Source organism: Marinobacter sp. (genome assembly GCF_033722735.1).
Lineage (GTDB): Bacteria > Pseudomonadota > Gammaproteobacteria > Pseudomonadales > Oleiphilaceae > Marinobacter.
The window spans coordinates 57,313-99,765 of sequence record NZ_JAWVYN010000015.1 but is presented as its reverse complement, the minus strand read 5'-3'; the positions used below and the strand labels follow the sequence as shown (position 1 = coordinate 99,765).

Annotated in this window: 54 protein-coding genes, 1 other RNA gene and 1 pseudogene (1 of these 56 only partly in view); 32 read left to right on the top strand and 24 right to left on the bottom strand. The window is 62.8% G+C overall.

The features are described 5' to 3' along the window. The 16 genes and pseudogenes from rplX to rplQ form a co-directional block, all read left to right on the top strand. A pseudogene (gene rplX, locus R3175_RS12495) lies at positions 1-73 on the top strand (50S ribosomal protein L24); the annotation flags it as partial. Positions 74-88: 15 nt separating this feature from the next. Next, positions 89-628, top strand: coding sequence for a 50S ribosomal protein L5 (rplE, locus tag R3175_RS12490; protein ID WP_318944612.1), 540 nt, complete (start codon positions 89-91; stop codon positions 626-628). A 12-nt stretch (positions 629-640) separates the two neighbouring features. Further along, on the top strand, positions 641-946 hold the full coding sequence (gene rpsN, locus R3175_RS12485; protein ID WP_318944611.1) for a 30S ribosomal protein S14: 306 nt from the start codon (positions 641-643) through the stop codon (positions 944-946). A 90-nt stretch (positions 947-1,036) separates the two neighbouring features. Further along, complete coding sequence (gene rpsH / locus R3175_RS12480) at positions 1,037-1,429, top strand: 30S ribosomal protein S8 (protein WP_318944610.1); 393 nt, start codon at positions 1,037-1,039, stop codon at positions 1,427-1,429. A gap of 12 nt (positions 1,430-1,441) precedes the next feature. Further along, positions 1,442-1,975, top strand: coding sequence for a 50S ribosomal protein L6 (gene rplF / locus R3175_RS12475; RefSeq protein ID WP_318944609.1), 534 nt, complete (start codon positions 1,442-1,444; stop codon positions 1,973-1,975). A gap of 9 nt (positions 1,976-1,984) precedes the next feature. Beyond that, complete coding sequence (rplR, locus tag R3175_RS12470) at positions 1,985-2,332, top strand: 50S ribosomal protein L18 (protein WP_318944608.1); 348 nt, start codon at positions 1,985-1,987, stop codon at positions 2,330-2,332. A gap of 12 nt (positions 2,333-2,344) precedes the next feature. Continuing rightward, positions 2,345-2,845: a 30S ribosomal protein S5 gene (gene rpsE / locus R3175_RS12465; protein WP_271980411.1), complete on the top strand. Its 501-nt coding sequence runs from the start codon at positions 2,345-2,347 to the stop codon at positions 2,843-2,845. A 4-nt stretch (positions 2,846-2,849) separates the two neighbouring features. Further along, positions 2,850-3,038, top strand: coding sequence for a 50S ribosomal protein L30 (rpmD, locus tag R3175_RS12460; protein ID WP_318944607.1), 189 nt, complete (start codon positions 2,850-2,852; stop codon positions 3,036-3,038). A 1-nt stretch (position 3,039) separates the two neighbouring features. Then, on the top strand, positions 3,040-3,474 hold the full coding sequence (rplO, locus tag R3175_RS12455; RefSeq protein ID WP_318944606.1) for a 50S ribosomal protein L15: 435 nt from the start codon (positions 3,040-3,042) through the stop codon (positions 3,472-3,474). Between the two features lie 17 nt (positions 3,475-3,491). Next, positions 3,492-4,814: a preprotein translocase subunit SecY gene (gene secY, locus R3175_RS12450; protein ID WP_318944605.1), complete on the top strand. Its 1,323-nt coding sequence runs from the start codon at positions 3,492-3,494 to the stop codon at positions 4,812-4,814. 30 nt (positions 4,815-4,844) lie between these two features. Beyond that, the gene (gene rpmJ, locus R3175_RS12445; protein ID WP_008174902.1) at positions 4,845-4,958 is read left to right on the top strand and encodes a 50S ribosomal protein L36; all 114 of its coding nucleotides are present in this window, start codon (positions 4,845-4,847) and stop codon (positions 4,956-4,958) included. Between the two features lie 141 nt (positions 4,959-5,099). Then, entirely contained in the window at positions 5,100-5,456 is a 357-nt protein-coding gene (gene rpsM / locus R3175_RS12440; protein WP_271980390.1) for a 30S ribosomal protein S13, read from the top strand. 13 nt (positions 5,457-5,469) lie between these two features. Then, positions 5,470-5,859, top strand: coding sequence for a 30S ribosomal protein S11 (rpsK, locus tag R3175_RS12435; protein ID WP_271980388.1), 390 nt, complete (start codon positions 5,470-5,472; stop codon positions 5,857-5,859). An 18-nt stretch (positions 5,860-5,877) separates the two neighbouring features. Further along, complete coding sequence (gene rpsD, locus R3175_RS12430; RefSeq protein WP_318944604.1) at positions 5,878-6,498, top strand: 30S ribosomal protein S4; 621 nt, start codon at positions 5,878-5,880, stop codon at positions 6,496-6,498. A gap of 35 nt (positions 6,499-6,533) precedes the next feature. Continuing rightward, the gene (locus tag R3175_RS12425) at positions 6,534-7,538 is read left to right on the top strand and encodes a DNA-directed RNA polymerase subunit alpha (RefSeq protein ID WP_318944603.1); all 1,005 of its coding nucleotides are present in this window, start codon (positions 6,534-6,536) and stop codon (positions 7,536-7,538) included. Positions 7,539-7,575: 37 nt separating this feature from the next. Further along, positions 7,576-7,974 (top strand): 50S ribosomal protein L17, encoded by a 399-nt coding sequence (rplQ, locus tag R3175_RS12420; RefSeq protein ID WP_318944602.1) that lies wholly within the window; start codon positions 7,576-7,578, stop codon positions 7,972-7,974. A gap of 110 nt (positions 7,975-8,084) precedes the next feature. Here rplQ and ppa read toward each other — a convergent pair whose 3' ends face one another. From ppa to rpiA, 3 genes are all read right to left on the bottom strand, one after another. Continuing rightward, the gene (ppa, locus tag R3175_RS12415; RefSeq protein WP_318944601.1) at positions 8,085-8,612 is read right to left on the bottom strand and encodes an inorganic diphosphatase; all 528 of its coding nucleotides are present in this window, start codon (positions 8,610-8,612) and stop codon (positions 8,085-8,087) included. A 138-nt stretch (positions 8,613-8,750) separates the two neighbouring features. Continuing rightward, positions 8,751-9,908, bottom strand: a complete 1,158-nt coding sequence (locus R3175_RS12410) for an acyl-CoA dehydrogenase family protein (protein ID WP_318944600.1) — start codon at positions 9,906-9,908, stop codon at positions 8,751-8,753. Positions 9,909-9,974: 66 nt separating this feature from the next. Beyond that, a complete protein-coding gene (gene rpiA / locus R3175_RS12405) occupies positions 9,975-10,655 on the bottom strand; it encodes a ribose-5-phosphate isomerase RpiA (RefSeq protein WP_318944599.1) in 681 nt (226 codons plus the stop codon). A 173-nt stretch (positions 10,656-10,828) separates the two neighbouring features. Here rpiA and ilvA point away from each other — a divergent pair, with 173 nt between their 5' ends. Together ilvA and R3175_RS12395 are read left to right on the top strand one after the other, a co-directional pair. After that, positions 10,829-12,361, top strand: coding sequence for a threonine ammonia-lyase, biosynthetic (gene ilvA, locus R3175_RS12400; RefSeq protein ID WP_318944598.1), 1,533 nt, complete (start codon positions 10,829-10,831; stop codon positions 12,359-12,361). 143 nt (positions 12,362-12,504) lie between these two features. Further along, positions 12,505-12,654, top strand: coding sequence for a hypothetical protein (locus R3175_RS12395; protein ID WP_318944597.1), 150 nt, complete (start codon positions 12,505-12,507; stop codon positions 12,652-12,654). Here R3175_RS12395 and R3175_RS12390 read toward each other — a convergent pair. The 6 genes from R3175_RS12390 to R3175_RS12365 form a co-directional block, all read right to left on the bottom strand. After that, positions 12,642-13,268 (bottom strand): 5-formyltetrahydrofolate cyclo-ligase, encoded by a 627-nt coding sequence (locus tag R3175_RS12390; RefSeq protein ID WP_318944596.1) that lies wholly within the window; start codon positions 13,266-13,268, stop codon positions 12,642-12,644. The two genes, R3175_RS12395 and R3175_RS12390, sit on opposite strands and share 13 nt — an antisense overlap. 9 nt (positions 13,269-13,277) lie before the next feature. Beyond that, a non-coding RNA gene (ssrS, locus tag R3175_RS12385) (6S RNA) lies at positions 13,278-13,457 on the bottom strand. A gap of 53 nt (positions 13,458-13,510) precedes the next feature. Then, positions 13,511-13,807 (bottom strand): cell division protein ZapA, encoded by a 297-nt coding sequence (locus R3175_RS12380; protein ID WP_318944595.1) that lies wholly within the window; start codon positions 13,805-13,807, stop codon positions 13,511-13,513. Continuing rightward, positions 13,807-14,013 carry a TIGR02449 family protein gene (locus R3175_RS12375; RefSeq protein WP_318944594.1) on the bottom strand — a complete coding sequence of 69 codons (207 nt, stop codon included), beginning with the start codon at positions 14,011-14,013 and terminating at the stop codon, positions 13,807-13,809. Before R3175_RS12375 ends, R3175_RS12380 begins: the two co-directional genes overlap by 1 nt. Before the next feature lie 71 nt (positions 14,014-14,084). Continuing rightward, a complete protein-coding gene (locus tag R3175_RS12370) occupies positions 14,085-15,359 on the bottom strand; it encodes an ABC transporter permease (protein ID WP_318944593.1) in 1,275 nt (424 codons plus the stop codon). After that, positions 15,356-16,057 carry an ATP-binding cassette domain-containing protein gene (locus tag R3175_RS12365; protein WP_318944592.1) on the bottom strand — a complete coding sequence of 234 codons (702 nt, stop codon included), beginning with the start codon at positions 16,055-16,057 and terminating at the stop codon, positions 15,356-15,358. The genes R3175_RS12370 and R3175_RS12365 overlap by 4 nt, the downstream gene beginning before the upstream one ends. A gap of 62 nt (positions 16,058-16,119) precedes the next feature. On the opposite strand from R3175_RS12365, the gene R3175_RS12360 reads away from it, so the two are divergent. Beyond that, the gene (locus R3175_RS12360; RefSeq protein WP_318944591.1) at positions 16,120-16,632 is read left to right on the top strand and encodes a DUF3299 domain-containing protein; all 513 of its coding nucleotides are present in this window, start codon (positions 16,120-16,122) and stop codon (positions 16,630-16,632) included. Here the strand turns inward: R3175_RS12360 and R3175_RS12355 are convergent. Then, positions 16,629-17,240 (bottom strand): ZrgA family zinc uptake protein, encoded by a 612-nt coding sequence (locus R3175_RS12355; protein ID WP_318944590.1) that lies wholly within the window; start codon positions 17,238-17,240, stop codon positions 16,629-16,631. The genes R3175_RS12360 and R3175_RS12355 overlap by 4 nt on opposite strands. Before the next feature lie 166 nt (positions 17,241-17,406). Between R3175_RS12355 and R3175_RS12350 the strand changes: the two genes are divergently transcribed. The 5 genes from R3175_RS12350 to R3175_RS12330 are packed head-to-tail and all read left to right on the top strand — an operon-like array spanning position 17,407 to position 22,820. Then, positions 17,407-17,991 carry a UPF0149 family protein gene (locus tag R3175_RS12350; protein ID WP_318944589.1) on the top strand — a complete coding sequence of 195 codons (585 nt, stop codon included), beginning with the start codon at positions 17,407-17,409 and terminating at the stop codon, positions 17,989-17,991. A 23-nt stretch (positions 17,992-18,014) separates the two neighbouring features. After that, positions 18,015-19,334, top strand: a complete 1,320-nt coding sequence (gene pepP, locus R3175_RS12345) for a Xaa-Pro aminopeptidase (RefSeq protein ID WP_318944588.1) — start codon at positions 18,015-18,017, stop codon at positions 19,332-19,334. A gap of 2 nt (positions 19,335-19,336) precedes the next feature. Beyond that, positions 19,337-20,626 (top strand): 2-octaprenyl-6-methoxyphenyl hydroxylase, encoded by a 1,290-nt coding sequence (gene ubiH, locus R3175_RS12340; protein WP_318944587.1) that lies wholly within the window; start codon positions 19,337-19,339, stop codon positions 20,624-20,626. Then, positions 20,619-21,845: a UbiH/UbiF/VisC/COQ6 family ubiquinone biosynthesis hydroxylase gene (locus R3175_RS12335; protein WP_318944586.1), complete on the top strand. Its 1,227-nt coding sequence runs from the start codon at positions 20,619-20,621 to the stop codon at positions 21,843-21,845. Before ubiH ends, R3175_RS12335 begins: the two co-directional genes overlap by 8 nt. Before the next feature lie 36 nt (positions 21,846-21,881). Further along, positions 21,882-22,820: a DUF808 domain-containing protein gene (locus R3175_RS12330; RefSeq protein WP_318944585.1), complete on the top strand. Its 939-nt coding sequence runs from the start codon at positions 21,882-21,884 to the stop codon at positions 22,818-22,820. Between the two features lie 36 nt (positions 22,821-22,856). Here the strand turns inward: R3175_RS12330 and R3175_RS12325 are convergent, their stop codons facing one another. The 9 genes from R3175_RS12325 to ubiE all read right to left on the bottom strand — a co-directional run bounded on the left by R3175_RS12325 (position 22,857) and on the right by ubiE (position 29,029). Beyond that, complete coding sequence (locus R3175_RS12325) at positions 22,857-23,579, bottom strand: 16S rRNA (uracil(1498)-N(3))-methyltransferase (RefSeq protein WP_318944584.1); 723 nt, start codon at positions 23,577-23,579, stop codon at positions 22,857-22,859. Further along, entirely contained in the window at positions 23,576-24,370 is a 795-nt protein-coding gene (gene tatC / locus R3175_RS12320) for a twin-arginine translocase subunit TatC (protein ID WP_318944583.1), read from the bottom strand. The genes R3175_RS12325 and tatC overlap by 4 nt, the downstream gene beginning before the upstream one ends. Continuing rightward, the gene (gene tatB / locus R3175_RS12315) at positions 24,367-24,813 is read right to left on the bottom strand and encodes a Sec-independent protein translocase protein TatB (protein ID WP_318944582.1); all 447 of its coding nucleotides are present in this window, start codon (positions 24,811-24,813) and stop codon (positions 24,367-24,369) included. Before tatB ends, tatC begins: the two co-directional genes overlap by 4 nt. Positions 24,814-24,824: 11 nt before the next feature. Continuing rightward, entirely contained in the window at positions 24,825-25,064 is a 240-nt protein-coding gene (gene tatA / locus R3175_RS12310; RefSeq protein WP_318944581.1) for a Sec-independent protein translocase subunit TatA, read from the bottom strand. Between the two features lie 92 nt (positions 25,065-25,156). Beyond that, positions 25,157-25,486, bottom strand: coding sequence for a phosphoribosyl-ATP diphosphatase (locus R3175_RS12305; protein WP_318944580.1), 330 nt, complete (start codon positions 25,484-25,486; stop codon positions 25,157-25,159). A 3-nt stretch (positions 25,487-25,489) separates the two neighbouring features. Further along, positions 25,490-25,915 (bottom strand): phosphoribosyl-AMP cyclohydrolase, encoded by a 426-nt coding sequence (gene hisI, locus R3175_RS12300; protein ID WP_318944579.1) that lies wholly within the window; start codon positions 25,913-25,915, stop codon positions 25,490-25,492. A gap of 32 nt (positions 25,916-25,947) precedes the next feature. Further along, positions 25,948-27,591 carry a ubiquinone biosynthesis regulatory protein kinase UbiB gene (gene ubiB, locus R3175_RS12295; RefSeq protein WP_318944578.1) on the bottom strand — a complete coding sequence of 548 codons (1,644 nt, stop codon included), beginning with the start codon at positions 27,589-27,591 and terminating at the stop codon, positions 25,948-25,950. A gap of 2 nt (positions 27,592-27,593) precedes the next feature. Next, positions 27,594-28,238 (bottom strand): SCP2 domain-containing protein, encoded by a 645-nt coding sequence (locus R3175_RS12290; protein WP_318944577.1) that lies wholly within the window; start codon positions 28,236-28,238, stop codon positions 27,594-27,596. Then, entirely contained in the window at positions 28,238-29,029 is a 792-nt protein-coding gene (ubiE, locus tag R3175_RS12285) for a bifunctional demethylmenaquinone methyltransferase/2-methoxy-6-polyprenyl-1,4-benzoquinol methylase UbiE (RefSeq protein ID WP_318944576.1), read from the bottom strand. Before ubiE ends, R3175_RS12290 begins: the two co-directional genes overlap by 1 nt. Before the next feature lie 113 nt (positions 29,030-29,142). On the opposite strand from ubiE, the gene R3175_RS12280 reads away from it, so the two are divergent. Further along, positions 29,143-29,421, top strand: a complete 279-nt coding sequence (locus tag R3175_RS12280; protein ID WP_318944575.1) for a polyhydroxyalkanoic acid system family protein — start codon at positions 29,143-29,145, stop codon at positions 29,419-29,421. Here the strand turns inward: R3175_RS12280 and R3175_RS12275 are convergent. Both R3175_RS12275 and R3175_RS12270 read right to left on the bottom strand, forming a co-directional pair. Further along, the gene (locus tag R3175_RS12275; protein ID WP_318944574.1) at positions 29,403-30,173 is read right to left on the bottom strand and encodes an FFLEELY motif protein; all 771 of its coding nucleotides are present in this window, start codon (positions 30,171-30,173) and stop codon (positions 29,403-29,405) included. The two genes, R3175_RS12280 and R3175_RS12275, sit on opposite strands and share 19 nt — an antisense overlap. 70 nt (positions 30,174-30,243) lie before the next feature. Further along, positions 30,244-31,167, bottom strand: a complete 924-nt coding sequence (locus R3175_RS12270; protein ID WP_318944573.1) for an alpha/beta hydrolase — start codon at positions 31,165-31,167, stop codon at positions 30,244-30,246. A gap of 300 nt (positions 31,168-31,467) precedes the next feature. Here R3175_RS12270 and R3175_RS12265 point away from each other — a divergent pair, with 300 nt between their 5' ends. From R3175_RS12265 to R3175_RS12250, 4 genes are all read left to right on the top strand, one after another. Then, positions 31,468-32,841, top strand: coding sequence for a WS/DGAT domain-containing protein (locus R3175_RS12265; RefSeq protein ID WP_318944572.1), 1,374 nt, complete (start codon positions 31,468-31,470; stop codon positions 32,839-32,841). Positions 32,842-33,170: 329 nt separating this feature from the next. After that, positions 33,171-34,277: a porin gene (locus tag R3175_RS12260; protein WP_318944571.1), complete on the top strand. Its 1,107-nt coding sequence runs from the start codon at positions 33,171-33,173 to the stop codon at positions 34,275-34,277. A 263-nt stretch (positions 34,278-34,540) separates the two neighbouring features. Beyond that, positions 34,541-35,707, top strand: coding sequence for a nitric oxide-sensing protein NosP (gene nosP / locus R3175_RS12255; RefSeq protein WP_413231771.1), 1,167 nt, complete (start codon positions 34,541-34,543; stop codon positions 35,705-35,707). Between the two features lie 7 nt (positions 35,708-35,714). Next, positions 35,715-38,291: a NahK/ErcS family hybrid sensor histidine kinase/response regulator gene (locus R3175_RS12250; RefSeq protein WP_318944569.1), complete on the top strand. Its 2,577-nt coding sequence runs from the start codon at positions 35,715-35,717 to the stop codon at positions 38,289-38,291. 102 nt (positions 38,292-38,393) lie between these two features. Here the strand turns inward: R3175_RS12250 and R3175_RS12245 are convergent, their stop codons facing one another. Together R3175_RS12245 and R3175_RS12240 are read right to left on the bottom strand one after the other, a co-directional pair. Then, the gene (locus R3175_RS12245) at positions 38,394-39,068 is read right to left on the bottom strand and encodes a response regulator transcription factor (RefSeq protein WP_318944621.1); all 675 of its coding nucleotides are present in this window, start codon (positions 39,066-39,068) and stop codon (positions 38,394-38,396) included. A gap of 105 nt (positions 39,069-39,173) precedes the next feature. Further along, on the bottom strand, positions 39,174-39,764 hold the full coding sequence (locus R3175_RS12240; RefSeq protein ID WP_318944568.1) for a rhodanese-like domain-containing protein: 591 nt from the start codon (positions 39,762-39,764) through the stop codon (positions 39,174-39,176). Positions 39,765-39,902: 138 nt separating this feature from the next. Between R3175_RS12240 and R3175_RS12235 the strand changes: the two genes are divergently transcribed. The 3 genes from R3175_RS12235 to R3175_RS12225 are packed head-to-tail and all read left to right on the top strand — an operon-like array spanning position 39,903 to position 42,305. Beyond that, entirely contained in the window at positions 39,903-40,901 is a 999-nt protein-coding gene (locus tag R3175_RS12235; protein WP_318944567.1) for an ABC transporter substrate-binding protein, read from the top strand. Then, positions 40,898-41,668 carry an ABC transporter permease gene (locus R3175_RS12230; RefSeq protein WP_318944566.1) on the top strand — a complete coding sequence of 257 codons (771 nt, stop codon included), beginning with the start codon at positions 40,898-40,900 and terminating at the stop codon, positions 41,666-41,668. The genes R3175_RS12235 and R3175_RS12230 overlap by 4 nt, the downstream gene beginning before the upstream one ends. Continuing rightward, positions 41,661-42,305: an ABC transporter ATP-binding protein gene (locus R3175_RS12225; protein ID WP_318944565.1), complete on the top strand. Its 645-nt coding sequence runs from the start codon at positions 41,661-41,663 to the stop codon at positions 42,303-42,305. Before R3175_RS12230 ends, R3175_RS12225 begins: the two co-directional genes overlap by 8 nt. 12 nt (positions 42,306-42,317) lie before the next feature. Here the strand turns inward: R3175_RS12225 and R3175_RS12220 are convergent, their stop codons facing one another. Beyond that, on the bottom strand, positions 42,318-42,453 hold the 3' portion of the coding sequence (locus R3175_RS12220) for an ABC transporter permease (RefSeq protein ID WP_318944564.1). Its footprint extends 671 nt past the window's final position; 136 of the gene's 807 nt are visible here — the last part of the coding sequence; the start codon falls outside the window, past its right edge — the gene reads right to left on this strand; it ends in the stop codon at positions 42,318-42,320.

Below are 42,453 nucleotides of genomic sequence, written 5' to 3'. Positions count from 1 at the left end.
CTTCCAGATCAAGGAAGACGGCGCCAAAGTGCGGATCTTCAAGTCCACGAACGAAGCTGTCGATAACCAGTAAGCGGTGGTGGTTACGATGCTTAACATGAAAGAGCAGTACAGTAAGGAAGTGGTACCCGCCCTGCAGAAGGAGTTCGGTTACAAGAACGTGATGCAGGTGCCGCGTATCGAAAAGATCACCCTGAACATGGGTGTTGGCGAAGCGGTAGGTGACAAGAAGCTGATTGAGAACGCGGTGGCGGATCTCGAAGCGCTGGCCGGTCAAAAGGCGGTTGTCACCAAGGCTCGCAAATCCGTTGCGGGCTTCAAAATCCGTGAAGGTTGGCCGATTGGCTGTAAGGTGACGCTGCGCGGCGAGCGCATGTGGGACTTCTTTGACCGTCTGGTTCACATCGCGATTCCACGCGTACGTGACTTCCGGGGTCTGAATCCCAAGTCATTCGACGGTCGCGGTAACTACAGCATGGGTGTGCGTGAGCAGATCATCTTCCCTGAGATCGAGTACGACAAGGTCGACAAGATCCGTGGTCTGGACATCACCATCACCACGACTGCGGGTACCGATGATGAAGGTCGCGAACTGCTGAAGGCCTTTGGCTTTCCGTTCAAGAAATAAGGAATCCGTGTAATGGCTAAGGTTTCCATGAAAAACCGCGAGCTCAAGCGCGAAAAGACCGTTGCAAAATACGCAGCGAAACGCGCCGAACTCAAGGCAATTATCAAGAACCCGAATACCAGCGATGACGACCGTTGGGACGCTCAGATGAAGCTGCAAAAGCTTCCTCGTAATGCGAGCCCGGCGCGTCTGCGTAACCGTTGCCAGGTTACTGGTCGTCCCCATGGCGTTCTGCGCAAATTCCAGTTGTCACGCATCAAGCTGCGTGAGTCTGGCATGCGTGGCGACGTCCCGGGTCTGACCAAGTCCAGCTGGTAAGGAAGGCGCCTTCCCGCAAGGTGAAGGTGCCCGTTGGTAAGCGGTGCGGCAAGCCGCTGCACAACTAAAAAGATCAGGAGCCTCATACCGATGAGTATGCAAGACACGCTTGCGGATATGATTACTCGTATTCGTAATGCACAGATGGCACAGAAGGCCGACGTGGCCATGCCGTCTTCCAAGTTCAAGGTCTCCGTAGCCCAGGTCCTCAAGGACGAAGGTTACGTCGAAGACTTCTCTGTTTCAGCTGACGCCAAGCCCGAGCTGACCATTACCCTGAAGTACTTTGGTGGCAAACCGGTCATCGAAGACATTCAGCGGGTCAGTCGTCCGAGTCTGCGCCAGTACAAGGGCGCTGGGGAACTGCCGAAGGTAGCCGGCGGTTTGGGTGTTGCCATCGTGTCGACGTCCAAGGGCGTTATGACCGACCGCGCCGCACGTGCTGCAGGCGTGGGTGGCGAAGTCATCTGCACCGTATTCTAAAGGGAGAGATACATGTCCAGGGTTGCCAATAATCCTGTCGTGCTGCCTTCCGGTGTTGAGGTTAAGCTGAACGGACAGGAAATCAATGTGAAGGGCTCCAAGGGAGCGCTTCAGTTCACCGTACATCAGGCTGTCGAAGTGACTCAGGAAGAAAACGTCCTGCGCTTTGCGGCCCGTGATGGCGCCAAGCAGTCCCGCGCTCTTGCAGGAACCACCCGTGCCCTGATCAACAACATGGTCACCGGGGTCTCCGCAGGCTTCGAGCGTAAACTCCAGCTTGTGGGCGTTGGTTATCGCGCCCAGGCGCAGGGTAAAAAGCTCAACCTGACACTGGGTTTCTCTCACCCGGTCGAGTACGAGCTGCCCGAGGGGATCACCGCAGAGACTCCGTCCCAGACGGAAGTCGTTATCCGTGGGATCGATAAGCAACAGGTTGGCCAGGTCGCCGCGGAAATCCGCGCCTACCGTCCGCCCGAGCCCTATAAGGGTAAGGGTGTGCGTTATGCGGATGAGCATGTACGGCGCAAAGAAGCCAAGAAGAAATAAGGCGGGACTATGAGCGCGAATAACGAAAGACTGCGTCGCGCACGTAAAGTGCGCATGAAGATTCGTGAGCTGGGTACTGACCGTCTGTGCGTACACCGTACACCGCGTCACATGTACGCCCAGGTCACCACTGCAGATGGCAGCAAGGTTCTGGCCTCTGCCTCCACATTGGACAAGGAACTACGCCAGGGCGCGACCGGTAACGTAGACGCCGCCAAGAAGGTCGGTCAGCTGATCGCTGAGCGTGCCAAGGCTGCCGGCGTCGAGAAGGTTGCTTTTGACCGTTCCGGTTACCGTTATCACGGACGGGTTCAGGCTCTCGCCGACGCTGCCCGTGAAGCTGGCTTGAAATTCTAAGAGGTGGAGAAGATGAGCGTTAACGAACAGAAGGCGCCTGAGCTCCAGGAAAAGCTGGTTCAGGTAAACCGCGTTGCCAAGGTAGTAAAAGGTGGTCGCATCTTCGCTTTCACCGCCCTGACTGTGGTGGGTGACGGCAAAGGTCGAGTCGGCTTCGGTCGTGGCAAGGCCCGGGAAGTACCGGTTGCCATCCAGAAGGCCATGGAAGCGGCGCGCAAGAACATGGTGGACGTTGCCTTGGACGGCAACACTCTGCAGTACCCGGTGAAGGCCGTTCACGGTGGCTCCAAGGTGTACATGCAGCCGGCCTCCGAAGGTACCGGTATCATCGCCGGTGGTGCGATGCGTGCGGTACTCGAAGTGGCGGGCGTACAGAACGTACTGTCCAAGTGTTACGGCTCGACCAATCCGGTCAACGTAGTCCGTTCCACTATTAAGGGTCTCCAGGCCATGCAAGCGCCTGAAGATATCGCAGCCAAGCGCGGCAAGACCGTGGAAGATATTCTGGGTTGAAGTCATGGCAGATGCTAAAAAGATCAAGGTTACACTGACCCGCAGCCCGATCAGCTGTCAGCCCAAGCACAAACTGTGTGTGAAAGGCCTGGGTCTTCGCAAAATCGGTCATACCGTGGAAGTGGAGGACACTCCTTCCGTTCGCGGCATGATCAACAAGGTGAACTACCTGGTTCGGGTGGAGGAGAACTAAGATGCGTTTGAACGAGCTTAGCCCAGAACCCGGTTCACGTCCGGACGCCAAGCGCGTCGGTCGCGGTATCGGTAGCGGCCTCGGCAAGACAGGTGGTCGTGGTCACAAGGGTCTGAAATCCCGCTCAGGCGGCAGCGTTGCGCCCGGGTTCGAGGGTGGCCAGCAGCCGCTGGCCCGCCGTCTGCCAAAATTCGGCTTTACTTCCCGTCAGCAGCGTTACGTCGCTGAGATTCGTCTCAACGAACTGGCGAAGGTGGAAGGCGATGTGGCGGACCTGGAAGCGCTGAAAACGGCTGACATCATTCGTGAGGAAATCCGCGAAGCGAAGGTTATCCTGTCCGGCGAACTGAACCGTCCGCTCACCGTCAAGGGTCTGAAGGTGACCAAAGGCGCTCGCGAGGCTATTACAGCTGCGGGCGGTAAAGTCGAGGACTAAGGCGAGTCGAGGACTAAATGGCCAAGACAGCATCATTGCCTGCGGGCGCGGGAAAAGGACTGGCGGAACTGCGTTCGCGGCTCTGGTTCGTGGTCCTGGCACTTCTGGTGTACCGGATCGGTGCCCACATTCCGGTGCCGGGAATCAATCCCGATCGGCTGGCGGCGCTGTTTGATCAGAACCAGGGCACCATTCTGAGTCTGTTCAACATGTTCTCCGGTGGTGCACTTGAGCGAATGAGTATCTTCGCCCTGGGGATCATGCCGTACATCTCGGCCTCCATCATCATGCAGCTCATGACTGCGGTCAGTCCGCAGCTTGAGCAGCTGAAGAAGGAAGGCGAGGCCGGTCGGCGCAAGATCAGCCAATACACCCGCTACGGTACCGTGATCCTGGCGTTGGTTCAGGGCCTCGGCATCTCCGTGGGCCTGGCTTCACAGGGTGTCACCTTCAACGATAGCTTCAGCTTCCACTTCGTGGCCGTGGTCTCCTTCGTGAGTGGCGCGGTGTTCATGATGTGGCTGGGTGAGCAAATCACCGAGCGTGGCGTGGGTAACGGGATCTCGTTGCTGATCTTCGCGGGCATCGTCGCCGGCTTGCCCGGGGCGATCGGGCAGACGCTCGAGCAGGCCCGGAACGGAGAGATGAGCCTGCTGGTGGTACTCGGGATTGCCGTATTGGCGGTCGCGGTGGTTGGCTTTGTGGTGTTCATGGAACGCGGTCAGCGTCGCCTGACCATCAATTACGCCAAGCGGCAGCAGGGGCGCAGGGTGTTTGCGCAGCAGTCCAGTCATCTGCCGCTGAAGGTCAACATGGCCGGGGTGATTCCGCCCATCTTCGCATCGTCCATCCTGCTGTTCCCGGCATCCCTGGGGCAGTGGTTTGGTCAGGGTGAGGGCATGGAGTGGCTGGGGGATATATCTCAGGCCCTGGCGCCGAGTCAGCCGCTGTATATCATCCTGTTCGCCGCCGCGGTTGTGTTTTTCTGTTTCTTCTATACGGCGTTGATGTACAACCCGAAAGAAGTGGCCGACAACCTGAAGCGTTCTGGTGCGTTTATTCCGGGCATTCGTCCGGGGGATCAAACCGCCAAGTATATCGATGGCGTGCTGACCCGCCTGACGCTGTTCGGTGCAATGTATATCGCAGCGGTATCCCTGTTCCCTCAGTTTCTGATGGTGGCCGGGAACGTACCCTTCTATCTGGGCGGTACGTCACTGCTGATCGTAGTAGTCGTGGTGATGGACTTTATGGCGCAGGTGCAGTCGCATCTGATGTCCCATCAGTATGAATCGCTGATGAAGAAGTCCAATCTCAAGGGCTATGGTCGGAACGGCTGACGCCGTTCCCGTTGAAAACTGGAGTCGACAATGAAAGTACGCGCTTCGGTAAAGAAAATTTGCCGTAACTGCAAAGTAATTCGTCGCAATGGCTCAGTTCGAGTCATTTGCTCGGAGCCTCGCCACAAGCAGCGCCAGGGCTGATTCCACCGAATCGGCCACTGACAACGCAAAAGGGGTTCGGAATGATAGCGCTTGATCTTTTTCTGGTCAGGCGCTATTATTTCGCGCCCTTTTTGTGGCGGAAAATTCACACAGCAAAGCTTTGAACGCGGAGTAATTTGGATGGCACGTATAGCCGGTGTCAATATACCCGACAACAAACATGCTGTTATCTCACTGACTTACATCTTTGGAGTCGGTCGGACAGCAGCCCAAAAGCTTTGCGATGCAGCCGGCGTCCAGCCGGACGTCAAGGTCAAGGACCTTAGCGATGATCAGGTTGAAGCACTTCGTACCGAAGTGGGCAAGCTGACTGTCGAAGGCGATCTGCGTCGTGAAGTTCAGATGAACATTAAGCGTTTGAAGGATCTCGGCTGCTTCCGTGGTCTGCGCCACCGTCATGGACTGCCGGTCCGTGGTCAGCGCACGAAGACCAACGCTCGCACCCGTAAAGGTCCTCGCAAACCGATTCGCAAGTAACAGGTAGGCAAACATGGCAAAGCCAGGTACACGTACCCGTAAAAAGGTGAAAAAGACGGTTGTTGATGGCGTCGCGCACATCCACGCGTCCTTCAACAACACCATCGTGACCATTTCTGATCGTCAGGGCAACGTCCTGTCTTGGGCTACCGCAGGTGGTTCCGGTTTCCGTGGGTCGCGTAAGAGTACACCTTTTGCTGCGCAGGTAGCAGCTGAAAGAGCCGGTAACGCGGCTGCTGAATACGGCCTTAAAAACCTGGATGTAGAGGTTAAGGGTCCTGGGCCCGGACGGGAATCTGCGGTTCGCGCGCTGAATGCGTGTGGCTACAAGATCACCAACATCACTGATGTCACGCCGATTCCGCACAACGGCTGTCGTCCGCCCAAGAAGCGCCGCGTGTAAGACAGGAGACAGTGAAATATGGCACGTTACATAGGTCCAAAATGTAAACTGTCTCGTCGAGAAGGGACAGATCTATTTCTGAAGAGCGGTGCTCGCGCGCTGGATTCCAAGTGCAACATCGAAACGCCGCCAGGCATGCATGGCGCCCGTCGTGGCCGTCTGTCTGAGTACGGTGTTCAGCTCCGTGAAAAGCAGAAAGTTCGTCGTATTTACGGCGTTCTCGAAAAGCAATTCCGTAACTATTACTCCGAGGCCGCCCGTCGCAAGGGTGCGACAGGTGAGAACCTGCTGCAGCTGCTGGAAGGCCGTCTGGATAACGTTGTTTACCGTATGGGTTTCGGTTCTACCCGTGCGGAATCCCGTCAGCTCGTCTCTCACAAGGCGATCCTGGTTAACGATAAGCTGGTCAACATTCCGTCTTATCAGGTCAAGCCGGGTGACGTTGTGAGCGTTCGCGAAAAGGCCAAGAATCAGCTGCGTGTCAAAGGCGCACTGGAACTCGCTGCCGGTCGCGCGCCAGTGGGCTGGGTAGAGGTCGACGCCAGCAAGATGTCAGGCGTTTACAAGTCAGTGCCCGAGCGTACTGAACTGCCGGCCGACATCAATGAGAACCTCATCGTCGAGCTTTACTCGAAGTAAAGTCCAGTTAGCAACGAGAGCAGATAGGGGCGTCTATGCAGCGTTCAGTACATGAGTTATTGACACCTCGTACCATTGACGTAAAGGAATCCAGCACCACGCGTGCCAAGGTCACGCTGGAGCCTCTCGAGCGAGGCTTTGGGCACACACTGGGCAGTGCTCTGCGCCGGATCCTGTTGTCCTCAATGCCGGGCTGTGCCATCACGGAGGCGCAGATCGACGGCGTACTCCATGAGTACAGCGCTATCGAGGGTGTTCAGGAAGATGTCATCGAGATTCTGCTGAATCTCAAAGGCGTGGCCGTCAAGATGGAAGATCGGGACGAAGCTGAGTTGACCCTCAGCAAGAAAGGTCCGGGTCCGGTCACCGCCGGCGATATCAAGCTGGATCACAATGTCGAGATCGCGAATCCTGACCATGTGATTTGTCACCTCAGTGACAATGGCGAAGTGAGCATGCGTCTGAAGATTGTTCGCGGCCGCGGTTACGAGGCTGCCGATCAGCGTGGTTTGGACGAAGACGAAACACGCGCGATTGGGCGCCTGCAGCTGGATGCAACTTACAGCCCGGTCCGTCGGGTTGCCTACGCGGTGGAAAGTGCCCGTGTCGAGCAGCGCACGGACCTGGACAAGCTGGTTATTGACCTGGAGACCAACGGCACCATCGACCCGGAGGAAGCGATCCGGCGGGCCGCGACCATTCTCCAGCAGCAACTGGCGGTATTTGTCGATTTCGATCACGAGAAAGAGCCTGAGCGCGTCGAGGAAGAGGAAGAGATTGATCCGATCCTTCTGCGCCCGGTCGACGATCTGGAATTGACTGTGCGTTCAGCTAACTGCTTGAAGGCAGAAAATATTTACTACATCGGCGATCTTATTCAGCGCACCGAAGTTGAGCTGCTGAAGACGCCTAACCTGGGTAAAAAGTCGCTGACCGAGATCAAAGACGTGCTGGCCTCCCGCGGCCTGTCTTTGGGTATGCGTCTTGATAACTGGCCGCCGGCGAGCCTTCGTGGCGACGACCGGGTTCTGGGCGGTTAATCGCCGAATTGGTAGTTTAAGGTAAGGAATCAGAGCAATGCGTCATCGTAAGAGTGGTCGTAAGTTCAACAGGACCAGTGCGCATCGCAAAGCCATGTTCCGTAACATGGCCGCGTCACTGGTTGAACACGAGCTGATCAAAACGACGCTCCCGAAAGCCAAGGAGCTTCGCCGGGTAGCCGAGCCGTTGATCACGCTTTCCAAAAATGATTCGGTAGCCAATCGCCGTCTGGCGTTCTCCCGGTTGCGCAACGATGCGGCGGTAGCCAAGCTCTTCGAAGAGCTGGGTCCCCGTTACGCGGAGCGTCCGGGTGGTTACCTGCGTATCCTCAAGTGCGGCTTCCGTGCCGGCGACAATGCCCCGATGGCGTTCGTCGAGCTGGTTGGCCGTCCGCTGGATATCGAGGCGGAAGAGGTGGACGAAGACGAGGATTAAGTCCTCGGCTTCGGGCCATTAAAAAAGCCGGTGCCCTTCGGGTCACCGGCTTTTTTGTGCGTGACGATTGGCCCGGGCAGGCGTGAAGCCCGGGCCAATTGCACGGTGAATCAGCCTTTGTAGTTGGCCACGGATTCTTCAACCGCCTTGCGTGCTGCGGCGGCGTTATCCCAGCCCTGCACCTTGACCCACTTGCCAGGCTCCAGGGTCTTGTAGTTTTCGAAGAAGTGCTGGATCTGGTCGCGCAGCAGTTGGGGCAGATCGTCGACGTCCTGAACGTCCGTGTAGGACTTGGTCAGTTTGTCGTGGGGAACCGCTACCAGCTTGGCATCACCGCCCGCTTCGTCTTCCATGTTGAGGATGCCCACGGGACGGCAGCGAATGACCGAGCCGGCCTGGACCGGGTAGGGTGTGACCACCAGTACGTCCAGCGGATCGCCATCGTCGGCCAGGGTGTGCGGGATGAAGCCGTAGTTGGCCGGGTAGAACATCGGCGTCGCCATGAAGCGGTCTACCATCAGGGCGCCCATGTCCTTGTCCAGTTCGTATTTGACTGGCTGGCTATTGGCCGGGATCTCGATGGCCACGTAGATGTCTTCAGGCGGATTCTTGCCGGCAGGAATGTGATCGAAGTTCATGATGGATCCTTGTTCCAGGTGATTAAACAGCGCTTGAAAAGTGGCGGCAATTATACGTGTATCCCGGACATATCGGAACACAACCATGGTAGGTTTATGGGCGCTCGGTGACGCGCGCCGGTCCCCCGGTTCGGCTCACTACAGCTTCATCTGTTTGGCGATCAATTCCTTCATGATTTCGTCGGTGCCGCCGCCGATGGACAGAATCTTGGCGTCCCGGTACAGCCGCTCCACCACGGTTTCCCGCATATAGCCCATGCCGCCGTGGAGCTGGACCGCCTCGCGGGTGACCTTTTCGCAGACTTCCACCGCGAAATTCTTGGCCATCGCCACTTCTTTGATCGGGTTCTTGCCCGCCTGCATCAGTGCCGCACAGTGGTAGGCGTATTGCCGGGCGACGTCGACCTGGGTAGCCATGTCCACCAGCTTGTGGCGAGTCACCTGGAAGGCACCGATGGGGCGGCCGAAGGCCTCTCGCTGACGGGTATAGGCGAGTGATTCCTCCAGCGCCATCTGCGCCGTCATGTAGGCCATGATGGTGAGCATCAGGCGCTCCTGGAGGAAGTTGCTCATGATTGCAATGAAGCCGGCGTTCTCGGCGCCAATCAGCCGCCCGGCGGGGACCCGGCAGTCCACGAAGAAGAGCTCCGCGGTATCGCTGGCCCACCAGCCCATCTTGCGCAGCTTGCGGCCGCGGGTGAAGCCCGGTGTGTCCCGGTCGATCAGCAGCAGGCTTATGCCCCCATGACCCATCCCGCCGGTCCGTACGGCAACGGTGTAGTAGTCGGCCCGATGGCCGCTGGTGATGAAGGTCTTGCTGCCGTTGACCACATAGTGATCGCCGTCGCGGACCGCGCGGGTCTTGAGGTTGGCGACATCGGAGCCGCCCCCGGGTTCGGTGATGGCCAGCGCGGCAATCTTGTCGCCGCGGAGGACTTCGGGGACGACCTGTTCTCGTACCGCAGGCTGTGCCCACTTGGCAACGGGGGGGAGGCCGATATCCAGCGAGCCCAGGCTGGCGACCAGGCCACCGGAGGTGGAGCGCATGAGTTCCTCCGACACCACCAGCTTCATCAGGACATCGCCCTCGCAGGATCCGCCCAGGGCCTCCGGGAAACCGATGCCAAGAAAGCCCGCCTCGCCCGCCTTTTGATACAGATCGCGAGGAAACTCGCCCGCCTCCTCCCAATCGTCGATGTGGGGCAGGACATGGGTGGCAATGAATTTGCGCACGGACAGGCGGACCTGCTCGTGGGTTTCATTGAAATAACTGGTCACGACACACTCCCTCTGCATGGTGGTTGCAAGGGCAGTGTGTCGAAAATTCACGCACCAAGCAAGCGCTTGGTATGGCTAATGGGGTCAGAGGCCTTCGCGGGGCGTGCTTTCGACTCCCTGTTGGGTGCCAAGCAGGAGCAGGTCGGCGGGCCGGCGTGCGAACAGGCCGTTGGTCACCACCCCGGCGATCTGGTTGAGGCGTTCTTCCATCTGGATCGGTCGGGACAGGTCCAGGTTGTGGATGTCGATAATGATGTTGCCGTTGTCGGTCTGGACCCCTTCCCGGTAGACCGGGTCGCCGCCCAGTTTGACGATTTCGCGGCCCACGTGGCTGCGGGCCATGGGAATCACTTCCACCGGCAGCGGAAAATTGCCCAGCACGCCCACCTTCTTGCTTTCGTCGGCGATGCAGATGAAGGTCTTGGCCACTGCGGCCACAATCTTCTCCCGCGTCAGGGCGCCACCGCCGCCCTTGATCAGTTCCAGTCGATCGTTGGTCTCATCGGCGCCGTCGACGTAGAACTCCAGGGCGCTCACACTGTTGAGGTCGTAAACGGGGATGCCGTGGGATTTCAGGCGTTCTGCGCTGGCCTCGGAGCTGGCCACGGCGCCATCGAACTCGGTTCGGACGCCGGCCAGCAAGTCGATAAAATAGTTGGCCGTGCTGCCGGTGCCGATGCCGACAATGCTGTCGCTCTCCAGTCGGGGGGCGATATAGTCCAAGGCGGCCTGGGCGACGGCCTGTTTGAGTTGGTCCTGGTCCATGCTGAGCTCCGGTGAAGCGTGGGTGGAAAATTGCGATCATTATAACGATCCACCCGCAGCGGTTATAGACGACACCCCGTCAAACTTTCTACACTGTGCGTTTTGCCTCTCCAGTCGTTGACCCGGACCCGGTTGTCGGGAAGCGACGTTGCCTGACGATGGAACCCAGCACCATGCCGCAACGCTACATCAAAAAAATTCTGGATGCCCGTGTCTACGATGTGGCCAATGAAACGCCACTGACCGAAGCTCGTAACCTGTCCCGTCGCTTCGACAACCAGATCTTCCTGAAGCGCGAGGATCTGCAGCCGGTGTTTTCCTTCAAGATTCGTGGTGCCTACAACCGGATTGCCCAGTTGTCGGATGAGCAGAAGGCCAAGGGGGTCATTTGCGCGTCGGCCGGCAACCATGCCCAGGGCGTGGCCCTGGCCGCCAAGAAGCTGGGCATCAAGGCAATCATCGTCATGCCCCAGACCACGCCGGATATCAAGGTGCGCTCGGTGCGCAGCCATGGCGCCAAGGTGGTGCTCAAGGGGGATGCCTTCGATGAGGCGGCGGCCCATGCGGCGGAGCTGGTGGAGAAACAGGGGCTGACCTACATCCCGCCCTACGATGATCCCGATGTGATTGCCGGCCAGGGCACCGTGGCTATGGAAATGATGTGGCAGTTTACCCATCCGTTGCACGCGGTGTTCGTTCCCGTGGGCGGGGGAGGATTGTTGGCGGGCATGGCGGCCTACATCAAGTACCTGCGCCCCGAGACCAAAGTGATCGGCGTCGAGCCGGAAGACTCCAACTGTCTGCAGGCTGCGTTGGAGGCCGGTGAGCGGGTGGTGCTCGACGAGGTCGGAATCTTTGCCGATGGCGTGGCCGTACGTCAGATCGGCAAGCACACCTGGGAGGTCTGCAAGGACCTGGTGGACGAGGTGGTCACCGTCTCCACGGACGAGATCTGCGCAGCCATCAAGGACATCTTTGATGACACCCGCTCCATCGCCGAGCCGGCGGGTGCCCTGGCAGTGGCGGGGATCAAGAAGTATGTCCAGCGCGAGCAGCTGCAGGGCGAGAACCTGGCTGGCGTGCTCAGCGGTGCCAATATGAATTTCGATCGCCTGCGCTACATCTCCGAGCGGACCGAAATTGGCGAAAAGCGCGAGGCCATCCTGGCGGTCACCATCCCGGAACGACCGGGGGCGTTCAAGACCTTCATCAACGCCCTGCACAAACGCAGTATCACCGAGTTCAACTACCGTTACTCCGATGCGGAGGAGGCCTGCATTTTCGTTGGCATCCAGATCCAGCAGGGTGGCTTGGGGCGTGATGAGTTGGTGCAGGAACTGCGCGAGGCGGGCTACCCGGTGCTGGACCTGACCGACAGTGACCTGGCCAAGCAGCATATCCGCCACATGGTGGGCGGCCACGCCCCCGCGGTTGGCAACGAGAAGGTGTTCCAGTTCGAGTTCCCCGAGCGCCCCGGAGCGCTGATGAAGTTCCTGATGTCCCTGGGCACCCGCTGGAACATCTCCATGTTCCACTACCGCAATCATGGCGCCGCTTACAGCCGGGTGCTGATGGGAGCCCAGGTGGACGACGAGGAGCTCGGTGCCTTCCGCGCGATGCTCGACAAGATCGGCTTCCGTTACAAGGACGTGACCGATAACGAGGCCTACCGGCTGTTCCTTGGATCCGGCAACAGCCAGGGGTAGTCCTGGCTGTTTGCCTGCGAACATTAATAATTGTTAATTCGTTATAAATTGTAAATCGGAAGATGCGTGGTAACCTTCCGGTGGATTCTGCGAAAGTTTAATAGCTTTTTGATTTTCTTGGTTGTGACCGGAGACTAATTACCATGCAAGGCAAGCCTGACACCATTCGGGCCCTCGTCGTCGTTTTTGTCATCGGTCTGGCCGTCACCGGAATCACCTCCCTGCAGGCGTCTGAGAACGATGCCAGCCGCGGCGAGCAGGAGGCTGCGGAAGTGATGGGCTATATCCGGTAACGGCGACGGTCCGTGACAATGCCCTGCAGCGGGATGTCCCACGGTTCGATGGGCAGCCGAACCACCCGCTGAACCTCATGAGCCAGTCCGATCAACTTGGGCGCCAGCCTCGGCGTCCGCCGCACAAACTCAAACGTGCGGTCGTAGAAACCGCCCCCCATACCCAGGCGTCCGCCTTCCAGGTCAAATCCCACCAGCGGAAACAGAACGGCATCCAGTGCCCAGGCCGGGCGAATGTGCTCGCGGGACAGTGACGGTTCCGGAATGCCGAAGCGATTGTCGATCAGCCGGGTATCCGCCGAATAGGAGCCGAATACCATGTGGCCGTCCCGGAAAGGGTGCAGGATCGGCAGATAGAATTGCACCCCGCGTTTGCGGGCGGCCGCAACGAAGGGGCCGGGGTCGATTTCGCCGTCGTTGGGTAGGTAGATGGCAATGTGGCGTGCCCGGTACAGCGCTGGGCTGGCCAGCAACAGGCGAGCCATGCGCTTGGCCGCGGCCTTCTGCTCGGTGGCGGTCAGCGAGCGTCGCAGGTTTCTCAGGGCCTTGCGAATGTGGGCGCGTGAAGATCGCTCCGGATGAGGTTCGAATGGGGCAATGGGGGGGATGTGCATGGGCTGGTAAAGCTTCCCGGGTTGCCGTTATCGGATGTGGCCCTTGAACCCAAAGTTCAAGGTCGGTGGCCGCTGTGACATATTAGGCTTTCCCCCTCGGGGGACGTGCTCACAATGCCCTGAAGTAGCCACCTGGGTAGTGCGCATCGGCTCGAGGACGTATCCGACCAGCGAACAACCCAGGAAGTTGGCCTATTATAGAGCCACCACGGGGGGCGATTGCAAACCCGAAATGGACGCCCTCAACTTTCCTCGGATTCTCCCAGGGCCTGGTCCAGCTTGTGATCCATTGCTTGCAGTAGGCTGGCGGTCGCGCCGGACACGGTGTCCCGTTGCAGCAGGTCGTGGGTGATGTTCAGTGCCGCCATGACGGCGATGCGCTCGGTGCCGAAGACCTTGCCGCTGGTGCGGATTTCCCGCATTTTGTGATCCAGGTGGTTGGCGGCCTGGATCAGTGCCTGCTGCTGATCTTCCGGGCAGGCGACCAGGTAGTCCTTGTCCAGGATCCTGACTTCCACGGTGGTGGGCTGTTCGGACATCAGTGTTGCTCCAGGGCCCTGAGACGGCCGATCATGGCTTCAATCTTGTTCTTGGCAAGGTCGTTCTTCTGAATAAGCTGGGCGCGTTCCCGGTTCCAGTCGTCCTGCAGCTGGCGCAGGGTCGCATTATCCTGCTCAAGCTTTTGGCAGCGCTCAATCAAGCGGTCCAGCTTGTCCGCTAGGGCCTGTAATTCGGACTGATCCATGACGTGTCCAATAAGGTTAGTGTGGAACTAACTATAAGTGTGGACTGTAAGCTGGTCAATTTACAGGGATGTCATTCCGTGGAAGTCGTCCCAAAATGCTGGGTTCGGCTGCGCCACCAGGCCCGGGCTGCGGGAATCAGGCCCACCAGAACCGCGGCCAGGGGAACGCAGGCCAGTATCAGCCATTCGGTGACATCCAGCGGCCGGAGCTGCAGGTGCAGGCCATAGTGGTGCAGCAGCCAGGGCCCGGCAACGGCAATCAGCAGTCCCCCCAGCAGCACCGCCAACAGGCAGGCGAGTATTGCCAGTGCCGCACACTCGAGGATGTACAGCAGTGCGATCAGGGTGGGAGAGGCCCCGGTGGCCCTCAGGATGGCGATTTCCTGCTTGCGGTGTACCTGCAGGGTCAGCAGGACGGCGGCCAGTCCCACCAGGCTGGTGACGACCACGAAGCCGGTAATGCCCAGCAGGGCGGTTTCGAACTGACCCATGATCCGCCACAGCTCACTCAGCGCAACCCCAGGAAGGATGGCGCTGAGCGGTTCGTCGGCGAATTCGTTGAGCCGGCGCTGGAGGCGGAAGGTGAGTACCTTGCGCTCGACCCCCACCAGGGCTGCGGTGATGGCTTGCGGGGTGAGATCCTGTTGCCGTGCCTGGTCGGCGGAGAGGGTGCGTCCCGGTCGGGGCACGCCGGCCTCCCAGCCGGTGTGGATGGCTTCCAGGCCCTGCAGGCTGACATAGACCGCCCGGTCCACCGGGGTGCCAGTGGGCGCGAGGATGCCGCTGACGCGAAAGGGGGTCTGGTCGTGTTTCAGGAAACTGGTGGCGCCACCACCATGAGCCAGGATGACCTGGTCGTCCAGCCGGTGTCGGAGTTCCCGGGCGACGCTGGCCCCCAGGACCACATCGAACACGTCGTCAAACCAGGCACCGGCGGCCAGCTGGAGTGGCCGGTCATTGCCGTAGCGATAGTGCTTCAGGAAGCCCTCGTCGGTCCCCACCACCCGGTAACCCCGGTAGCTATCACCCAGTGACAGGGGCACCGCCCAGTCCACGGTGCCCATGTCACGGAGCGTCTGGTAGCTCGACCAGTGAATGTTGTTGGTGGCATTGCCGAGGTGGAACACCGAGTACAGCAGCAAATTGAGCTGCCCGCTGCGGGCCCCGACGATCAGGTCGGTACCGGAAATGGCGCTGGTGAACGAGTGGCGGACTTCGGAGCGCAGGTATTGCACGCCCAGAAGCAGCGTCACGCTGAGGGTCAGGGTCAGGGTCACCAGTGTCAGGATGCCGCGGCGGTGCCAGAGGCTGGCCAGGGCCAGGGACAGTGGCAGGCGAAGGTTCATGGGCAGTCTCCGAGGGTCAACTGGGTGGCGAAATTCCGGGCCAGCGTGTCGTCATGGCTGACAAGCAGCACCGATGTCTGACGGCTATTGGCCTGCGTCAGCAGCAGCTGGATGAAGCGGTCGCGATTCTCTCTGTCCAGGGCGGAGGTCGGCTCGTCGGCGAGAATTAACGCCGGCGACCCGATCAGCGCCCGGGCGGCGGCGACGCGCTGCTGCTGCCCAACGCTCAGCTCGGTGACGGGGCGGTGCCAATGGCGGGTGGGAATGGCGAGCGCCGCAAGCAGGGCCTCGGCCTCAGCCTGGGCAGAAGGGGCGGTGCGTTGTCGGCGTCGGGCCGAGAGCCGGCACGGCAGCAGCGTATTGGCCAGCGGACTGAGGTAGGGTACCAGGTTGAACTGCTGGAAAATCACCCCGAGTCGATCAGCCCGTAATCGGTCGAAACGGCCACGGGACAGCTGGCGGGCATCCTGGCCCAACAGGGTCAGCTGACCCTGCTGTACCGCCGACAGGCCGCAGATCAGGCTCAGCAGGGTGCTCTTGCCGCTACCACTGGCCCCCCGCAAAAACAGGTGCTCACCCTGGGGCAGCTCGATGTCGGGGTAGCGAATGGCCGGTCCCTGGGCGTCCCAGCGAAACGCCAGGTCTCGGCATTGGAGGGCAGGCGGTGGTTGTTGCGTTAATGGGTCGGTAAGCGTCATGTTGGTCGTTTCGTTGATACGGTATGATGGCTTGTCCACGTTTATAAAGGTCTGGTCGTTACATGGCAAAGCGTATTGGGGTTTTGGCTTGGGTGGTTGTCGGGACAGCACTGGTCGCATCGATGACCGTCCGGGCCGAGAGCGAGGGGCGCGAAATTGACTGGCTGGAGCTGATGCCGGCCACCGATGTCGCGCTGCTGGAGAATCTGCCCGAAGTGGAGCATGCGGGAGATGGTCCGGCCTCCCTGCCGGACGAAATCATGACCGGGCGCACGGTGCCGGAGATGGACGGTGTGGCCGGCAAGATTCCCGGGTTTGTGGTGCCGCTCAAGACCACCGAGGACATGCGCATCCTGGAGTTCTTCCTGGTGCCCTATTACGGGGCCTGCATTCATGTGCCGCCACCGCCTCCCAATCAGATCATTCACGTGACCTACCCCGCCGGTTTCAAGCTGGACGTATTGTACGAACCGGTATGGGTGCAGGGCACGCTGGAAATCGAGCGCACTGAGAACGATGTCGCGTCCGCCTCCTACGCGCTGGAGGCGGAACAGGTGGAACTCTATCAGTATTAGGGCGTCAGCTTCACGGTGGGCTGGTCCTGCGACAGGCTGCCGCTCCCCTGGCCGTGTTCGCTGAGCCATTCCAGCCGCAGTTCTTCCAGGTCGGAAAACCGCTCCGGCATCGGTGAGGTGAGTTCCTGACCGGCGATCGGGCGGTCGCAGTGAATGATCTGGCTTACTTCCACGTCCCGGTGCGTTGGTGCCGCGTCGTGTTCATCACCATGTTCCTCGTGCTCGTGCTCGTGCTCGTGCTCGTGCTCGTGCTCGTGCTCGTGCTCATGCTCCTCGGTTGTGCCGTCGTCGTGTAAATCGACCTGGCCGGCGGCGACCTGGCAGTTACCATCCGTCAGGCTGAGCAGGGGTGTGGACGACAACCAGCTGCGAACCTGGTCCTGCCGGCTGCGCTCTTCCTCCGACCGCGGTGAGTATTCAAACCCCAGGAGGTTGAATGCCGGTGTACGCAGCATGACATCAATGGCCTGCCCCTCCACGGCAGCCTGGAGGACGGCCTGACCGTGTTGGTGGGCGCCCGGGTTATCGCCGGCCAGTGCGGGAGTGGTCGACAATGCCAGGGTGGTGATCAGGTTGGTCGCCAGTCGGGGAAGGATACGGGATGGCATGCTTGGGCTCCGGTTGTGATTGATATGTTATAACATAATTACCCTGTTGGCCGGTGGCCGGTCAAGGGGCACAAGCTCGGTGGGGATTGTGTTTCTGGCGATGTCTTCGGGGTCACTGAGTGCTACGATAGTCAGCCCAAGCTTCACCACAGGAAGACCGCATTAGATGTCTGTTTCCGATACCGACAAGTCCCAGGCCTTCGAACGTTGGGCCAACCTGTTTGCCACCCACAAGGCGTTCAGCCACCCCTCCGAACTGCACGGCGCCCTCTGTGGCCGCCTGGCTGCCGGCGGTCGGCTGGCGGACCGGGACTGGCTGGCGCTGGTCTGCGAGCACATGGGGCTGCCAGAGTCCGCCGGCGCCGCGTCGGAACCACTGGCGGCGTTCATGACCGAGGCGTACGCCACTACCCTGGAGGCGCTCAAGGCCGCCGACATGAGCTTCCAGCCGTTGCTGCCGGACGACGACTATGAGCTGGCGCAACGGTTGCAGGCCCTGTCGGCGTGGATTCGCGGTTTCCTCGAAGGCATGGCGCTGGAGGCCGGTTCCGCCCTGGGCTCGGCGCCGGCAGAAATCCGCGAGCTGATTGAGGATCTGGTGGCCATCAGTCAGGTCTCCGAAGCCGAGGACGATGGCGAGGACAGCGAGCACCAGCTGCTGGAAATCACCGAGTACGTGCGACTGGGCGCGTTGGCGGTGTTCACCGAGTATAATCCGCCAGAGCCGCCGGCGTCTCAGACCGTCCACTGATCAGCGAAATCCGGGAAGTTGTTATGACCGCCTACATCCCCATGAAAGAATTTGCCGAACGCCGTCACAAGCTGATGGAGCGGATGGCGCCGGACAGTATCGCCATTTTACCGGCGGCGCCCGAGCGGGTGCGCAACCGCGATGTGTTGCACCCTTTTCGACAGGACAGCGATTTCCAGTACCTGACCGGGTTCGGCGAGCCCGATGCGGTGCTGGCGCTGATTCCGGGCCGGGAACACGGTGAATCGGTGCTGTTCTGCAAGGAGCGGAATCCGGAGAAAGAGTTGTGGGACGGTTTTCTGGTCGGCCCGGAAGGGGCCATCGAGCGGTTTGGCCTCGACGACGCCTTCCCGATCTCCGACATCGATGACATCCTGCCGGGACTGATCGAGGGCCGCAGCCGGGTGTATTACCCCCTGGGCAAGGACCATAACTTCGACACTCAGGTGATGGACTGGGTCAAGCTGATTCGCAGCAAGGTGCGCACCGGGGCCCAGCCGCCGGGCGAGTTCGTTGCCCTGGAGCATCACCTGCACGATCTGCGCCTGTTCAAGAGCGCCAACGAGATCAGGGCCATGGCCAGGGCCGGCGAAATCAGCGCCGAGGCTCACTGCCGGGCCATGCGGCGGGCCCGGCAGGGCGGCAGCGAGTATCAGTTGGAGGCCGAGCTGATCCACACGTTCATGAATCACGGTGCCCGTTCCACCGCCTATCCATCCATCGTCGGCGCCGGGGCCAATGCCTGTATCCTGCACTACATCGAGAATTCGGCGCCGCTGAAGGACGGCGACCTGGTGCTGATCGACGCCGGCTGCGAGCTGGAGTGCTACGCCTCGGACATCACCCGCACCTTCCCGGTGAACGGGCGGTTCAGCGAGGACCAGAAGGCGGTGTACGAGGTGGTGCTGGCGGCCCAGTACGCGGCCATCGAGGCGGTGCGTCCCGGGAATCACTGGAATCACCCCCACGAGGCGGCCCTCAGGGTACTGTGCCAGGGGTTAATTGACCTGGGGCTGCTGCAGGGAACAGTGGAGCAGGCTCTTGAAGAAGAGGCTTACAAACCCTTCTACATGCACCGGACCGGCCACTGGCTGGGGCTCGACGTCCACGACGTCGGCGATTACAAGGTGGGGGAGGCCTGGCGGGTACTGGAGCCGGGTATGGTGCTGACGGTGGAGCCGGGACTGTACATCGCCCCGGACAACGCCGAGGTCGACCCGCGCTGGCGGGGCATCGGCATTCGCATTGAAGACGACGTGGTGGTCACCCGCGACGGCTGCCGGGTGCTGACCGAGGGCGTCCCCAAGACCGTGGCCGAGATTGAAGCCCTGATGGCGGGATAACCGTGAAGCCGAACGAGCGTAAGCTGGATACCGACATTGTCATTGCCGGCGGCGGCCTGGCCGGGGCCACCCTGGCCCTGGCCCTGGCGCGGGCGGTGCCACAGCTGCGAGTGACCGTGGTGGAAGCCTTCCCGCTGTCGCGGGAGCCCCTGCCGGCGGATTACCAGCCCAGCTATGACGCCCGCTCCACCGCCCTGGCCTGGGGTTCCCGGCTGATCTACGAACAACTGGGCCTGTGGGCCCGGCTGGCGGAGCAGGCCACCCCCATCCGTCACATCCACGTGTCCGACCGGGGCCGTTTTGGCGCTACCCGTCTGGCGGCCGGTGATCACCGCCAGGAGGCGCTGGGCTACGTGGTGGACAACCGCTGGCTGGGGCTGTGCCTGATGGCCGCGCTGAGGGCCTGCCCCCAGGTGAGCTGGCGTGCCCCGGCCCAGGTGAGGGACGTCGGTCGAATCTCCGGTGGGGTGTCGGTCGCGGTGGCCGAGGGGGAGCATCCGCATACGCTCACCGGCCAATGCATCGTGATCGCCGACGGCGGCCGCTCCGGCCTCCGGGAGCGGCTGGGGTTTCAGGTCTCCAGCCGCCGCTACGACCAGCATGCCCTGATTGCCAACGTATCCACCGCCCAAAGCCACAACTTCACCGCCTACGAGCGCTTTACCGGGGCCGGGCCCATGGCGCTGCTGCCCCACGGCGGTGGCCAACGGCCCGGCAACACCAGTGCCCTGGTCTGGACCCTGACCGGGGCCGACCTGGACGAGGTGCTGGGGCTCACGGCCCAGGGCAAGTGCCAGCGCCTGCAACAGCGGTTTGGCTGGCGGTTGGGGCGGTTTGAACAGATCGGCCAGTGCAGTCACTACCCACTGACCCTGTCCACCGTGGATGAGCCGGTGCGCCCGGGCATGGCACTGATCGGCAACGCTGCCCACACCCTGCATCCGGTGGCGGGCCAGGGCTTCAATCTGGCCCTGCGGGGGATCATGGCGCTGGTGGAGCAGTTCCAGTGCGGCGTGGCGCAAGGCATTGCGCTGGGTGACCTGGCCCTGCTAGGCCGCTACCAGGCCGTTCACCGGGAGGACTGGCAACAAACTGTGCGGTTCTCCGATTCCCTGATCCGGATCTTCGGCGACAGCCAGCCGGCCCTGGCCCTGGCCCGGGATGCCGGTCTGGTGGGGCTGGACCTGTTGCCGGGGGCCAAGCGCTGGTTCGCCCGCAGCGCCATGGGCCTGAAAGCCCGGCGCCCGGTCTTTCCGTTCGAACGACAAGCAGCGAGAGGCGGCGATGACTGACTCGGCCCGTTTTGATGTGTTGGTGGTGGGCGGCGGCATGACCGGCAGCGCCCTGGCCCTGGGACTGGCCCGGCAGGGCTGGCAGGTGGGCCTGGTGGAGGCCGGTCAGCTGGCAAAGATCACCGAGACACCCTCGACGGTGACCTCGGTGGATGATTACGAGCCCCGGGTCAGCGCCATCTCTGCCGCCAGCAAGCGGCTGCTGGACAGCCTCGGGGTCTGGCCCCGGCTAGCCCGGGAACGTCACTGCAATTACCGGGGCATGGAGGTGTGGGATGGTGACGGTACCGGCCGTATCCGCTTCGATGCCCACGACCTGCAGGTCCCTGAGCTGGGGAGCATTGTCGAGAACCGTATCCTGGTGCGCGCCCTGTTCCAGGCCCTGGCTGAGAGTCCGGTCACCGTGCTGGACAGCAGTCAGGTGATCGGTATGACCGCGGGCGGCGAGGGGCGGACCCTGACGCTGGCGGACGGGCGCTCGCTCACCGCCTCCCTGGTGGTGGCGGCGGACGGTGGCAACTCCCGGCTGCGCCAGTGGGCCGGCCTGCCGACGCGGGAATGGGATTACGACCAGCAGGCCATCGTCTGCACCGTGCGCACCGCCCGGGGCCATCAGCACACCGCCTGGCAGCGGTTCTCCCCAACCGGGCCCCTGGCTTTCCTGCCGCTGGGCTGTGAGCAGCCCTCGGACGAGCACTACTGTTCCATCGTCTGGTCCCAGGACACCAGCGAAGCACGACGGCTGGCGGCGCTGGACGACGACGCCTTCACCAGCGCCCTGGAGAGCGCCATCGAGGGGCAGCTGGGTGCCATCGAGTCGGTCTCCCGGCGGTTTACCTTTCCGCTGCGCCAGCGTCACGCCAAGGACTACGTCAGCGGCGATGTGGTCCTGGTGGGGGATGCCGCCCACACCATCCACCCGCTGGCAGGACAGGGGGCCAACCTCGGCTACAGCGATGTCCGGGTGTTGCTGGATGAGCTGGCACAGGGCCGGCAGCGCGGCCTGGCACCGAACGATCCCTTGCTGCTGGCCCGCTACCAGCGTCGCCGCAAGGGCGACAATCTCACCATGATGGCGGCGATGGAGGGCTTCAAACAGCTGTTCGCCCGTGATGAGCTGCCGCTGCGCTGGCTGCGCAACACCGGCATGCGCTGGCTTGATCGCGCCGGCCCGCTGAAGCAGCGCCTCGCCGCCGAGGCCATGGGCCTGCACCACTGACTAACCGACTTTCAACGGCAAGACAAGGAACCCCCCATGGCCGCAGCCAGTCTACTCGCCCTGATTGATGACATTGCCACCATCCTCGACGACGTCGCCTCGATGACCAAGGTGGCCACCCAGAAGACCGCCGGGGTACTGGGGGACGATCTGGCCCTCAACGCCCAACAGGTCACGGGCGTTCGCCCGGCCCGGGAAATTCCGGTGGTCTGGGCGGTGGCCAAGGGCTCGTTGCGGAACAAGGTGATCCTGGTGCCCGCCGCCCTGGCCATCAGTTTTTTTGTCCCCTGGCTGGTCACGCCGCTGCTGATGCTGGGCGGGGCCTTCCTGTGTTTCGAAGGCTTCGAGAAGCTGGCCCACAAGTGGCTTCATTCCCGCGCGGAGGATGAGGCCCACCGCCAGGAACTGAAGCAGGCGCTGCAGGACCCGGCGCGGGACATGGTGGCCCTGGAAAAGGACAAGGTGCGTGGGGCGGTGCGGACCGATTTCATCCTGTCCGCGGAGATCATCGCCATCACCCTGGGGACGGTGGCCCATCAGCCGATCGGCATGCAGTTTGCGGTGCTGTCCGTGGTGGCGCTGCTGATCACCATCGGGGTTTACGGGTTGGTGGCCGGTATCGTCAAGCTGGACGACGGCGGGTTGTACCTCAGCCGGCGCCCCGGTGACGGCTGGTGGCCCTCGGTCCAGCAGGCCACCGGGCGCGGTATCCTCTGGCTGGCGCCCCATCTGATGAAGGGGCTGTCGATCCTGGGCACGGCGGCCATGTTTCTGGTCGGCGGTGGCATCATTGCCCACGGCATTCCCCCCCTGTACCAGCTGATACACCAGCTGACCGAGCCGCTGGGGGGCGTGATGGCCGTGCTTGGGTCGGTGCTGGCGGATGGCCTGGTGGGGGTTGTCGCCGGCGCCATTGTGGTGGCGCTGGTGTCCCTGCTGGGGCGTGGCTGGAAGGGGCTCAAGGGCACTTCCTGAGACCTGTCTGTTGCGGGCGGGGATTGGCCGGTGCGGTCAGTTCGCGCAGCTGTCGTAAAGCCGCCCGATCAGTACTGGCACCGCCGTTTCCACCCGCAGGATGCGCGAGCCCAGGTGGACCCCCTGGCAGCCCGCGTCCATCAGCTTGTCCACCTCATAGGGGATGAAGCCGCCTTCCGGGCCGATGCACAGGGTGGCCGGCCGGTTGATGTGGGTGGGGCAGGGGGTGTCGGTACCGGGGTGGGCCACTACGCCGGGGCGTGCCTGCAACAGGCCCGGCAGCTCGTCTTCCACGAAGGGTTTGAAGCGCTTGCGCAGGCGAACATTGGGCATCCGGGTGTCCCGGGCCTGCTCCAGGCCGAGGGTCAGGTTTTCCCTCAGTGCCGCCTCCGCCAGCCAGGGGGTCTGCCAGAAACTCTTCTCCACCTTGTAGGCGTTGATCACCCAGATGTCCTTGACCCCCAGGGCGGCGACGGTCTGGATCACCCGCCGGAACATCTTCGGGCGGGGCATGGCCAGTACCAGGCTGAGGGGCAGAGGCGCCGGGGGTGGGGTATCCAGCACGACCCGAAGCTCCGCCTCCTGTTCGGCCAGCCGTTCCAGGCGACCGGTGCCGATGTTGCCGTTGACCCGGCCCACCGGAATCGAATCGCCCGGTTCCGCCTTGAGGATACCCGCCAGGTGCTCAAACCGCCGGCCGCTCAGGCGTACCCGGTCGGGCGCTATAAAGTCATCGTCGTGCAGCAGGGCCAGGTTCATTCGCCGTCGCGGTCCTCGGCGGTCTGATCGTCCGGGCGGCGCTGGGCCAGCCGGCCGAACAGGATGCCCAGTTCGAACAGCAGCCACATGGGCAGGGCCAGCAGGGTCTGGGAGATCACGTCCGGCGGGGTCAGCATCATGCCAATAATGAAGCAGCCCACCACCACGTAGGGGCGCTTGGCGGCCAGATCCGCCGGGGTGGTGGCGCCGGTCAGGATCAGCAGGATGGTGGCGATGGGAATCTCGAAGGCCACCCCGAAGGCAAAGAACATCTTCAGCACGAAATTCAGGTAGCTGCTGATGTCCGGCAGTTCCACGATGCCTTCCGGGCCAATGGCGGTGAAGAAGCCAAAGACCAGGGGGAAGACCACAAAGTAGGCAAAAGCGGCGCCCAGGTAGAACAGCACCACCGAGGTGGCCAGCAGGGGGAAGGCCAGGCGTTTCTCGTGGGCATACAGCCCCGGCGCGACGAAACTCCAGAGCTGGTAGAGGATGATCGGGATGGCGGCGAACACCGCCAGCACCAGCGCCAGCTTCAGCGGGGCGAAAAACGGTGAGGTGATGTCGGTGGCGATCATGGTCTGGCCCACCGGCAGCAGCTCCCGTAGCGGCTGCGACAGCAGCAGGTAGAGTTCGTTGGCAAAGGGGTAGATGGCCAGGAAGCACACCAGCACCGCCAGCACCATCTTCAGCAAGCGGTTGCGCAGTTCCAGCAGGTGCTCGATCAGGGTCATTTCCTGCTGGCTGTCGGCGGTGTCCGTCGGTGTCTGGCCGGGGTGTGGGGAGCTCATGAACGGTGTTCCGGGGCGCTGTCCTGGGATGAACCCGAGGGCCGTGACTCGGTCTCCGCCGCGTCAGCCGGCGGGTTGGCGTCAGAGGGCTCGGGACTGGTGGATTCCTCCGGCGGCCTGTGTCTGGGGGTGGCCGGTGCCGGGCGTGGCGCGGACGGGTCCTTCACCACCAGGTGTTCGTACTTCTTGGCCTCGTCCAGCGCGTCGCGGACCGTCTTCTCGACGTCATCCAGCCCAACATCGCCGGCCTTTTTCAGTTGCTCGCGCAGTTCCTCGGCCTTGAGCTGCCGGTCCAGTTCGGTGGAGAACTGGCTGGCCAGGCGACGGGCACTGCCGACCCAGCGGCCGGCCGTGCGCGCAGCCGTGGGCAGGCGTTCAGGGCCCAGCACCAGCAGGGCGATGACGCCACAGATCAATAGCTCCAGAAAGCCGATATCAAACATTCAGCCCGGGCTCAGCTGTGGGTTTTTTCGTTGGCCTTGTCGTCGGAACGGGCCTGCTGAGGAGCACTGTCGGATTTGTCATCGACGGGCTTGGGATCGTCCTTCTGCTCGGGCTCGTCGTCGTTCATCGACTTCTTGAAGCCACGGATGGCGCCCCCCAGGTCACTGCCGATGTTGCGCAGCTTCTTGGTTCCGAACAACAGAATGACGATGCCAAGTACGATGAGTAACTGCCAGATACTGATGCCCATAGAGGGATCCTCGTTTTCAATGCTTGATGTGTGCCCATTGTACGCTAATCCGGCAGAGTTCCGGCAATTCCACGAAAGAGTTAGCGTACCCCCTACTTGTTACGGGCGGCTTTCTCGTCCAGCCCGGACAGGTCGAACCGCCGTGCCAGTTCGTTGAGCACGTCCTCGGGGCCGAGGCCGAGTCGTGACAGCATCACCAGGGTATGAAACCACAGATCAGCCGTTTCATACACCAGCTCGCCGGTGTCGCCGGACTGCTCGGCATCCTTGGCGGCCAGCAGGGTCTCGGTACACTCCTCGCCCACCTTCTCCAGGATCTTGTTCAGCCCCTTGGCGTGGAGGCTGGCCACGTAAGAGCTGTCCGGGTCCGCCTGCTTGCGGGCTTCCAGCACCTGTGCCAGCTGTGCCAATACATCGCTCATGCCTCAATCTCCCTGTTTGGATCCGTAAATGCTCTCCGGATCCCGCAACACCGGGTCGACGGTGACCCACCGGCCATGCTCCAGCTTCCGGTAAAAACAGCTGCGACGGCCGGTGTGGCAGGCAATGCCGCCGCGTTGTTCCACCTTCAGCAGAATCACGTCGGCGTCACAGTCAAAGCGGATCTCGGACACCCGCTGTTCATGGCCGGAGGACTCGCCCTTGCGCCACAGCTTGCCGCGGGAGCGGGACCAGTAGACCGCCTTGCCTTCGCTGGCGGTCAGGGCCAGGGATTCCCGGTTCATCCAGGCCATCATCAGGATGTCGCCGGTGGCAGCGTCCTGGGCGATGGCCGGGATCAGGCCGTCGGCGTCGAAGGTGACTTCGTCCAGCCACTCAGGGTTGTCGAGATTAGGTGAAGAATCTTGCATTTCTGTGACTCTCGTTTGAGGATTGTCGTCGCTCAGCGACCCCCGCGGGCCACCAGCCAGGCCGCGGCTGCCAGCAGCCCCCAGCCGTACAACGGTACCTCGGCGGCCAGGGCGAGCAGGTTGTGTTCCACGCTCAGCCAGGCGCCCCCGGCCAATACGGCGGCGGCCACCGTGCGGCGCCAGCGGCGGTCTTGGCTGGCCTGCTGGGCTTTGATCTGCTCCAGTGTATCGCTATTTTGCTGGACCGTGGGCCCGCTGTTGCGTAACTGCAACAGCGCGTCGTGCACCAGTTGCGGCATGTCCGGGGACTGCTCGATCCAGGCCGGCAGGTGGGATTGCAGGGTCTTGAGCATACCGCTGGGGCCGATGCGCCGGCGCATCCACTGCTCCAGAAATGGCTGCGCGGTGCTCCACAGGTCCAGGTCCGGGTACAGCTGACGGCCCAGGCCTTCCACATTGAGCAGCGTCTTCTGCAACAACACCAGTTGCGGCTGCACTTCCATGTTGAAGCGACGGGCGGTCTGGAACAGGCGTAACAGGAAGTGCCCGAAGGAGATGTCCTTCAGCGGCTTCTCGAAAATGGGTTCGCACACGGTGCGGATGGCGGCCTCGAACTCGTTCACCCGGGTGTGCGGCGGTACCCAGCCGGACTGGATGTGCAGCTCCGCCACCTGGCGGTAGTCCCGGCGGAAGAACGCCAGCAGGTTGCGGGCCAGGTAGCTCTGGTCGTCCGGGGCCAGGGTGCCGACGATGCCGAAATCAATGGCGATGTACTTCGGGTCCTGGGGGTTGCTGGCATCGACGAAGATGTTGCCCGGGTGCATGTCCGCATGGAAGAAGCTGTCCCGGAACACCTGGGTGAAGAAGATTTCCACGCCTTTCTCCGCCAACACCTTCAGGTTGACGCCGGCGGCGTTGAGGGCGTTCACATCCGCCACCGGGATGCCGTGGATGCGCTCCATCACCAGGACGTCATTGCGGGTGTAGTCCCAGTCGATGGCGGGGATGTAGATCAGGCTGGAGCCCTCGAAGTTGCGGCGCAACTGGCTGGCGTTGGCGGCTTCCCGCTGCAGGTCCAGCTCGTCGTGGATGGTGCTGTCGTAGTCGGCCACCACTTCCACCGGGTGCAGGCGCGGGCCCTCGGACCAGTAGCGCTCCAGCAGGCCGGCCATCAGGTACATCAGGGCCAGGTCCTGGCGGATGACTTTCTCGATACCGGGGCGGATGACCTTCACCACCACCTGCTGGCCGTTGGGCAGGGTGGCGGCGTGCACCTGGGCCACCGACGCCGAGGCCATGGGTTGCTGGCTGAATTCGGCAAAACAGTCGGTCACCGGCGCCCCCAGCGAGCGTTCGATGATGGCCTGGGCCTCGGCGCCGGGGAAGGGGGGGACCCGGTCCTGCAGGTGACGCAGGGACTCGGCCATGTCGTCCGGCAGCAGGTCGCGACGGGTGGACAGGATCTGGCCAAACTTGACGAACACCGGTCCCAGCTCCTCCAGTGCCAGCCGCAGCCGGTCGCCCCGGCTTAGCTTGGGCTGGGGAAACAGGTGCCAGGGCGCGAGGATGAAGAAGATCTTGAGCGGGGCGGGCAGCTCGGCCAGGGGCAGGAAGGTGTCCAGCCGATAGCGGCAGAAGACCCAGGCAATGCGAATCAGGCGTTGCAGGCGCGTCACGGTTACTCCGGTGTGTGAGTGCGGGGGGAATCCAGCCGTGCTTCCAGCTGCTCCAGGCGAGCGCTCAGACGTTCGGTCCGCAGGTTGAGGTCGTCGATGTCGGCGAAGGTGGCCTCCAACTCCCGTTTGCCGGGCAGGGCGCCACTCTCCTCGTGAATGTATTCCTCGATGTTGGCGTGCAGCGAAGCCGAAGCCTGGCGGCTCCATTTGACCGCACTTCGCAGCCGGCGTCCGAGGAAGTGGGCGGGAACATCGCCCAGGTGGCGGGCGAGGGCAGCCTCCCAGTCCGGATTGAGCTGGGCCAGGGCGCGCTGGAACTGGTGCGCCAGCGCCATGTCCCCGGTGACCGCCAGCCGGCCTTCCTGAAATACCCGGTCATCCCCCAGAGCCAGGGCGGCAAACGCCAGTGGGCGACCGGCGATATCCAGTGCCGGCGCATCCAGCGGCTCACTGCCGACCTGAACCTGGCCCCCCACCGCGCAGAGGTGGAACGACAGGGGCAGCGGTGCGGTGAGGCGGAACTGCACCGGCCCCTGGAGCGCATCCAGCAAGGCCTGCTGGCCCGCCGGATCCAGCGCCAGGGCCTGGTTCAGGGCCGTCTCGACGACGCCGGAGACCGCCGCCCTCAGGGTCGGGCCGGGAAACATCAGGGCTTGATTCCCACGTGCAGGGCGACAATGCCGCCGGTCATGTTGTGGTACTTGGTGTTCACCAGCCCGGCAGTCTCCATCATGCCCTTCAGGGTGTCCTGGTCAGGGTGCATGCGGATGGATTCGGCCAGGTACTGGTAGCTGGCGGAGTCACCGGCAATCAGCTGGCCCATCAGCGGCAGGGCGTTGAACGAGTAGTTGTCGTAGATCTTGCTCAGCAGCGGATTGGTGGGCTTGGAGAATTCCAGCACCATCAGCTTGCCGCCGGGTTTGAGCACCCGGGTCATGTCCCGCAACGCCTGGTCCTTGTCGGTGACATTGCGCAGGCCGAAGGCGATGCTGACGGCGTTGAAATGGTTGTCCGGGAACGGCAGCCGCTCGGCGTCCGCCTGGACATACTCGATGTTGCCGGCGTAGCCGCGGTCAATCAGCCGGCTGCGGCCCACCTGCAGCATGGAGGCGTTGATGTCCGCCAGAACCACCTGGCCCTCGGTGCCCACCAGGTCGGAGAACTTCATGGTCAGGTCGCCGGTGCCGCCGGCGATGTCCAGGACCCGGTGCCCGGGACGCACCCCGCTCAGTTCAATGGTGAACCGCTTCCAGAGCCGGTGGATGCCCATGGACATGAGGTCGTTCATCAGGTCGTACTTGCCGGCCACGGAGTGGAACACCTCGGCCACCTGCCCAGCCTTCCGGTCTTTGGGCACGGTGCTGTAGCCAAAATGGGTGGTGTCGTTCTCGGACGGGGCGCGGTTTTCCTGATCGGGAGACGGCGGTTGCTGGGTCATGGGCATGTCCTGTCAGAATCTGAACCCCGTATTCTAACGGTTAGGGGGGTGGCTACAAGCGTATTGCCCCCTTAAACTATCAAAATTCCAAATTTTCAGAGACCGATAACACCATGTCCGTAATTGACGTTCACCGCTCCCACTCCCTTGACCACGAGCATGCCCGCCAGGCCGCCGAGGCCCTGGCCCGGGACCTGTCCCGGCAATTCGATGTGCATTATCAATGGGAGGGCGATGTCATGAGGTTCAAGCGCAGCGGCGTCAAGGGGCATCTCGACATCACCCCGCAGGACATTCACGTCCGCCTGGAGCTCAGCATGCTGCTGCGGCCGTTCAAGTCCCGCATCGAGCAGGAAATCCACAGCCAGCTGGATCAGCTGATCGACGGCTGAGCAGCCGGTTCCTCGTTCAGCCGGAACGGGCTGGGGTGGGCTTCGAGGATGCGACTGAGCACCCGGCTCTCCCGGCGCACCAGTTGGTCAATCAGGGTGTCGACGTCGTCCATGGCACGAAACGCCCGGTATCCCCGATGCAGGAAATCGTGCAGATCCGCCAGGTCGGCCATCTCGGCGGCGCCCCGGGTCATGCTGAGTAGCCAGCCCAGGGTCCGGTTACGGACGTAGCGGTCCAGCTGCCGGCCAATGGTCGACACCAGCTCGATCTGGCGCTGCCGCTCGCCCTCACTGGCGGCGGCCCGGTAAGCCTCGCAATACTGGGCCTCGGTGAGCGTCGACAGGTCATGGTCGAGCCGCGCCAGGGTTTCGACCAGGGCCAGATCCAGTTGCTGGGTCACCCGATTCAGCTCCACCAGGCCGGCGAACGTGGCCAGTACCGGGTCCGGCAGCCATTTCACCATCTTTGGAAAGATACGGTCGATGTTGTCGTCCCGGCGCGTCATGCCGGCCGGCGCGTAGAGGTCGGTCAGCAGGAAGTTGAGGCCGTGGTGATAGCCGGGGTGGCAATACAGGTCCCGGTGGGTGTCTTTCAGGCGCGCCGCCTGCCACTGGGTCAACCGGTCCAGGCGGCTCGCCAGCGGGTGGTCTGCCTTGCGGTGCCGGAAGTCGTGGTAGGCCAACAGCTGGCGCTGCAGGTAGCGGGCGTTTTCGCTGTGGACAGGGGTGTTTTCGAGGCGTTCACGATACATGTAGGACGGTTCCGGGCTCCGGCGCACTGGCATTCAGTCGCGCCAGTGTACCGGAGTCCGGGGCGGGATGTCAGAGTTGTGCGGCCGCCGGCAAGGTTTCGAAGCCCGGCACCCACTCGTCGCTGTCCAGGGTGATGAAGTGGCTGGGCGCCTCGGTTTCCACGATCCGCATGGTGGTCGGGCTCTGACGCGCACTGGCGAGCATGGCGCCGCGGTCGAGGATGCGGTCCACCTGGGGGATCAGGAAGGTGCCGTGGCGGACATGCTGGTACACCGAGGTGTCGGTGCGGTCCATCCAGTCCATGATGTTCTCGATGTTGCGAACGATGGTCAGGTGGTCCTTGGTGGCGGTGAACAGCCGGCTCAGCAGCACTTTCTTGCGCGGGTTCATCTTGCCGAAGAAGGTCTGGCCATAGGCGGACGACGGCGCGCTGTCGATCAGGCGAATCAGCCAGGGCCACATGCCGTGGCTGACCGGCTCGAGCAGGGTGGTGACCAGGGCGTGCAGCTTACCCTGGGGCAGCACCGGGGCTTCCAGCACCACTTCCACGTTCTCGAACAGTTCCGGACGCTGGCGTACGGCTTCCATGATGACCGCACCACCACGGGAATGGCCGTGGACCCGGATGTTGTCGGTGGAGGGCAGGTTGGTCAGCGCCTGGATCAGGATGCAGGCGTCGTACTCAATGGTGGCTTCCAGGGGCTTGATGGGCACTTCCCAGTCCGGGGTCTCCGGCGTCACACCATTAACCGGAATGTGGTAGTTGGAGCAGGTGAGCAGGATCAGCTCCGTGGTCGGCGCCTCGTAAGCCTGGGTGAAGTAGCAGTGGTTTTCCAGGAAACCGTGAACTCCAATCACGGTCTGTTCGGCCTTGCCGCTGTGGTTACGGACCGACACTGCCCCCTTGCCCACCCGGTAGACCCGGCCGGAAAACATCTCGGAGTAGGTGCCTTCAATCGGTTTGATCAACTTGCGAACATGGCTCGCTTTCATAACCGTTCTCCCACCAGCAGTCGTTCTGCGCTTTAATTGTGTTTATTCGAACAAGTGAATCTGTTTTATCGTGCTTGCCCACTTGTTGTATTGGCGCAGATTACAATAATTCTGCTATGCCAGAGCCAATAAGCTTCTCCTCATACCTTAAGCATCCGTTTCTACGAGTATATAGGGCGAAAGTTACCTGGATGTAATTTTTTGTAAATTGGCTGCGACACATAGCCTGTGGAGCCGGCTCAGGTTGTCTGGCACAATGCCGGGCTGTTTGATTTTCAACTACCCTGGGGTCGTCAGCCGTTGAGTCACGAGGAATCGCATCTCCTACTGCCGGTGGATTCAGCCTGGCTGGCCCTCGAGCGCCCCGAGAATCCGATGACCATCACGGTCATGCTGCGGGTGGAGGGGCTGACCGAGGCCCGTTTCCGGGAGTTCCTGCAGGACTACTGGCTGGCCTGGGACCGCTTCCGGTACATGCCGGTGGCGCGGGCTCCGGGCTGGTGGTGGGAACCGGACCCCACCTTTCAGCTCAGCCATCATCTGAGCGTGGTGGCCGGGGCGGTTTCCCGCCCGGCCCTGGAGCACTGGGTCTCGGCCCGTCTCAACGAGCCGTTACCGGAGTACCGGCCCCGCTGGAAGTTCTGGCTGGTGCCGGAGGCCGAGGGCGGGGCGGCACTGCTGTTGCGGATTCACCACTGCTACGCCGATGGGCTGTCGCTGCTTGGCGTGTTCGAACGGATCTGCCCGCCGTCACCCCGGCAGGCACCGGTGATCTACGGTGCGCGGGAAGAGGTTGATCTTGGCCGTTGGAAACGCTCCGCCGGTGCCTGGTTGCAGGCGCTTAACAGCGGTGAGCTGGAGACCCTGGAGGCGACGCATCCGGATCAGAGTGCCCGCCACCCCATCGAGCGGCTGGCCATGCAGGGCGCGCGCCTGGTCAACGAACTCAGCCAGTTCCTGGTGGAGCCGGAGGATACCCCCTCCCCGCTCAAGCAGCCGTTGCTGGGGCGGCGAAGTTGCAGCTGGACCGATCCGGTCGAGCTCGCCCGGTTCCGGGCCGCGGCGGAACGCACCGGCTGTACCGTCAACGATGTGTTGTTGAGCTGCGTGGCCTCGGCGGTGCGGCTGCGGCTCGCCGACGGTGAGACCGACCTGGACGCTGCGGTGCTGCACGCGGCGGTGCCGGTGGACATCCGCGAGCGGCTGCCGGAGGGGATCCGTCCGGAGGCGGGGGCGCTGGGCAACTTCTTCGGCACCGTGTTTGTGCCCTTGCCGGTGGATGGCGACAGTTCCCTGGAGCGGTTGTTCCGGATCAAGCATGAAACCCGTCGCCTGAAGAAAAGCTGGCAGCCCGGCATCTCCTGGGGGCTGGCGGGGTCGGCGTCACTCCTCCCGGCCACCCTTCGCCAGCCTATCGCCGATCTCATGTACCGCAAGGCCAGCGCGGTGGTGTCCAACGTGCCGGGGACCCGGGAGCCGCGCTATCTGGCCGGCTGCCCCATCCGCGAGCAGATGTTCTGGGTGCCCCAGGCGGGCAACATTGGTCTGGGTATCAGTGTGGTCAGCTACGCCGGCCGGGTGCAGTTCGGCGTGGTGGCCGACGAAGCCATTCTCACCGAGCCGGAGGCCTTCCTGCAGGATTGCCTGGCGGAGCTGGATGCCCTGACCGCCTGATCCGCAGCCCCTTCCTCCCGGCTTCGTGTCCCTCCTATTGCTTCTCAGCCGCCGGATTCTGGCGGGTATTAATCCCTAAGTCCTGATTTTCAAGCCTCCTAAATACCCACAAAACCAGACCTGTCGACGAATTTTTCCCGCCGTGGGAGTGCCCGAAGATGGGTTTAGGCGACGAGTACTCCGTCATCCTCAACTCGAAGGAGTACCAGGGAAGTCTGTGACCTTGGGAGCGGCTTCCCGGGCCTCAGTGAATCACCGGTGGGACGTAACCCCGTCCCGCCGCAACGGGTGAATCCTGTATCCCAGACAAAAAACCAATCGGGGGAAGCATGAAAAACAACAACTTCAGAAAGTCAGCGCTGGCGTTGGCCCTTGCGGCAGCGGCTGGCTTTGGCGCATCGGCCAACGCAGCGGTCGAAGTCTACAGCGCTGAAGGTACATCACTGTCCGTGGATGGTTATTTCAATGCCTTCTACGTCAACCGTGACGATAAGATTGCGGACACTCAGAATTCGCGGGTCAAGATGGGCTTCCTGCCCAACACCATCGGCTTCAACTTCAGCAAGGAAGTGGGTGACCTGACCCTGGGCGGCCGTTCGTCCTTCTGGACCACCATCAACGACAGCCTGGACTCGCCCACCGACACGGCCATCGATGTGCGTCAGTTCTACGCCACGGTGGATGGCGACTTCGGTCAGGTGCTGATCGGTAAGGATTTCGGGCTCTACTCCCGTTCCAACATCTTCCTGGACGAGATCCTGCTGGGCTTCGGTTCGCCGGGGGCGCCGGGCGGCGTCTCCTTCGGTAACATCCGTACCGGCTATCCCTATCCGACGCCCAGTGCCCAGATCACCTACCGCACGCCGGACATGAGCGGCCTGAAACTGGCCGTGGGGGTGCTGGACCCGGCCAACACCGCCACCGGTGCCGGTGACGAGCAGTCGGCGCCGCGTTTCGAGGCGGAAGCCACCTACAGCGCGGACCTCAGCGGTGTGGCCCTGACCGGCTGGGTCAACGGCCGTCACCAGAAGTCGGAAGACGTGGCCACCGGTAACGATGTGACCTCGACCGGTCTGGGATACGGTCTCAGGGCCTCCGTGGCGGGGCTGTCCCTGACCGCATCCGGCTTCACCTCCGAGGGCGATAACCCGGTGCTGATCGTCAACGGGCCGGTGACCGAGGACGATGCCGACGGTTTCCTGGTGCAGGGCTCTTACGCCTTCGGGGCGAACCGACTGGTGTTGTCGTACGGCGAGTCCGATGCCGAGGTCCTGGACGTGGAAACCGAGAACACCACGGTGGCCTTCTTCCACGACGTCAACAGCAATCTCAAGCTGGTGGCCGAGTACAACCTGTACGAAGACAGCAACCGCACCACCGATGCCACGGTCACTGAGACGGACACCGTCGCCCTGGGGGCGGTGGTGACCTTCTGAGCGCCAGAGCAGTCTCCGCCAGCCGGGCTGGCGGACTCTTCCTATCCAGACCGGCCCGGCGTGGGGCCGGTCTGCGACTAAAGTACCGGCTGGTGGGAAAGGCTGGTGCTGTGTAACACAATGGCAAAACTCCTGAGGCTTTTCGATCAATGGCTTACGATAGGTTTGGTGCGCCGATAAAAAGTACGGAAGTCGAATTGGCCCGGTCGCCGGGTGCCGTACAATCGGGGATAAGCCAGTTCAAGCCGGAGCCCGCCCCGATGATGCTCGACCCCTCCCCATCCGCCGTGAGAGTGGCCAGCGCCAGTGAGCGGGACGCCCTGGTCGCTGCCCGGGAACTGGGGCAGGGCCTGAAGCATGATCACCTGGGGTGCGTGCTGTTCTTCTGCTCGGCCGAATACGACCTGGCCCGCCTGGGCCCGGCCCTGGAGCAGGAGTTCCCGGACCAGGTGGTCTGTGGCTGCACTTCCGCGGGTGAGATTACCCCGGAAGGCTACGGTCGCGGCTGCATCACCGCCATCGGCTTCGACCGCCGTTTTTTTGCCATTGACTGTGCGCTGATCCAGGAGCTGGAGTGTTTCACCCTGGAGGATGCCCAGGCCTGTATTGACCGGCTGCTGGCCACCTGCCGTGATGCCCGCCTGGCTCCCGTCAAGGGCAACACCTTCGCCATCACCCTGTTGGACGGCCTATCCAGCCGCGAGGAGCTGGTGTTGGCAACCCTGAACGCCGCCCTGGGCACCATTCCCCAATTCGGCGGTTCCGCCGGCGACGATGAGCGGCTGAGCAACACCCATGTCTACTACCAGGGGCGCTTCTACGACCGGTCGGCGATCGTCATGCTGGTGAATACGCCGCTGGATTTCCGCGTCTTTTCCACCCACCACATGACGGCGAGGGACGAAAAGCTGGTGGTGACTGCCGCCGACAGCGACAGCCGGACCGTCTATGAACTCAACGCGGAACCGGCGGCGGAGGCCTATGCCCGGGTGGCCGGAGTCCCGGTGGCGGAACTGGACCGACGCACCTTTGCCCTGCGGCCGATGGCGGTGCGCATTGGCGGGCACTACTTCATCCGCTCGGTGCAGCGGGTCAACCCGGACCGGAGCCTGACGTTCTACTGCGCCGTGGAGACCGGCATTGTGATGACCGCGATGAAGCCGGATTCGCTGCAGCGCAGCCTGGAAACCCAGCTCCAGATGGCCGAAAAGGTGGTGGGGCCGCCGCTGGTGACCATCGGCTGTGACTGTTTCCTGCGGCGACTGGAGGCGGAGTTTGCCGGTATCGACCAGGAGGTCTCCCGGTTCCTGCGGCAGCATCGGGTCATCGGTTTCAACTCCTACGGCGAGCAGTTCGATGGCATGCACATCAACCAGACATTCACGGGGGTGGTGATTGGCCAGCCTGAACGTTTCCCGCAGGGCCGCTGAGTCCACCGTGGCGTCGACCAAGGATCGGCGCATCGCCGAGCTGGAGGCGGAGAATGCGCGCCTGCGCAAGATTCGTGATGCCCTGATCCAGCGGGTGGAATCGGGGGCGGCCCACAAGCCGGACCCCTACGCCGCCTTCGAGCACTCGGTGGTGCTGGCCGAGCAGGTGCGGGAGCGGACCGAAGCCCTGAATCAGGCCATGGACGAGCTGAAGGTCAGCAATAAGGCGCTCAACCGCGCCCGGGACGAGGCCGAAACCACGCGCCAGCGGCTGGTGGACGCCATCGAAAGCATTGCCGACGGTTTTGTGCTGTTCGACCAGGACCACCGGTTGATCCTCAGCAACAGTCGGTTCAACGGCTACTGGCGAGCGACCGGCGTCAAGGCCAGCCCGGGGGATACCATCGAGGAGGTGCGCGCCAAGGCGCTGACGTCCGGCCTGATCGTCGAGGAGCACAACGATCCGGAGGCGGAGGGCTCGGTGTTCCTGTTGTCCAATCGGCGCTGGGTGCAGATGACCGAAAGGCCCACCCGGGAAGGTGGGCTGGTGGTGCTGTATTCCGACATCACCGACGTCAAGAATAGCGAAACCGCCCGTCGGGAACAGGCGCTGGCGGAGAAGTCCCGGTTGCTGCAGGCCACCGTCGACAACCTGTCCCAGGGGGTGGTGCTGGTCAATCCCGATGGCCGGCCGGAGATCTGGAACGACCAATTCCTGCGCCTTACCGGTCTGCCCCATGGCCGGGTCTCCACCGACCGCTGCCTGATGGAGCTGATGGCCGGTTCCGACCTGCCGCTGCTGCATCCGGACACCGGCGCCCGTGATCGGGTGCAATTCGTGGAGCAGGTTAATCGCCGGGCCGACGGCACGGTGATCGAGATCAAGACCCACCTGATGCCGGATGGCGGGTTTGTGAACACTTACACCGACATCACCGAGCGTTACCGGTACGCCGAAACCCTCGAGGAGAGCGAGCGCTGGGTCCGGGTGGTGACGGACCATGTGCCGGCATTGATTGCCTATGTTGGCGCCGATCTCACCGTCCAGTTCTGCAACAAGGTCTATGAAGCCTGGTATGGCCGGGGCCGGACGTCCCTGCTGGGGCTGTCGCTGGATGAAGTGCACGAACCGGCGCTGTACGACCGGCTGATGCCCCAGGTACACGAGGCCCTGGCCGGCGAGAGTGTGAACTTCGAGCTGGAGGAAGAGGACAGCAGGGGCTCGCTGCATTACATGCTGCGCTCCTACGTGCCCAATCGGGACGGCCGCGGTGAGGTGGTGGGGTTCTTCGTGCTGATCCGCGACATCACCGACCGGCGGCGCACCGCCCTGGCGCTGGAGCAGGCGTACGACCACCTGGAGCGACGGGTCAAGGAACGCACCGCGGCACTGACCGGCCTGAACAACAAGCTGCGCCAGGAGATCAACGAGCGCGCGGCGGTGGAGGCCCGGTTGCGGGACGCCAAGCTGGAGGCGGAGCGGGCCAACCTGTCCAAGACCAAGTTCCTGGCGGCGGTCAGTCACGACCTGTTACAGCCGCTGAACGCCGCCCGCCTGTTCACCAGCGCGCTGCTGGAGCAGTCGTTCGGCATGAAGGCGGCAAACCTGGTGCGCTCGGTCAGCAACTCGCTGGACGATGTGGAAAACCTGCTGGGTACCCTGGTGGATATCTCCAAGCTCGACGCCGGGGTGATCAAGGCGGATGTCACCGCCTTTGACCTTAGGGACCTGCTGAACAACATTGCGCGGGAATTCCGCCAGATGGCGATTACCGAGGGGTTGCAGCTGGATTTCGTGCCGTCCTCGGCGGTGGTGAACTCGGACTCCCAGTTGCTGGCTCGCATCCTGCGCAATTTCCTGACCAACGCCATCCGCTACACCGGTCAGGGGCGGATCCTGCTGGGTTGTCGCCGCCAGCGTCACCACGTACTACTCCAGGTGTGGGATACCGGTCCCGGCATCCCGGACGACAAGCTCACCGAGATTTTTCAGGAATTCAAGCGGATACAGCCCGCCGGGGCGCAGGCGGACAAGGGGCTGGGCCTGGGCCTGGCCATCGTCGACAAGATTGCCCGCATTCTCGGTCATGAGATTACCGTGGATTCGGTGGAGGGCAAGGGCTCGGTGTTCAGCGTTCGAGTGCCACTGGGGACCCTGCCGGCCCGCCGCGATCAGGACGAGGCTGTCCACTTGCCGTCGGATCAGGCGATGGGGGGCACCCGCATCTGGGTGATCGACAACGACCTGTCCATCTGCAGCGGTATGAAGACCTTGCTGGAAGGCTGGGGCTGCCGGGTGCTGACGGCGGTGTCGCTGGCGGACCTGGAGGCCCAGGTGGATCTGGTGTCGAGCCCGGTGGATCTGATCCTGGCGGACTACCACCTGGACAACGACGAGACCGGCGTGGACGCGGTGGCGGCGATCAACGGCCTCCGGGAGCAGACCGTGCCGGTGGTGATGATCACCGCCAACTACACCAACGAGCTTAAGCAGGACATTCGCGATCGCGGCTACCTGCTGATGAACAAGCCGGTGAAACCCCTCAAACTGCGGTCCGCCCTTCATCACATCCTGATGCAGTAGGGTCCGGTCGATTGAGTGCCGGTGACCGACGTCCGTTGCCGGAAGGCAGGCTGGCAAGGCGGGGGCTTGCCTTTGCCCGCCTGGCCTGAGCGGGACGGGCAATCAGCGCTTGAGGTACTGGCTGAAATCGACGTCGCCAGCGGAGAGGATGGCCTGAACCCGGTTATGCACCCCGAGCTTGCGCAGGATGGCAGAGACATGGGCCTTGACCGTGGTTTCGGCAATATTGAGGTTGTAGGCAATCTGCTTGTTGGATTCGCCCTTGGCCATCCGTTCCAGCACCAGCAGCTGGCGCCGGGTCAGGGAGTTGAGCAGCTCCGGCGAGATGGGGTTGTCCTCATGACGATGGCGGCGCTGGGTCTCCTTGCCGGTCCGGATGATGTCCGAAGGCAGGTAGACGTTGCCGTTGAGGATCTGGGTGATGGCGTCGGTCATCTGCTCACGGGGCGAGGATTTGGTGATGAAGCCCACCGCACCGTAGGTGATCGCCTGCAGCACCACCTGCTTGTCCTCTTCCGCCGACACGATCACCACCGGAATGGTGGGCGCCTCGTTGCGCAGCGAGATCAGGCCGTTCAGGCCATGCATGCCGGGCATGTTCAGGTCCAGCAGGATCAGGTCCAGGTCGTCGTGTTCGCGGGTGAGTTCCAGGGCGGTGTCCAAATCCTCCGTTTCCAGGATCTCGCTGCCCCCGAAGCCGGCGGCAATGACGTTACTGATGGCCTCCCTAAACAGTGGGTGATCATCCGCAATCAGGATCTTGTAGGCGGACTCCATGGGCTCGGCTACCGTGGCGGCTTGTGTTTCTGGCGTACTGCCATCTTCATCATAGCTTTTTTTTGCATGGCTCGCGTTGTTGGCATCAGTCAGCATGGCGTTACCTCACGAATCGCTCGATTGTTCGGAATGAAACCGGGGCTTGACCGGCCTGATGGGCTGCATCGGCAAACCGGCGTTGGCCCAACCATCGACACCATCCTTGTACCAGTAAAGGTTGCGGAAGCCCGCCTCGGACAGTCGCTTGACCGCGTTCCAGGACAGCCAGCAGTCGGATTTGCAGAGCACCGCCACCGGGTGGTTGCGGTTGTGGCGGGCCAGAGCCAGGGCATTTTGCACCAGATAGTCGTGCCAGGCGTCCTCCAGGCGGCCACGTCCGGTGTTGGGCAGCCAGACCGCCGACGGCAGGGAGCGGTGCGGCTCGGTCTGGAGGAAACGGTCGGCGCGGTACTCCAGGTTGATCACGTCGATCACCACCAGCGCGGGCTCCTTCTCCAACAGGGCCTGCATGCCCTCAGTGGAGACGGTTTCGGCGCCCACGGCCTTGGCCGGTGTTGGGCTGCGGTATCGGTCGATGCGGTAGCCGTCATCGGAAAAGAAGGCTTCCTGGGAGTCCGGCAGGGGCGAGACGACGGGTTCGGCTGCGGTGCCGACCCCCAGCGAGAGAAACGCAAGACCGATCAGTTGCCTGACCATAAAGCAAAAACCTCTGTTTATTCTTGTCATGATCCCATTAGACGCGAACCCCGTCTGGGGTTGAATGAGACCATCGCAGCAAAAAAGAAGCACTAAAGTACTATTCTGACAGTTGTCGGCGCTTCGTATCGTGAAGATATGTATACCACCGATCGATTCGCCCATTGCACCCCCTGTCGGACCGTCCTGGCAACCCTGGCGATCTGGGTAGCTGCTCTGTGCCTGCTTCCATCGGCGCCGGCGGTGGCCGAGCCGGCGCCGACCCTGACCCTCAGCGTGCTCCAGTTTGGCACCGCCCACTGGGAGCTCGATCACCTGCAGCGACGGCATCTGGATGAGCAACACGGTTTCAAGCTGGACCTGCGCCTGGTGGCCAACCTGCCGGCGTCGCGGCTGGCGGTGACCAGTGGCACGGTGGCAGGGGCGGTGGCCGACCTGCTGTGGGCACAGTCCCGGTTCGAGGCCGGCGACCGCTACCTGTACCTGCCGTTCTCGTCCCAGATTGGCGATGTGGTGGTGCCTGCGGGTTCCGAGATCGAGACGCTGGCCGATCTGGCGGGTAAGCGCATCGGCGTCGCCGGCGGTGCCGACAGCAAGGGCTGGATTCTGCTGCAGCGGGTCGCCCGGCAACAGGGGGTGGATCTGTCCACCGCGCAAATTCAATACGCCGCGCCGCCGTTACTGAATCAGGCCCTGAAGCGGGGGCAACTGGATGCCATCGTCACCTACTGGCATTTTGCCGCCCGCCTGCGGGGCGAAGGGGATATGCGTTCGGCCCTCCGGCTGTCGGACCTGTTGGGCGAGCTGTCGCTGGATGCCGATCTGCCCGTACTGGGCTATGTGTTCAGCCAGCCGTGGGCGGCTCGTCACCCGCAGCTGTTGCAACGGTTCGCGGCGGCACTCCGTGAGGCCAAGCAGGAGCTGGCGACCGAGCCGGCCTACTGGTTTCCGCTGCGCCCACTGATGCGGAACCCGGAGGAAGCCACCTTCCGTGAGTTGCGTACCGGCTTTGTGGCCGGCACCCCCGCCCCGCTGGACGAGGCGCGGATTGCCGACCTGCAGCGATTGCTGGGCATGGTCGGGGCCAGCCAAGACCGGGTGATAGATGCCGGTCTGTTCTATCGGGAGTTCCCGTGAGCCGGGGCGCTGCGCCAGGGTGGGCCTACTGGGTTGCCCTGCCGGTCCTGGTGCTGGGCTGGGCGGGCATTGCCGCTGCGCTGGAATCCTCGTTACTGCCCTCGCCGCTGGCGGTGCTGGACACCCTGGTGAATGCGGCAGGCGCTGGTGACCTCTGGCGTCACCTGGGCGCCACGCTCTACCGGGTGGCGACCGGCTTCTGCCTGGCCATGGTGCTGGGCTCGCTGCTGGGGCTGTGGCTGGGACGATCAGCCCTGGCGAATGCGGTATTTGACCCGGTGCTGGTGCTGTTGCTCAACCTGCCGGCGCTGGTCACCATCATCCTGCTGTACGTGTGGATGGGGCTGGTGGAACCGGCGGCCATCCTGGCAGTGGTGATCAACAAGGTGCCCAACGTGGCGGTGACCCTGCGCGAAGGCGCCCGCAGCCTGGACCCACGGCTGGAGCAGATGGCCCGGGTTTACCGATTCACCGGCTGGCAGCGGTTGTGGCACGTGTGGACGCCGCAGCTGTTTCCCTACCTGATGGCGGCCACCCGCGGTGGCCTGGCGCTGATCTGGAAAATCGTCCTGGTGGTGGAACTGCTGGGCCGCTCCGATGGCGTTGGCTTCCAGCTCCACATGGCGTTCCAGCTGTTCGATGTGGCGGCGATTCTGGCCTACAGCCTGGCCTTTATCGCGGTGGTGCAACTGATTGAACTGGCCGTCTTGCAGCCCATCGAGCGGCGGGCCTCCCGCTGGCGCCGACCGGAGTTGAGCCATGCTTGAATTGTGTCTGCAGTCTCAACGCAGCCATCACCCCATCCTGGGGGAGATCCGGGCCCAGGTGCGTCCCGGAGATCGCATCTGCCTATTGGGGCCTTCCGGTGTGGGCAAGACCACGCTGCTCAACCTCATCGCCGGGATTGACACCAGGGTGCCGCCGGATACGGTGCGTCTGGACCCTGGGGTACGGCTGGGCTATCTATTTCAGGAACACCGGTTGTTGCCCTGGCGGACCCTGTTCCAGAACCTGGCGCTGGTTGGTGCTGAGCGGGAACGGGCGGCCCATCTGCTGACCCAGGTGGGGCTGGTCGGCTACGGTCACCATCGGCCGGATCAGTTATCCCTGGGCATGGCCCGTCGTGCAGCCCTGGCCCGCTGTCTGGCGGTGGAACCCGATGTGTTGCTGCTGGACGAACCCTTTGCCTCGTTGGACAGGCCGCGTGCGGACGAATTACGGCGGCTGATTGCGGCCCTGCTGGACCGGCGCCCCGGAATGGCGATGATCTGTGTCACCCACGACGCCCGCGACGCTCACCAGTTGGCCAACCAGCGGTGGTATCTCCGTGGCCGCCCGGCCCGCTTAACCCGGGAAGACTGGCCTGGCAGTGCGGTGTCTGCGCTCTCCAGGGTGGCCCTGTAACAGGCGTCGCCCTCAGCCAGTGGCACGGGTGCCCAGGATGCGGGTGCGCTGGGGTCGGAAGGCGGCAGTGGCCAGCCCCGCCAGCACCAGGGTAACGCCGGTGGTCACGAAATAGGCCGCGCCGTTCCACTGCAGGTACAGAGCGAAC

What these genes read in the sequence shown, in the direction of transcription:
- rplE (WP_318944612.1), top strand. Translation starts at nt 89, where the DNA reads ATGCTTAACATGAAAGAGCAGTACAGTAAGGAAGTGGTACCCGCCCTG.
- rpsN (WP_318944611.1), top strand. Translation starts at nt 641, where the DNA reads ATGGCTAAGGTTTCCATGAAAAACCGCGAGCTCAAGCGCGAAAAGACC.
- rpsH (WP_318944610.1), top strand. Translation starts at nt 1,037, where the DNA reads ATGAGTATGCAAGACACGCTTGCGGATATGATTACTCGTATTCGTAAT.
- rplF (WP_318944609.1), top strand. Translation starts at nt 1,442, where the DNA reads ATGTCCAGGGTTGCCAATAATCCTGTCGTGCTGCCTTCCGGTGTTGAG.
- rplR (WP_318944608.1), top strand. Translation starts at nt 1,985, where the DNA reads ATGAGCGCGAATAACGAAAGACTGCGTCGCGCACGTAAAGTGCGCATG.
- rpsE (WP_271980411.1), top strand. Translation starts at nt 2,345, where the DNA reads ATGAGCGTTAACGAACAGAAGGCGCCTGAGCTCCAGGAAAAGCTGGTT.
- rpmD (WP_318944607.1), top strand. Translation starts at nt 2,850, where the DNA reads ATGGCAGATGCTAAAAAGATCAAGGTTACACTGACCCGCAGCCCGATC.
- rplO (WP_318944606.1), top strand. Translation starts at nt 3,040, where the DNA reads ATGCGTTTGAACGAGCTTAGCCCAGAACCCGGTTCACGTCCGGACGCC.
- secY (WP_318944605.1), top strand. Translation starts at nt 3,492, where the DNA reads ATGGCCAAGACAGCATCATTGCCTGCGGGCGCGGGAAAAGGACTGGCG.
- rpmJ (WP_008174902.1), top strand. Translation starts at nt 4,845, where the DNA reads ATGAAAGTACGCGCTTCGGTAAAGAAAATTTGCCGTAACTGCAAAGTA.
- rpsM (WP_271980390.1), top strand. Translation starts at nt 5,100, where the DNA reads ATGGCACGTATAGCCGGTGTCAATATACCCGACAACAAACATGCTGTT.
- rpsK (WP_271980388.1), top strand. Translation starts at nt 5,470, where the DNA reads ATGGCAAAGCCAGGTACACGTACCCGTAAAAAGGTGAAAAAGACGGTT.
- rpsD (WP_318944604.1), top strand. Translation starts at nt 5,878, where the DNA reads ATGGCACGTTACATAGGTCCAAAATGTAAACTGTCTCGTCGAGAAGGG.
- R3175_RS12425 (WP_318944603.1), top strand. Translation starts at nt 6,534, where the DNA reads ATGCAGCGTTCAGTACATGAGTTATTGACACCTCGTACCATTGACGTA.
- rplQ (WP_318944602.1), top strand. Translation starts at nt 7,576, where the DNA reads ATGCGTCATCGTAAGAGTGGTCGTAAGTTCAACAGGACCAGTGCGCAT.
- ppa (WP_318944601.1), bottom strand. Translation starts at nt 8,612, where the DNA reads ATGAACTTCGATCACATTCCTGCCGGCAAGAATCCGCCTGAAGACATC.
- R3175_RS12410 (WP_318944600.1), bottom strand. Translation starts at nt 9,908, where the DNA reads ATGCAGAGGGAGTGTGTCGTGACCAGTTATTTCAATGAAACCCACGAG.
- rpiA (WP_318944599.1), bottom strand. Translation starts at nt 10,655, where the DNA reads ATGGACCAGGACCAACTCAAACAGGCCGTCGCCCAGGCCGCCTTGGAC.
- ilvA (WP_318944598.1), top strand. Translation starts at nt 10,829, where the DNA reads ATGCCGCAACGCTACATCAAAAAAATTCTGGATGCCCGTGTCTACGAT.
- R3175_RS12395 (WP_318944597.1), top strand. Translation starts at nt 12,505, where the DNA reads ATGCAAGGCAAGCCTGACACCATTCGGGCCCTCGTCGTCGTTTTTGTC.
- R3175_RS12390 (WP_318944596.1), bottom strand. Translation starts at nt 13,268, where the DNA reads ATGCACATCCCCCCCATTGCCCCATTCGAACCTCATCCGGAGCGATCT.
- R3175_RS12380 (WP_318944595.1), bottom strand. Translation starts at nt 13,807, where the DNA reads ATGTCCGAACAGCCCACCACCGTGGAAGTCAGGATCCTGGACAAGGAC.
- R3175_RS12375 (WP_318944594.1), bottom strand. Translation starts at nt 14,013, where the DNA reads ATGGATCAGTCCGAATTACAGGCCCTAGCGGACAAGCTGGACCGCTTG.
- R3175_RS12370 (WP_318944593.1), bottom strand. Translation starts at nt 15,359, where the DNA reads ATGAACCTTCGCCTGCCACTGTCCCTGGCCCTGGCCAGCCTCTGGCAC.
- R3175_RS12365 (WP_318944592.1), bottom strand. Translation starts at nt 16,057, where the DNA reads ATGACGCTTACCGACCCATTAACGCAACAACCACCGCCTGCCCTCCAA.
- R3175_RS12360 (WP_318944591.1), top strand. Translation starts at nt 16,120, where the DNA reads ATGGCAAAGCGTATTGGGGTTTTGGCTTGGGTGGTTGTCGGGACAGCA.
- R3175_RS12355 (WP_318944590.1), bottom strand. Translation starts at nt 17,240, where the DNA reads ATGCCATCCCGTATCCTTCCCCGACTGGCGACCAACCTGATCACCACC.
- R3175_RS12350 (WP_318944589.1), top strand. Translation starts at nt 17,407, where the DNA reads ATGTCTGTTTCCGATACCGACAAGTCCCAGGCCTTCGAACGTTGGGCC.
- pepP (WP_318944588.1), top strand. Translation starts at nt 18,015, where the DNA reads ATGACCGCCTACATCCCCATGAAAGAATTTGCCGAACGCCGTCACAAG.
- R3175_RS12335 (WP_318944586.1), top strand. Translation starts at nt 20,619, where the DNA reads ATGACTGACTCGGCCCGTTTTGATGTGTTGGTGGTGGGCGGCGGCATG.
- R3175_RS12330 (WP_318944585.1), top strand. Translation starts at nt 21,882, where the DNA reads ATGGCCGCAGCCAGTCTACTCGCCCTGATTGATGACATTGCCACCATC.
- R3175_RS12325 (WP_318944584.1), bottom strand. Translation starts at nt 23,579, where the DNA reads ATGAACCTGGCCCTGCTGCACGACGATGACTTTATAGCGCCCGACCGG.
- tatC (WP_318944583.1), bottom strand. Translation starts at nt 24,370, where the DNA reads ATGAGCTCCCCACACCCCGGCCAGACACCGACGGACACCGCCGACAGC.
- tatB (WP_318944582.1), bottom strand. Translation starts at nt 24,813, where the DNA reads ATGTTTGATATCGGCTTTCTGGAGCTATTGATCTGTGGCGTCATCGCC.
- tatA (WP_318944581.1), bottom strand. Translation starts at nt 25,064, where the DNA reads ATGGGCATCAGTATCTGGCAGTTACTCATCGTACTTGGCATCGTCATT.
- R3175_RS12305 (WP_318944580.1), bottom strand. Translation starts at nt 25,486, where the DNA reads ATGAGCGATGTATTGGCACAGCTGGCACAGGTGCTGGAAGCCCGCAAG.
- hisI (WP_318944579.1), bottom strand. Translation starts at nt 25,915, where the DNA reads ATGCAAGATTCTTCACCTAATCTCGACAACCCTGAGTGGCTGGACGAA.
- R3175_RS12290 (WP_318944577.1), bottom strand. Translation starts at nt 28,238, where the DNA reads ATGTTTCCCGGCCCGACCCTGAGGGCGGCGGTCTCCGGCGTCGTCGAG.
- ubiE (WP_318944576.1), bottom strand. Translation starts at nt 29,029, where the DNA reads ATGACCCAGCAACCGCCGTCTCCCGATCAGGAAAACCGCGCCCCGTCC.
- R3175_RS12280 (WP_318944575.1), top strand. Translation starts at nt 29,143, where the DNA reads ATGTCCGTAATTGACGTTCACCGCTCCCACTCCCTTGACCACGAGCAT.
- R3175_RS12275 (WP_318944574.1), bottom strand. Translation starts at nt 30,173, where the DNA reads ATGTATCGTGAACGCCTCGAAAACACCCCTGTCCACAGCGAAAACGCC.
- R3175_RS12270 (WP_318944573.1), bottom strand. Translation starts at nt 31,167, where the DNA reads ATGAAAGCGAGCCATGTTCGCAAGTTGATCAAACCGATTGAAGGCACC.
- R3175_RS12260 (WP_318944571.1), top strand. Translation starts at nt 33,171, where the DNA reads ATGAAAAACAACAACTTCAGAAAGTCAGCGCTGGCGTTGGCCCTTGCG.
- nosP (WP_413231771.1), top strand. Translation starts at nt 34,541, where the DNA reads ATGCTCGACCCCTCCCCATCCGCCGTGAGAGTGGCCAGCGCCAGTGAG.
- R3175_RS12245 (WP_318944621.1), bottom strand. Translation starts at nt 39,068, where the DNA reads ATGGAGTCCGCCTACAAGATCCTGATTGCGGATGATCACCCACTGTTT.
- R3175_RS12240 (WP_318944568.1), bottom strand. Translation starts at nt 39,764, where the DNA reads ATGGTCAGGCAACTGATCGGTCTTGCGTTTCTCTCGCTGGGGGTCGGC.
- R3175_RS12235 (WP_318944567.1), top strand. Translation starts at nt 39,903, where the DNA reads ATGTATACCACCGATCGATTCGCCCATTGCACCCCCTGTCGGACCGTC.
- R3175_RS12225 (WP_318944565.1), top strand. Translation starts at nt 41,661, where the DNA reads ATGCTTGAATTGTGTCTGCAGTCTCAACGCAGCCATCACCCCATCCTG.